General features: G+C 70.6%; 50 protein-coding genes and 1 pseudogene (1 of these 51 running past the window's edge). 34 read left to right on the top strand and 17 right to left on the bottom strand.

Annotated elements, in window-relative coordinates; all coding sequences use genetic code 11:
- From trpB to NLX83_RS00225, 7 genes are all read left to right on the top strand, one after another.
- Positions 1-483, top strand: partial view of a tryptophan synthase subunit beta gene (gene trpB, locus NLX83_RS00255; RefSeq protein ID WP_254232828.1) — the 3' end only. 741 nt of this gene lie to the left of the window's left edge; the window shows 483 of its 1,224 coding nt (coding positions 742-1,224); its start codon lies off the left edge, out of view; it ends in the stop codon at positions 481-483.
- Positions 483-1,274 (top strand): tryptophan synthase subunit alpha, encoded by a 792-nt coding sequence (gene trpA / locus NLX83_RS00250; RefSeq protein ID WP_254232827.1) that lies wholly within the window; start codon positions 483-485, stop codon positions 1,272-1,274. Before trpB ends, trpA begins: the two co-directional genes overlap by 1 nt.
- 122 nt (positions 1,275-1,396) lie before the next feature.
- Positions 1,397-1,579 carry a hypothetical protein gene (locus NLX83_RS00245; RefSeq protein WP_254232826.1) on the top strand — a complete coding sequence of 61 codons (183 nt, stop codon included), beginning with the start codon at positions 1,397-1,399 and terminating at the stop codon, positions 1,577-1,579.
- A gap of 3 nt (positions 1,580-1,582) precedes the next feature.
- Positions 1,583-1,981: a type II toxin-antitoxin system VapC family toxin gene (locus tag NLX83_RS00240; RefSeq protein ID WP_254232825.1), complete on the top strand. Its 399-nt coding sequence runs from the start codon at positions 1,583-1,585 to the stop codon at positions 1,979-1,981.
- Positions 1,982-2,005: 24 nt separating this feature from the next.
- Positions 2,006-2,977, top strand: coding sequence for a prolipoprotein diacylglyceryl transferase (gene lgt / locus NLX83_RS00235; protein ID WP_254232824.1), 972 nt, complete (start codon positions 2,006-2,008; stop codon positions 2,975-2,977).
- A gap of 11 nt (positions 2,978-2,988) precedes the next feature.
- On the top strand, positions 2,989-3,654 hold the full coding sequence (locus tag NLX83_RS00230; protein WP_254232823.1) for a response regulator transcription factor: 666 nt from the start codon (positions 2,989-2,991) through the stop codon (positions 3,652-3,654).
- A 3-nt stretch (positions 3,655-3,657) separates the two neighbouring features.
- Positions 3,658-5,031 carry a sensor histidine kinase gene (locus NLX83_RS00225; protein ID WP_254232822.1) on the top strand — a complete coding sequence of 458 codons (1,374 nt, stop codon included), beginning with the start codon at positions 3,658-3,660 and terminating at the stop codon, positions 5,029-5,031.
- Positions 5,032-5,068: 37 nt separating this feature from the next.
- On the opposite strand, the gene NLX83_RS00220 is transcribed toward NLX83_RS00225, so the two are convergent.
- Positions 5,069-6,001 carry a TAXI family TRAP transporter solute-binding subunit gene (locus NLX83_RS00220; RefSeq protein WP_254232821.1) on the bottom strand — a complete coding sequence of 311 codons (933 nt, stop codon included), beginning with the start codon at positions 5,999-6,001 and terminating at the stop codon, positions 5,069-5,071.
- A gap of 161 nt (positions 6,002-6,162) precedes the next feature.
- Between NLX83_RS00220 and dctA the strand changes: the two genes are divergently transcribed.
- A complete protein-coding gene (gene dctA / locus NLX83_RS00215) occupies positions 6,163-7,509 on the top strand; it encodes a C4-dicarboxylate transporter DctA (protein ID WP_254232820.1) in 1,347 nt (448 codons plus the stop codon).
- A 226-nt stretch (positions 7,510-7,735) separates the two neighbouring features.
- Here dctA and NLX83_RS00210 read toward each other — a convergent pair whose 3' ends face one another.
- From NLX83_RS00210 to NLX83_RS00200, 3 genes are read right to left on the bottom strand one after another with little or no spacing between them, the layout of a single operon-like run.
- On the bottom strand, positions 7,736-8,527 hold the full coding sequence (locus tag NLX83_RS00210; protein ID WP_254232819.1) for an ABC transporter ATP-binding protein: 792 nt from the start codon (positions 8,525-8,527) through the stop codon (positions 7,736-7,738).
- Complete coding sequence (locus NLX83_RS00205; protein ID WP_254232818.1) at positions 8,527-9,573, bottom strand: FecCD family ABC transporter permease; 1,047 nt, start codon at positions 9,571-9,573, stop codon at positions 8,527-8,529. Before NLX83_RS00205 ends, NLX83_RS00210 begins: the two co-directional genes overlap by 1 nt.
- A complete protein-coding gene (locus tag NLX83_RS00200) occupies positions 9,570-10,511 on the bottom strand; it encodes an ABC transporter substrate-binding protein (RefSeq protein WP_254232817.1) in 942 nt (313 codons plus the stop codon). The genes NLX83_RS00205 and NLX83_RS00200 overlap by 4 nt, the downstream gene beginning before the upstream one ends.
- Before the next feature lie 403 nt (positions 10,512-10,914).
- Here NLX83_RS00200 and gltB point away from each other — a divergent pair, with 403 nt between their 5' ends.
- The 7 genes from gltB to NLX83_RS00165 all read left to right on the top strand — a co-directional run bounded on the left by gltB (position 10,915) and on the right by NLX83_RS00165 (position 23,041).
- Positions 10,915-15,471 (top strand): glutamate synthase large subunit, encoded by a 4,557-nt coding sequence (gene gltB / locus NLX83_RS00195; RefSeq protein WP_254232816.1) that lies wholly within the window; start codon positions 10,915-10,917, stop codon positions 15,469-15,471.
- Positions 15,464-16,969 (top strand): glutamate synthase subunit beta, encoded by a 1,506-nt coding sequence (locus tag NLX83_RS00190; RefSeq protein WP_254232815.1) that lies wholly within the window; start codon positions 15,464-15,466, stop codon positions 16,967-16,969. The genes gltB and NLX83_RS00190 overlap by 8 nt, the downstream gene beginning before the upstream one ends.
- A gap of 216 nt (positions 16,970-17,185) precedes the next feature.
- Positions 17,186-18,163 (top strand): L-tyrosine/L-tryptophan isonitrile synthase family protein, encoded by a 978-nt coding sequence (locus NLX83_RS00185; protein ID WP_254232814.1) that lies wholly within the window; start codon positions 17,186-17,188, stop codon positions 18,161-18,163.
- A gap of 11 nt (positions 18,164-18,174) precedes the next feature.
- On the top strand, positions 18,175-19,005 hold the full coding sequence (locus NLX83_RS00180) for a TauD/TfdA dioxygenase family protein (RefSeq protein ID WP_254232813.1): 831 nt from the start codon (positions 18,175-18,177) through the stop codon (positions 19,003-19,005).
- Positions 19,002-20,795, top strand: coding sequence for an ArnT family glycosyltransferase (locus NLX83_RS00175; RefSeq protein ID WP_254232812.1), 1,794 nt, complete (start codon positions 19,002-19,004; stop codon positions 20,793-20,795). The genes NLX83_RS00180 and NLX83_RS00175 overlap by 4 nt, the downstream gene beginning before the upstream one ends.
- Positions 20,792-22,033: a glycosyltransferase 87 family protein gene (locus NLX83_RS00170; RefSeq protein WP_254232811.1), complete on the top strand. Its 1,242-nt coding sequence runs from the start codon at positions 20,792-20,794 to the stop codon at positions 22,031-22,033. The genes NLX83_RS00175 and NLX83_RS00170 overlap by 4 nt, the downstream gene beginning before the upstream one ends.
- 219 nt (positions 22,034-22,252) lie before the next feature.
- Positions 22,253-23,041: a lysophospholipid acyltransferase family protein gene (locus NLX83_RS00165; protein WP_254232810.1), complete on the top strand. Its 789-nt coding sequence runs from the start codon at positions 22,253-22,255 to the stop codon at positions 23,039-23,041.
- 68 nt (positions 23,042-23,109) lie between these two features.
- On the opposite strand, the gene NLX83_RS00160 is transcribed toward NLX83_RS00165, so the two are convergent.
- Positions 23,110-23,394, bottom strand: a complete 285-nt coding sequence (locus NLX83_RS00160; protein ID WP_254232809.1) for a MoaD/ThiS family protein — start codon at positions 23,392-23,394, stop codon at positions 23,110-23,112.
- A 9-nt stretch (positions 23,395-23,403) separates the two neighbouring features.
- Positions 23,404-24,489, bottom strand: a complete 1,086-nt coding sequence (locus NLX83_RS00155) for a WD40/YVTN/BNR-like repeat-containing protein (protein ID WP_308209248.1) — start codon at positions 24,487-24,489, stop codon at positions 23,404-23,406.
- An 87-nt stretch (positions 24,490-24,576) separates the two neighbouring features.
- On the opposite strand from NLX83_RS00155, the gene NLX83_RS00150 reads away from it, so the two are divergent.
- Positions 24,577-25,227, top strand: coding sequence for a DUF2461 domain-containing protein (locus tag NLX83_RS00150; RefSeq protein ID WP_254232807.1), 651 nt, complete (start codon positions 24,577-24,579; stop codon positions 25,225-25,227).
- A 216-nt stretch (positions 25,228-25,443) separates the two neighbouring features.
- On the opposite strand, the gene NLX83_RS00145 is transcribed toward NLX83_RS00150, so the two are convergent.
- Complete coding sequence (locus tag NLX83_RS00145; protein WP_374118607.1) at positions 25,444-25,971, bottom strand: VanZ family protein; 528 nt, start codon at positions 25,969-25,971, stop codon at positions 25,444-25,446.
- On the opposite strand from NLX83_RS00145, the gene pyk reads away from it, so the two are divergent.
- Positions 25,886-27,319 carry a pyruvate kinase gene (pyk, locus tag NLX83_RS00140; protein WP_254232805.1) on the top strand — a complete coding sequence of 478 codons (1,434 nt, stop codon included), beginning with the start codon at positions 25,886-25,888 and terminating at the stop codon, positions 27,317-27,319. The two genes, NLX83_RS00145 and pyk, sit on opposite strands and share 86 nt — an antisense overlap.
- 18 nt (positions 27,320-27,337) lie before the next feature.
- Positions 27,338-28,273 (top strand): acyl-CoA thioesterase II, encoded by a 936-nt coding sequence (gene tesB / locus NLX83_RS00135; protein WP_254232804.1) that lies wholly within the window; start codon positions 27,338-27,340, stop codon positions 28,271-28,273.
- A 200-nt stretch (positions 28,274-28,473) separates the two neighbouring features.
- Here the strand turns inward: tesB and NLX83_RS00130 are convergent, their stop codons facing one another.
- Entirely contained in the window at positions 28,474-29,868 is a 1,395-nt protein-coding gene (locus NLX83_RS00130; protein ID WP_254232803.1) for an alpha/beta hydrolase, read from the bottom strand.
- A gap of 138 nt (positions 29,869-30,006) precedes the next feature.
- On the opposite strand from NLX83_RS00130, the gene NLX83_RS00125 reads away from it, so the two are divergent.
- The 3 genes from NLX83_RS00125 (at position 30,007) to dacB (ending at position 35,040) form a co-directional block, all read left to right on the top strand.
- Positions 30,007-31,035 carry a GlxA family transcriptional regulator gene (locus tag NLX83_RS00125; protein ID WP_254232802.1) on the top strand — a complete coding sequence of 343 codons (1,029 nt, stop codon included), beginning with the start codon at positions 30,007-30,009 and terminating at the stop codon, positions 31,033-31,035.
- Between the two features lie 73 nt (positions 31,036-31,108).
- Positions 31,109-33,397 (top strand): chitinase C-terminal domain-containing protein, encoded by a 2,289-nt coding sequence (locus NLX83_RS00120; protein ID WP_254232801.1) that lies wholly within the window; start codon positions 31,109-31,111, stop codon positions 33,395-33,397.
- Between the two features lie 95 nt (positions 33,398-33,492).
- Positions 33,493-35,040 (top strand): D-alanyl-D-alanine carboxypeptidase/D-alanyl-D-alanine endopeptidase, encoded by a 1,548-nt coding sequence (gene dacB / locus NLX83_RS00115; RefSeq protein ID WP_254232800.1) that lies wholly within the window; start codon positions 33,493-33,495, stop codon positions 35,038-35,040.
- Positions 35,041-35,177: 137 nt separating this feature from the next.
- Here dacB and NLX83_RS00110 read toward each other — a convergent pair whose 3' ends face one another.
- Entirely contained in the window at positions 35,178-35,957 is a 780-nt protein-coding gene (locus NLX83_RS00110; RefSeq protein ID WP_308209247.1) for a SigB/SigF/SigG family RNA polymerase sigma factor, read from the bottom strand.
- Positions 35,954-36,394, bottom strand: coding sequence for an ATP-binding protein (locus NLX83_RS00105; protein ID WP_254232799.1), 441 nt, complete (start codon positions 36,392-36,394; stop codon positions 35,954-35,956). Before NLX83_RS00105 ends, NLX83_RS00110 begins: the two co-directional genes overlap by 4 nt.
- A gap of 175 nt (positions 36,395-36,569) precedes the next feature.
- On the opposite strand from NLX83_RS00105, the gene NLX83_RS00100 reads away from it, so the two are divergent.
- Together NLX83_RS00100 and NLX83_RS00095 are read left to right on the top strand one after the other, a co-directional pair.
- Positions 36,570-38,057, top strand: a complete 1,488-nt coding sequence (locus NLX83_RS00100; protein WP_254232798.1) for an ATP-binding protein — start codon at positions 36,570-36,572, stop codon at positions 38,055-38,057.
- On the top strand, positions 38,054-39,280 hold the full coding sequence (locus tag NLX83_RS00095; RefSeq protein WP_254232797.1) for a glycosyltransferase: 1,227 nt from the start codon (positions 38,054-38,056) through the stop codon (positions 39,278-39,280). Before NLX83_RS00100 ends, NLX83_RS00095 begins: the two co-directional genes overlap by 4 nt.
- A gap of 159 nt (positions 39,281-39,439) precedes the next feature.
- On the opposite strand, the gene NLX83_RS00090 is transcribed toward NLX83_RS00095, so the two are convergent.
- Positions 39,440-39,862 (bottom strand): STAS domain-containing protein, encoded by a 423-nt coding sequence (locus tag NLX83_RS00090; RefSeq protein WP_254232796.1) that lies wholly within the window; start codon positions 39,860-39,862, stop codon positions 39,440-39,442.
- A gap of 356 nt (positions 39,863-40,218) precedes the next feature.
- On the opposite strand from NLX83_RS00090, the gene NLX83_RS00085 reads away from it, so the two are divergent.
- A complete protein-coding gene (locus NLX83_RS00085) occupies positions 40,219-41,253 on the top strand; it encodes a glycosyltransferase family 9 protein (RefSeq protein ID WP_254232795.1) in 1,035 nt (344 codons plus the stop codon).
- A gap of 141 nt (positions 41,254-41,394) precedes the next feature.
- On the opposite strand, the gene NLX83_RS00080 is transcribed toward NLX83_RS00085, so the two are convergent.
- A complete protein-coding gene (locus NLX83_RS00080; RefSeq protein WP_374118606.1) occupies positions 41,395-42,510 on the bottom strand; it encodes a YihY/virulence factor BrkB family protein in 1,116 nt (371 codons plus the stop codon).
- A gap of 225 nt (positions 42,511-42,735) precedes the next feature.
- Between NLX83_RS00080 and NLX83_RS00075 the strand changes: the two genes are divergently transcribed.
- Both NLX83_RS00075 and NLX83_RS00070 read left to right on the top strand, forming a co-directional pair.
- Positions 42,736-44,478 carry a DEAD/DEAH box helicase gene (locus NLX83_RS00075; RefSeq protein WP_254232794.1) on the top strand — a complete coding sequence of 581 codons (1,743 nt, stop codon included), beginning with the start codon at positions 42,736-42,738 and terminating at the stop codon, positions 44,476-44,478.
- 88 nt (positions 44,479-44,566) lie between these two features.
- Positions 44,567-47,587, top strand: a complete 3,021-nt coding sequence (locus NLX83_RS00070) for an AfsR/SARP family transcriptional regulator (protein WP_254232793.1) — start codon at positions 44,567-44,569, stop codon at positions 47,585-47,587.
- Positions 47,588-47,620: 33 nt separating this feature from the next.
- On the opposite strand, the gene NLX83_RS00065 is transcribed toward NLX83_RS00070, so the two are convergent.
- Both NLX83_RS00065 and NLX83_RS00060 read right to left on the bottom strand, forming a co-directional pair.
- Complete coding sequence (locus tag NLX83_RS00065) at positions 47,621-48,130, bottom strand: hypothetical protein (protein ID WP_254232792.1); 510 nt, start codon at positions 48,128-48,130, stop codon at positions 47,621-47,623.
- A 33-nt stretch (positions 48,131-48,163) separates the two neighbouring features.
- Entirely contained in the window at positions 48,164-48,559 is a 396-nt protein-coding gene (locus NLX83_RS00060) for an MmpS family transport accessory protein (protein WP_254232791.1), read from the bottom strand.
- A gap of 199 nt (positions 48,560-48,758) precedes the next feature.
- Between NLX83_RS00060 and NLX83_RS00055 the strand changes: the two genes are divergently transcribed.
- The 5 genes from NLX83_RS00055 (at position 48,759) to NLX83_RS00035 (ending at position 54,634) form a co-directional block, all read left to right on the top strand.
- Positions 48,759-49,412 carry a hypothetical protein gene (locus NLX83_RS00055; RefSeq protein WP_254232790.1) on the top strand — a complete coding sequence of 218 codons (654 nt, stop codon included), beginning with the start codon at positions 48,759-48,761 and terminating at the stop codon, positions 49,410-49,412.
- A 265-nt stretch (positions 49,413-49,677) separates the two neighbouring features.
- Positions 49,678-50,805 carry a sugar ABC transporter substrate-binding protein gene (locus NLX83_RS00050; RefSeq protein ID WP_254232789.1) on the top strand — a complete coding sequence of 376 codons (1,128 nt, stop codon included), beginning with the start codon at positions 49,678-49,680 and terminating at the stop codon, positions 50,803-50,805.
- Between the two features lie 73 nt (positions 50,806-50,878).
- A complete protein-coding gene (locus tag NLX83_RS00045; protein ID WP_254232788.1) occupies positions 50,879-51,652 on the top strand; it encodes an ATP-binding cassette domain-containing protein in 774 nt (257 codons plus the stop codon).
- 297 nt (positions 51,653-51,949) lie between these two features.
- The gene (locus NLX83_RS00040) at positions 51,950-53,413 is read left to right on the top strand and encodes a sugar ABC transporter permease (RefSeq protein WP_254232787.1); all 1,464 of its coding nucleotides are present in this window, start codon (positions 51,950-51,952) and stop codon (positions 53,411-53,413) included.
- A gap of 3 nt (positions 53,414-53,416) precedes the next feature.
- Positions 53,417-54,634: an ROK family protein gene (locus NLX83_RS00035; protein WP_374118605.1), complete on the top strand. Its 1,218-nt coding sequence runs from the start codon at positions 53,417-53,419 to the stop codon at positions 54,632-54,634.
- A 134-nt stretch (positions 54,635-54,768) separates the two neighbouring features.
- Here NLX83_RS00035 and NLX83_RS00030 read toward each other — a convergent pair whose 3' ends face one another.
- A complete protein-coding gene (locus tag NLX83_RS00030) occupies positions 54,769-54,948 on the bottom strand; it encodes a DUF7455 domain-containing protein (RefSeq protein WP_030430966.1) in 180 nt (59 codons plus the stop codon).
- Between the two features lie 473 nt (positions 54,949-55,421).
- On the opposite strand from NLX83_RS00030, the gene NLX83_RS00025 reads away from it, so the two are divergent.
- Positions 55,422-55,619 carry a hypothetical protein gene (locus tag NLX83_RS00025; protein ID WP_254232786.1) on the top strand — a complete coding sequence of 66 codons (198 nt, stop codon included), beginning with the start codon at positions 55,422-55,424 and terminating at the stop codon, positions 55,617-55,619.
- A 10-nt stretch (positions 55,620-55,629) separates the two neighbouring features.
- On the opposite strand, the gene NLX83_RS00020 is transcribed toward NLX83_RS00025, so the two are convergent.
- Positions 55,630-56,175: a TetR/AcrR family transcriptional regulator gene (locus NLX83_RS00020; RefSeq protein WP_254232785.1), complete on the bottom strand. Its 546-nt coding sequence runs from the start codon at positions 56,173-56,175 to the stop codon at positions 55,630-55,632.
- 81 nt (positions 56,176-56,256) lie between these two features.
- Here NLX83_RS00020 and NLX83_RS00015 point away from each other — a divergent pair.
- Positions 56,257-56,654, top strand: a pseudogene (locus tag NLX83_RS00015) (nuclear transport factor 2 family protein).
- 182 nt (positions 56,655-56,836) lie between these two features.
- The gene (locus tag NLX83_RS00010; protein ID WP_254232784.1) at positions 56,837-57,472 is read left to right on the top strand and encodes a hypothetical protein; all 636 of its coding nucleotides are present in this window, start codon (positions 56,837-56,839) and stop codon (positions 57,470-57,472) included.
- Positions 57,473-57,527: 55 nt separating this feature from the next.
- Here NLX83_RS00010 and NLX83_RS00005 read toward each other — a convergent pair.
- On the bottom strand, positions 57,528-57,671 hold a 144-nt coding region (locus NLX83_RS00005; RefSeq protein ID WP_305884176.1), incomplete at its 5' end, for a sigma factor-like helix-turn-helix DNA-binding protein.

Genomic DNA, 57,671 nt, shown 5'->3' with positions numbered 1-57,671 from the left:
ATCGGCATCTTCCACGGCTTCCTCGACGACCCCTCGGTGCGGCTGGTCGGCCTGGAGCCCGCGGGCAAGGGCGTGGACACCGACGAGCACGGGGCGACCCTGACCGAGGGCGAGCCGGGCATCCTGCACGGCGCGTTCTCGTACCTGCTCCAGGACTCAGACGGGCAGATCACCGAGGCGTACTCGATCTCCGCGGGCCTGGACTACCCCGGCGTCGGCCCCGAGCACTCCTACCTCAAGGACATCGGCCGCGCCGAGTACCGCGCGGTGACCGACGCGGAGGCCATGGAGGCGCTGCGGCTGCTCTCGCGCACCGAGGGCATCATCCCGGCGATCGAGTCCTCGCACGCGCTGGCCGGTGCCTTGAAGCTCGGCCAGGAACTCGGGCCCGATGGCGTGATCCTGGTGTGCCTCTCCGGCCGTGGTGACAAGGACATGGACACCGCCGCCCGCTACTTCGACCTCGTGGGGGAGAACGCCTGATGTCGTCCTTGACGCAGATGTTCGCCGACTGCCGGGCCGCCGACCGCGCGGCGCTGATCGGCTACCTGCCCGCGGGCTTCCCGACCGTGGAGGGCTCCCAGCAGTACCTCGCCGCGATGCTCGACGCGGGCTGCGACCTGGTCGAGGTGGGCCTGCCGTTCTCCGACCCGGTGATGGACGGCCCGACCATCCAGGCCGCAGCGGACACCGCGCTGCGCAACGGTTTCCGCGTCCGCGACCTGTTCACCACGGTAGAGTCGATCTCCGCAGCCGGTGGGCGCGCGGTCGTGATGACCTACTGGAACCCGGTGCACCGCTACGGCGTCGACGCGTTCGCCCGCGACCTCGCCGCCGCCGGTGGGCTCGGGCTGATCACGCCCGACCTGATCCCGGACGAGGCCGAGGACTGGATGGCCGCCTCGACCGCGCACGGCCTCGACCGCGTCTTCCTGGTGGCGCCTTCGTCGACCGAAGAGCGGATCTCGATGACCGCGGCGGCCAGCAGCGGATTCCTCTACGCCGCCTCGATCATGGGCGTCACCGGTGCCCGCGACGCCGTGAGCAGCCAGGCGCCGCAGCTGGTCGAGCGCACCCGCGAGCACACGACCCTGCCGATCGGCGTCGGCCTCGGCGTCCGCTCCGGCCCGCAGGCGGCCGAGGTCGCCGCGTTCGCCGACGGCGTGATCGTCGGCTCCGCCTTCGTCAACGCCGTCTCCTCGGGCGAAGCCGCGGTCCGCGCCCTCGCCGCCGAGCTCTCCTCCGCCACCCACCGCACCCCCGTCACCGCCTGACGTTCCGCGGGGCTGGCGTTTCCTTGTTGCCCCTGGCGCAAAGTGCCCTTCGATCGGCTGAACGAGCCGTCCAATGCCGGAATTCGGCCGGAGACTGTCGGTGCCGTCGGGACAGTGGCCCCATGTGGACGACATGCGGAGTGCTCGACGGTCCGGCCTTGCTGGAAGCCCTGATGCGGGACAAGGACGTCCACCCCATCGCGTCGGCCGGAGACCTGGCCGACGGCGAGATCTTCGCGACCGGCGAGGAGCTGTACCGGTTCCTGGACTGGTACGTCATTGAGCGCGGGAAGGACGTCGCCTGAGCCGTGGAGCCGATCATCCTCGATACCGGTGTCGTGTCCTCGATCCTCACCGGGGAGTTGCCGGGGCCGGTGGCGGCGCGGCTGGCGGGCCACCGTCCGGCGATCACCTTCGTCACGGTCGGCGAGTTGACGAAGTGGCAAGAGCTCAGGTGCTGGGGACCCCGGCGCCGGGCCGCGCTGGAGCGGTGGCTCAACCGTGTGGCCGTGCTGCCCGCGACCCCGGAGGTGGCCAGGAAGTGGGGCGAGATCACCGCTTTCGCCGCTCTGCGAGGCTGTCCTCGGCCCGCGGCCGATACGTGGATCGCGGCCTGCTGCCTGGCCTACGAGACGCCGTTGGCGACCCTGAACAGGAAAGACTTCGCCGACTTCGCCGATCACGAGGGCCTGACGGTCATCGGCTGAGGGGCAGCGGCTACGGTGAGCGGCGTGACTGGAACGGTCTCCGCGATCCTGGCAACGATCCCCAGCCCCGACCGTGGGGTTTGGTACATCGGCCCGATCCCGCTACGCGCCTACGCGCTCTGCATCATCGCGGGCATCGTGGTGGCCATCGCCTGGGGCGAGCGCCGCTTCGTGGCCAGGGGCGGGGAGAAGGGCGCGGTCACCGACATCGCGGTCTTCGCCGTGCCGTTCGGGCTCGTCGGCGGGCGGCTCTACCACGTGGCGACGGACTGGCCGAAGTACTTCGGCCCCGGCGGCAACCCGGTGGACGCGCTGAAGATCTGGCAGGGCGGCCTCGGCATCTGGGGCGCCATCGCGCTCGGCGCGGTCGGCGCGCTGATCGCCTGCCGCAGGCGCGGAATCCCGTTGCCCGCCTTCGCCGACGCGGTCGCGCCGGGCATCGTGGTCGCGCAGGCCATCGGCCGCCTCGGCAACTGGTTCAACCAGGAGCTCTACGGCGGCCCGACGGACCTGCCGTGGGGCCTGGAGATCTACCGCAGGATCGACCCGGTCACCAACCTGGAGGACCCGCTCGGCGGCGTGGCCATGGACCACACGCCGATCGCGGTGGTGCACCCGACGTTCCTCTACGAGCTGCTCTGGAACCTCGGCGTGGCCGCGCTGATCGTCTGGGCCGACCGGCGGTTCCGCCTTGGCCACGGCCGGGTGTTCGCGCTCTACGTCGCGGGCTACACCTCGGGCCGGTTCTGGATCGAGATCATGCGCGAGGACCACGCCACGCTGATCGCGGGCATCCGGATCAACGTGTTCACCTCGGTGATCGTCTTCGTCGGCGCGGTGATCTACCTGGTGCTGGCCAAGAAGCGCGGTGAGCGCGAGGACCTGGCCGCGCTCCGGGCCGAACCGGAACCGGAGGGGACACCGGAGACCCCGGCCGAGGAGAAGCCCGCCGAGTCGGTGGCCGAAGAGCCCACCAAGACCGATAAGACGACCTAACATCGGTCCTCATGCGCATCCTCGTCGTCGAGGACGATGACCGAGTGGCACGCGGCCTGGTCACCGCGTTGCAGCACGCCGGCTACGACGTGCACCGGGTGGCGACCGCGGCGGCCGCGCTGCAGGCGGGCCACGCCGACGTGGTCCTGCTCGACCTCGGACTCCCCGACGCGGACGGGCTCGACCTGCTGCGCAGGCTGCGGCAGACCGAGGGCATGGCGATCATCGCGGTCACCGCGCGCGGCGAGGAGCGGGAGCGTGTCCTCGGACTGCGCAGCGGCGCGGACGACTACGTGGTCAAACCCTTCGGCACCGCGGAGCTGCTGGCCAGGGTGGAGGCCGTGCTGCGGCGCACCCGCTCCGCGCGGGCCAGCGCGGAGTCCGACGCCGAGACCATCGAGGTCGGCAGGCTCAAGCTCGACCTGTCCTCCCGACTGGCCACTGTGGACGGTGAGCAGATCCTGTTGACCCGCAAGGAGTTCGACGTGCTCGCGCTGCTGGTCGCCCGGCCGGGCAGCGTGGTCAGCCGGGACCACATCCTGGACCAGGTGTGGCACACCAGCTGGGAGGCGCGCTCGCGCAGCCTGGACACCCACATCGCGACGCTGCGCGGCAAACTCGGCGAGCACGTCCGGATCGAGACCGTTCGCGGCGTCGGCTACCGCCTGGCCAGGTGAGCCGTGCTGCGCAGGCTGCTCGGCGTGCTGGTGCCGCTGCTGGTCGTGCTGGCCGCGGCCATGGGCATCCCACTGGCGATGGCCGTCGCCGAGGGTGAGACGCAGCGGCTGTACCTCGACCGCCTCGCCGACGCCAGCCGCTTCGCCTCGATCGCCGACAACGCGCTCTCCTCCGGCCGCACCACCGCGTTGCGCGACGAGATGGTCCGCTACGACGCGCTGTACAGCAGTCCGGCCGCCCTGGTCGCGCCCGGCGGACGGATCATCCTGGCCTCGCGGGAGAACTTCGACCTCACCGCGCCCACGGTCACCGAGCAGCTGAAGCTGGCTTTCGCGGGCTACCGCCCCGAACCGCCGGAGGTCGTGTGGCCGTGGCGGGAGGCGCCGCTGGTGGTCGTCGAGCCGGTCGGCCGGGACAGCGAGGTCGTGGCGTCGGTGGTGACCGTGTCCTCGACAGAGCCGTTGCGCGCGCAGATCGCCCAGATCTGGTGGTTGCTGGTGCTGGTCGGCGTGGTCCCGTTGCTGGCGTTGGTCGCGGTGGCCTGGCCGATCTCGCGGTGGGTGCTGCGGCCGATCCACCAGCTCGATGAGGCGACCGCGCGGGTGGCCAGCGGCAAGCTCGACACCAGGGCGGACGTGGACGGCCCGCCGGAGCTGCGGCGCCTCGCGGTGTCCTTCAACAGCATGGTCGACGTGGTCGGCCGGGCGCTGCGCCGCCAGCGCGCCTTCGTCGCCGACGCCTCGCACCAGCTGCGCAACCCGTTGGCCAGCCTGCGCCTCGCGGTGGAGAACCTGCAACCGCACCTCGGGTCCGAATCGAACACCGCCGCTCGCGCCTCATATGAGATCGCCGTCGAGGAGGCCGCGGAGATGGGTCGCGTCCTCGACGCGCTGCTCGCCGCGACCCGCCTGGACAGCGCGGCCGCGGCGGAGCCGGTCGAGCTGGACGCCTTGGTGGCCACGCACGAACCCGCGTGGGCGGCGTCGGCGCTGCGCGCGGAGATCGAGCTGCACGTGGAGATCCCGCAGGGGTTGCGCGCATTGGAGCCGCCCGGGGGCCTCGGCAGCGTGCTGGACGAGTTGGTGGGCAACGCGGTTCGGCTCTCCGGGGGCAGCGAGATCGTGGTGCGAGCCGAGCGGGTCGGCGACATGGTGGAGCTGCACGTGATCGACGACGGCACCGGGCTGCCGGAGGACGAACGCGCGGCGGCGCTGGACCGGTTCTGGCGATCGCCGCGGCACCAGAACATCGCGGGCACCGGGCTCGGGCTGGCGATCTGCGCCGAACTCGTCACCGCCGCCGGAGGCGACCTGGAACTGCTCTCGCCGGGCCCGCACGGCCTCGACGCCGTCGTCCGCCTCCCCGCCGCCGACTGACCCGCCCGAATGACTCATTCAGCACTTAAGCGGTGGGTCAGCCTTTGACCGCGCGGAACCAGCGGGCGGCGCCGGAGTGCAGGGGGATGGGGCCCGTGGAGATGCCGGTGCGGATGTTGATGCGCCGGGCTTCGGGGCGGTCGGCGGCGATCGTGGGGGCCTCGACGAAGACGGTGCGGGTCACGATCTCCACCACGTCGTCGGGCACGTCGTCCCTGGCCAGCAACAGGTTCGGGGTGACGACGGTGGGGCACGGCGGGATCGCGCCGTAGGTGGTGGCCGGGATGGTGGCGGGCAGGTAGTAGCCGCTGGGCAGCCGCGCGAGGGCCTGGGCCTGAGCCACCAGGGGCACCAGGCGGATGTTGGTGTGCTGTTCCAGGTCGGTGATGGCCGGGGTGGGGATGCCGGTGAGCGTGAAGAACGCGTCCAGCGAACCCCTGGCCAGCGCGAGCGCGGACTCCTGCTGGTTGAACAGCACGGGCGTGAACGACGCCCCGGTGACGCGGCGGAGGTTGGCGACGATGAACTCGGTCCCGGACCCGCCCGCGCCGACCGACACCCGCTTGCCCGCGAGGTCGTCGAACCGGCGGATGGGCCCGCCCGCGGGCACCACCAGGTGCAGGAAGCTGTCGTAGAGCCTGCCGACCGCGCTGATGCCGTGTATCGAGGTGTTGGGGTGCTCGGAGATCGCGTCCAAAGAGGACAGTGCGAGCTGCGCCTCGCCCCGGTTGAGCAGGTGCAGGTTCTCCACCGAGGCGCTGCTCGGCCTGGCCCGGATGGTGACGCCGGGCAACGCCCTGGCGAGCAGGGTGGCGATGGCGCCGCCGATCTTCTGGAACACCGCGCCGTCCGGGCCGGTCGCCAGCACGAGCTCCCGCAGCTCGGAGCCGGGGCGCGCGGTGCACCCGGCGAGCAGGCCCGCGCCCGCGGCGGCGATCAGCGCGCGGCGGCTCAGCTGGCGGGAGACCATGTCCGGAGGTTAGTACCTCTTGAACGTGAAAGCGGTATCACGCGGACGTTGCGGCTACGTCAGACGAGTCTCAAGTTTCGGGCCAGGCCGTTGTCCTGGCGATTCGCGAACGGTCAACATTCCGCGCAACGTCCCCCACCAGCGCAGCCCGAGGAGGGTCGATGGCCGACGCAGGTCAAGCATCGACACGGAAACCGATCTATCGGCACCTGTACTTCTGGGTACTGGTCTCGATCGCCCTCGGCGTGATCGTCGGGCTGGTCTTCCCCAAGCAGGCCAGCGAGATGAAGTGGCTCGCGGACTTCTTCGTCAACCTGGTGAAGATGGTCATCGCGCCGACGATCTTCTGCACGATCGTGGTGGGCATCGCCGGGCTGGGCAACCTGGCCAAGGCGGGCGGGCTGGCGCTGCGGACGATCCTGTACTTCACCGCGATGACGTTGCTGGCGCTGGTCATCGGCCTGGTCGTGGTCAACGTGTTCAAGCCGGGCGCCGACCTGAACATGCCGATCAACGCCGGTGAGGCCGCGGACACCCTCGCCAAGGCCAAGGACACCGAGGGCTTCACCGGGTTCATCCTGCACCTGGTCCCGGAGTCCTTCGTGGGCGCGTTCACCTCCGGCCAGCTGATCCAGGTGCTCGTGGTCGCCGTGCTGGTGGCGGTCGCCGTGTCGTTCATGGGCGAGCGCGGCAAGAAGGTCATCGACGCGCTGGACACCGTCGCCAAGGTGATGTTCGGCGTGATCAAGGTGGTCATGTACGCGGCCCCGATCGGCGCGTTCGGCGGCATGGCCTTCACCATCGGCAAGTACGGCAGCAAGGTGCTGACCGGGCTGGCGTTCCTGATGATCGCCTTCTACGCGACCTGCGTGCTCTTCGTGGTCGTGGTGCTGGGCATCGCCTCCAGGCTCGCCGGGTTCAGCGTGCTGAAGTTCGTCCGGTTCATCAAGGACGAGCTGCTGATCGTGCTGGGCACCTCCTCCAGCGAGGCCGTGCTGCCCAGGATGCTGGTCAAGATGGAGGCCGCGGGCGCGCAGAAGTCCGTTGTGGGCTTGACGATCCCGACCGGCTACTCGTTCAACCTGGACGGCACCTGCATCTACCTGACCATGGGCGCGATCTTCATCGCCCAGGCCACCGGGGTGGAGCTGTCGATCTGGACCCAGATCGGCCTGCTGCTGTTCATGTTGCTCTCCAGCAAGGGTGCCGCGGGCGTCACCGGCGCCGGGCTGATCACCCTCGCCGCGTCGTTGCAGGCGTTCGGCGACACCATCCCGGTCGTGGGCATCGCGTTGATCGTCGGCATCGACCGGTTCATGTCCGAGGCCCGCGCGCTGACCAACCTGGTCGGCAACGGTGTCGCCACGCTCGTGGTGGCGCGCTGGCAGAACGCGCTGGATCGCGATCGCCTCAACGAGGTGCTGGCGAATCCGTCCATCGTGGACATGGACGAGCTGATGCGAGCGGACAAGGCCGAGGAGGAACCCGCCCCCGCCCGCTCAACGTGAATGCCGCATTCGGGGCGTTGGGTTCCCTGAACGACTCGTTCAGGGCCTAAACGTGGGGGGTTGGGGGTGGTTTGAGACCGTGCGGAGGGGGGTTGGGCGTACTTGAAGACCGGCCAACCCCGAGCGGGGCGAACCCTCCCTCGCCCGCTCAACGTGAATGCCGCATTCGGGGCGTTGGGTTCCCTGAACGGGTCGTTGGGGGCGTTAGATTCCCTGAACGACCCGTTCAGGGCACAACCGCGCTGGGATCGCGGACGGGGGTGACGACCGGGGTGCCGTCCGGGGCGGCGAGGATCGCGACCTTGGCGCCGTAGTGCGTCGCGACCCGCTCGGCGGTCAGCACCTCGGCGGGCGGCCCGACGGCCACCACGTCGCCGTTGTCGACGAGGATCAGCTCGTCGGCGTACTGGGCGGCCAGGGTCAGGTCGTGCAGCGTGCTGACCACGGTGGTGCCATCGGCCCGCCGCAGCCGGTCGACGAGCTCCAGCAGGGCCTGGGCGTGCCCGACGTCCAGGCCCGTCGTGGGCTCGTCGAGCAGCAGCAGGCCCGCCTGCTGGGCCAGAACCCTTGCCAGCACGGCACGTTGCCGCTCCCCGCCGGACAGTGTCCTCAGTGGACGGTCGGCGAGGTGGTCGAGGTCGAGGCGGGCCAGCACCTCGCGCACGATGACCAGGTCGGAGGCGCCCTCGCGGGCCAGCAGGCCGAGGTGCGGGGTGCGGCCCAGCAGCGCGTAGTCGGTGACGGTGAGCCCCTCGGGCACCACCGGGGTCTGCGGCGCGTAGCCGACCGCGCGGGCCCGCTCTCGCGCGCTCATCGCGGAGATGGGCGCGCCGTCGAGCAGGATTTCCCCGCTGTGGCCGGTGATTCCGGTGATCGCCTTGAGCAGCGTGGATTTGCCCGCGCCGTTCGGGCCGATGATCGCCAGCCAGGAACCCCGCGGCAGCCGCGCGGTCACCTCGCGCACGACCATCGTGTCCTTGTAGCCCGCGGAGACCGAACGCAGCTCCAGCTCGGCCATCACGCACGCTCCTTGCGCGTCGCCCGCAGCACGAAGGCGAAGAACGGCGCGCCGGTGAACGCGGTGATCACGCCGATGGGTAGCTCGGAAGGCGCCATCACGGTCCTCGCGGCGACGTCGGCCGCCGCGAGGAAGATCGCCCCGCCGATCAGCGAGAGCGGCACCAGCACGCGGTAGCTGCCCGCCACCATCAGCCGGATCACATGGGGCACAACGATTCCCACGAAGCCGATCAGGCCGCTGACCGAGACCGCCGCCGCCGTCGCCAGGGAAGCCGCGACGAGCACCAGCAGCCGCACGCGGGCCGGTCGCAGCCCCAGGGCCGAGGCTTCCTCGTCACCGACGCCGAGCACGTCGATCAGGCGGCCGCTCGCGCACAGCACGGCCGAGGAGACGGCCACGTACGGCAGGATCAGCAGGACCTCGTTCCACCCCGTGGTGCCCAGCCCGCCGAGCATCCAGTTGTAGATGACCCGCAGGTTCTCCACGTTGAGCTGCTGGACGAAGGTCTGCACCGCGGTCAGGAACGACGCGACCGCGACCCCGGCCAGCACCAGGGTCGCGGTGCCGCTGCCAGCGGAGCGGCCGAGCGCCCAGGTCAGCCCGACCCCGCCGATCGCGCCGAGGAACGCCGCGAGGGGCAGCGGCCCGATCGACCAGCCCTGCGCCATCTCCTGGGAGGCGGGGACCGCGAAGACCATGAGGGTGGCCGCCAGGCCCGCCCCGGCCGCCGCGCCGAGCAGGTAGGGGTCGGCGAGCGGGTTGCGGAACACGCCCTGGAAGGCGGCGCCGGAGACCGCGAGCGCCCCGCCGACCAGGCAGCCGAGCACCACCCTGGGTACCCGGATCTGCCAGAGGATCGCGGCCTCCTGCTCCGACAGCGGCGACACCCCGCCGGTCAGCTGCGCCCAGAACTCGGTGAGCACCCGGCCCCAGCCGAGGTCGATCGCGCCGAGCAGCACCGAAGCCACGACCACGACCACCAGCAGCGCGCAGCCGACCGCCACCTGCCGCCAGGTGAGCCTGGTCGGCCGCGGATCGCTCACTTGGCGGCGGCTGCCGAGACGGCCGAGGAGACGGTGCGGACGAGGTCCACCACGCGCGGACCCCAGCGGGAGGCGATGTCGTCGTCCAGCGCGATCACACCGTTGTTCTTGACCGCGGTGACCGTCTGCCAGCCCGGCCGCGCGGCCACGCTCTGGGCGTTCTGCGCGCAGCACTTGGTGTCGGCGAGGAAGATCAGGTCGGGGTTGGCCTTGACCAGGTACTCCGCGCTCAGCTGCGGGTAGCCGCTGCCGCTCTTGTCCCCGTCGTCGGCGATGTTGACCAGGCCGAAGCGCGCGTAGACGTGGCCGACGAAGGTCTTGGAGCTGACGCTGTACAGCGAGTTGTCCAGCTCGTGGTAGTAGCTCAGCGGCTTGGCGGACTTGCGGGTCTCGGCCACGATCTTGTCGATGTCGGTGCGCATCCGCTGCGCGAGCGCCTCGCCGGCCGCCGCGTGCCCTGTGGCCTTGCCCACGGCGCTGACCTGGGTGAACGCCTCGTCCAGCGTCTTGGCGGGCGGCACCAGCAGCACCTGGATCTTCAGCTGCCCGAGCCCGGCGACCAGGTTGTCGATGTCGTTGGAGGCCAGCACCAGGTCCGGCTTGTGGTTGGCGATCGCCTCCAGGTTCGGCTTGAAGCCGGAGAGCGTGGTCTTCGGCGCCTCGGCCGGGAAGGTGGACTGGTCGTCCACGGCGACGACCTGCTTGCCGGCGCCGACCGCGTAGAGCACCTCGGTGCTGCTCGGGTTGAGCGAGATGATCCGCTCCGGCCGCTTCTCCAGCTTCAGCCCGGTCGAGCCGCCGGGGACGCTCACCTCCACCGGGAAGTCGGCGGCGGGCGGGGTGCCGGGGGAGGGGGCGGGCTGGCGGGTGGCGCAGCCGGTCAGGGCCGCCGCGATGGCGACAGCGGCGGTCAGGCGACGGAACAGCACTCGTCTCACGTCCTCGGTGCGGGAGTGTCGGATGTCGAGCGCGCGCGGAAGGCGACCTGGCTCAGCCGGCTCGGAGACGAGCAGGCCATCACAGTTGCGGGACAGCGCCGGGATCGCACCGGACTTCGCTACCGAGCGGGCGTGGGGAAAACTACCAGTAGACTCGCGTTCCGCCTGGACAGAACCCAGGACGCGCGTACTGCTACGTCGGGCGCTATATCGTGTCGACCACACGAATCGTTACGCCCGGGTGTGGGATACCACCCAGAAGAGGGTGCCCTGCTATTTCCGGACTGTTACAGTCCCCGTAACAAACATGCTGCCTGTGGCATACCAGGCGCTTTTGAGCGGGCCACCGTCGTCCCGCAGCCCCCACTTTGGACTGCACGAGGACGACGAGGGAGGTCTGCGCGTGATCTTCTCCGCCATCCCTGGCCGGCAAGGTCTGTACGACCCCAGCACGGAACGCGACGCCTGTGGTGTCGCGATGGTGGCCGACATCTTGGGTCGCCGCTCCCATGGGATCGTCGCCGACGCGTTGACGGCTCTGGCGAACCTGGAACACCGTGGCGCCGCGGGCGCCGAGCCCACCAGCGGCGACGGCGCGGGCATCCTGCTCCAGCTCCCGGACGCGCTGCTGCGCGCCGAGCTGGCGGACCTGCCCGAGCCGGACTCGGACGGCAACGCCCGCTACGCGGCCGGGATGGGCTTCCTGCCCGCCGATCCCGCGCGCCGCGCCGAGGCGGTCGCGCTGATCGAGCGCATCGCTTCCGACGAGGGCCTGCGAGTGCTGGGCTGGCGCGAGGTTCCGGTCGACCCCGACGCCGCCGACGTGGGCCCCACCGCCCGCTCGGTGATGCCGCACTTCGCGCTGCTGGTCGTGACGGGAGCCTCCGACGAGCTCCCGTCGGGTGTGGCGCTGGACCGCCTCGCCTTCTGCCTGCGCAAGCGCGCCGAGGTGGAGAGCGAGCGCGCGGGCTGCGGCGTGTACTTCCCGTCGCTGTCCTCGCGGACGTTGGTGTACAAGGGAATGCTGACCACCGCGCAGCTCCCCGCGTTCTTCCCCGACCTGCGCGACGAGCGGCTGGAGAGCGCGATCGCGTTGGTGCACAGCCGTTTCTCCACCAACACGTTCCCGTCGTGGCCGCTGGCGCACCCGTTCCGCTACGTGGCGCACAACGGTGAGATCAACACGATCCGCGGCAACCGGAACCGGATGCGCTCGCGTGAGGCGCTGCTGTCCAGCGACCTGATCCCGGGCGACCTCAGCAGGTTGTTCCCGATCTGCACCCCGGACGGCTCGGACTCAGCCTCCTTCGACGAGGTGCTGGAGCTGCTGCACCTGGGCGGCCGCAGCCTGCCGCACGCGGTGATGATGATGATCCCCGAGGCGTGGGAGAACACGCCGGGCATGGATCCGGCGCGGCGCGCCTTCTACCGCTTCCACGCCAGCATGATGGAGCCGTGGGACGGCCCCGCGTGCGTCACCTTCACCGACGGCACGCTCGTCGGCGCGGTGCTGGACCGCAACGGCCTGCGCCCGGCGCGCTGGTGGCAGACCGCGGACGACCGCATCGTGCTGGCCAGCGAGACCGGCGTGCTCGACGTCCCGCCGTCCGAGGTGGTGGCCAAGGGCCGGTTGCAGCCGGGCCGGATGTTCCTGGTGGACACCAAGGCCGGGCGGATCATCGACGACGCCGAGTTCAAGTCGGACCTGGGCGGCGAGCTGCCCTACGACGAGTGGGTGCACGCGGGCCTGCTGCACCTGGCCGACCTGCCCGACCGCGAGCACGTGGTGCAGAGCCACGAGTCCGTCGTGCGCCGCCAGCTCACCTTCGGCTACACCGAGGAGGAGCTGCGCGTCCTGCTCTCGCCGATGGTCACCGCGGGCATCGAACCGTTGGGCTCCATGGGTTCGGACACCCCGGTCGCCGCGCTCTCGCAGCGCCCCCGGATGCTCTACGACTACTTCAAGCAGAACTTCGCGCAGGTCACCAACCCGCCGCTGGACGCGATCCGCGAGGAGATCGTCACCTCGGTCGCGCGCGTGATGGGCCCCGAGCAGAACCTGCTGGAGCCCGGTCCGGCGTCGTGTCGGCACATCGAGCTGCCCTATCCCGTCATCGACAACGACGAGCTGGCCAAGCTCATCCACGTCAACGACGACGGCGACCTCCCCGGCTTCGCCTGCACCGTCCTTTCCGGACTGTACGAAGTGGACGGTGGCGGGCTCGCGCTGTCCGAGGCGGTCCAGCGGGTGCGGCGCGAAGCGTCGGAGGCCATCGCCGCCGGAGCGCGCACGCTCGTGCTCTCCGACCGCGACTCCGACCACAAGCGCGCGCCGATCCCCTCGCTGCTGCTGGTCTCCGCGGTGCACCACCACCTGGTGCGCACCAAGGAGCGGCTGCGGGTGGCGCTGGTGGTGGAGAGCGGTGACGCGCGCGAGGTGCACCACATCGCGCTGCTGCTGGGCTTCGGCGCCGCCGCGGTCAACCCGTACCTGGCCTTCGAGACCATCGAGGACATGATCGCGCACGGGGCGATCACCGGGATCGCGCCGGAGAAGGCGATCAAGAACTACGTGCAGGCGCTGGTCAAGGGCGTGCTCAAGGTGATGTCCAAGATGGGCATCTCCACCGTGGGCGCCTACACCGCCGCGCAGGTCTTCGAGGCGCTCGGCCTGTCCCAGGACCTCGTCGACGAGTACTTCTGCGGCACCATCTCCAAGCTCGGCGGCGTCGGCCTCGACGTGCTCGCCGCGGAGGCCGCCGCGCGGCACCGGATGGCCTACCCGGACAACCCGGCCGACCGCGCGCACCGCAAGCTCGACATCGGTGGCGAGTACTACTACCGCCGCGAGGGCGAGCTGCACCTGTTCAACCCGGAGACGGTGTTCCTGCTCCAGCACGCCACCAAGACCCGCCGCCATGACGTCTACCGCCGCTACACCGAAGAGGTGGAGGCGTTGGCGCGCAAGGGCGGCACGCTGCGCGGGCTGTTCAAGCTGCGTACCGAGGCGCGGGAGCCGATCCCGATCGAGGAGGTCGAGTCGGTCTCCTCCATCGTGAAGCGGTTCAACACCGGCGCGATGTCCTACGGCTCGGTCTCGGCCGAGGCGCACGAAACCCTTGCCATCGCGATGAACCAGCTCGGAGGCCGGTCCAACAGCGGTGAGGGCGGAGAGGACCCGGAGCGGCTCTACGACCCGGAGCGGCGCTCCGCGGTCAAGCAGGTCGCGAGTGGACGGTTCGGCGTCACCAGCGAGTACCTGGTCAACGGCACCGACATCCAGATCAAGATGGCGCAGGGCGCGAAGCCCGGCGAGGGAGGGCAGCTTCCCGGCTACAAGGTCTACCCGTGGATCGCGCGGACCCGGCACTCCACGCCCGGCGTCGCGCTGATCTCCCCGCCGCCGCACCACGACATCTACTCGATCGAGGACCTGGCGCAGCTCATCCACGACCTGAAGAACGCCAACGAGCAGGCCCGCGTGCACGTGAAGCTGGTCAGCGAGGTCGGCGTCGGCACGGTCGCGGCGGGCGTGGCCAAGGCGCACGCGGACGTGGTGCTCATCTCCGGGCACGACGGCGGCACCGGAGCCTCGCCGCTGACCTCGCTCAAGCACACCGGGACCCCGTGGGAGATCGGCCTCGCCGAAACCCAGCAAACGTTGATGCTCAACGGTTTGCGGGACCGGATCACCGTCCAGGTCGACGGCGCCATGCGCACCGGCCGCGACGTCGTGGTGGCCGCGCTGCTCGGCGCCGAGGAGTTCGGCTTCGCCACCGCGCCGCTGATCGTGGCGGGCTGCGTGATGATGCGCGTCTGCCACCTCGACACCTGTCCGGTGGGCATCGCGACCCAGAACCCGGAGCTGCGCAAGCGCTACACCGGCAAGGCCGAGTTCGTGGTGAACTTCTTCGAGTTCATCGCCGAGGAGGTGCGCGAACACCTTGCCTCCCTTGGGTTCCGCACGCTGGACGAGGCCATCGGGCACGCCGAGCTGCTGGACACCGACAGCGCGATCGAGCACTGGAAGGCCTCCGGGCTGAACCTCGCCCCGGTCTTCGCGACGCCGGAAACCCCTTATGGCGCGGCGAAGCGGCGGCTGCGCGGCCAGGACCACGGCCTGGAGCTGGCGCTGGACCGCACGCTGATCCAGCTCGCCGAGGCGGCGCTGGAGGACGCGCACCCGGTGCGGCTCGAACTCCCCGTGCGCAACGTCAACCGCACCGTCGGCACGCTGCTCGGCTCCGAGGTCACCCGCCGCTTCGGTGGCGCGGGCCTGCCGGAGGAGACGATCCACGTGCGGCTCACCGGGTCCGCGGGCCAGTCGCTCGGCGCGTTCCTGCCGCCGGGCATCACCCTGGAGATGGTCGGCGACGCCAACGACTACGTCGGCAAGGGCCTCTCCGGCGGGCGGATCATCGTGCGCCCGCCGCTGGAGTCCACCTTCGCCGCCGAGCAGCAGGTGATCGCGGGCAACGTGATCGGCTACGGCGGCACCCGCGGTGAGATCTTCCTGCGCGGACGGGTCGGCGAGCGGTTCTGCGTGCGCAACTCCGGCCTGATCGCGGTGTCCGAGGGCGCGGGCGACCACGCCTTCGAGTACATGACCGGCGGGCGCGCGGTGGTGCTCGGGCCGACCGGGCGCAACGTCGCGGCGGGCATGTCCGGCGGCATCGCCTACGTGCTCGACCTCGACCCGCTGCGGGTCAACCAGGCCATGGTGGAGCTCCAGCGCCCGCGCCCGGAGGACCTGAAGTGGTTGCGCGACATCGTCGAGCGGCACCACAAGCTCACCGGTTCCGCGGTGGCGGCGTCGCTGCTCGGTGACTGGCCGCGCCGCTCCTCGGCGTTCACCAAGATCATGCCGAGGGACTACCAGCGGGTCCTCGAAGCGGAGCGGTCCGCCCGCGCCGAGGGCCGAGACGTCGACGCGGCGATCATGGAGGCGTCCCGTGGCTGACCCGAACGGTTTCCTGAAGTACCGCCGCGCCGACGGTGCCAAGCGCCCGGTCGACGACCGGCTCGGCGACTGGGCCGAGGTCTACGAGGCGATCGAGCAGCCCGAGCGCGACGACCAGGTCCGCCCCCAGGCGGCCAGGTGCATGGACTGCGGCATCCCGTTCTGCCACTCCGGTTCCGCGGGCTGCCCGCTGGGCAACCTGATCCCGGAGTGGAACGACCTGGTGCGCCGCGGCGACTGGGAGCAGGCCGCGGAACGCTTGCACGCCACCAACAACTTCCCGGAGTTCACCGGGCGGCTGTGCCCGGCGCCGTGCGAGGCGGCCTGCGTGCTGGCGATCTCGCACGACTCCGGCGGCGCGGTGGCGATCAAGCGCGTCGAGCAGGCGATCGCCGACGTGGCCTGGGAATCCGGCACGGTGGAGACGCTGCCCTCCGGGGTCTCCACCGGCAAGAAGGTGGCCGTGGTCGGCTCGGGCCCCGCGGGCCTCGCGGCGGCGCAGCAGCTGACCAGGGCGGGCCACGAGGTCACCGTCTTCGAGCGGGACGACCGGCTCGGCGGCCTGCTCCGCTACGGCATCCCCGAGTTCAAGATGGAGAAGAAGGTCCTCGACCGCAGACTGGCCCAGCTGCGCGCGGAAGGCACCCGCTTCATCACCAACTGCGAGGTCGGCGTCGACCTGCCGGTGGAGAAGCTGCACTCGGAGTTCGACGCGGTCGTGCTCGCGGTGGGCGCGCTGCGCGGCCGGGACACGCCGGAGACCCCGGGCAGGCAGCTGCGCGGCGTGCACCTGGCGATGGAACACCTGGTGCCCGCCAACAAGTTCTGCGAGGGCGACGGCCCGACGCCGATCGACGCGGCCGGCAAGAACGTCGTGATCATCGGTGGCGGGGACACCGGGGCGGACTGCCTCGGCACGGCGCACCGCCAGGGCGCGGTCCGGGTGTTCCAGCTCGACCAGTACCCGCAGCCCCCGTCCACGCGCGACGACGACCGCTCGCCGTGGCCGACCTGGCCGTGGGTGCTGCGCTCCTACGCCGCGCACGAGGAGGGCGGCGAGCGGCTGTACGCGGTCGCGGTCGAGTCCTTTGTGGACGATGGGACCGGCCGGGTTCGCGCGGTGCGGCTGCGCAAGGTCCGGGTGGAGCGCGACGCCTCCGGCCGCCGCCAGGTGGTGCCGCAGTCGGAGGAGATCGAGGAGATCCCCTGCGACCTGGCGCTGCTGGCGATCGGTTTCGAGGGGGTCGAGCACATGCGGCTGCTCGACGACCTCGGGCTGGCGCTGTCCCCGCGCGGCACCCTGTCCTGCGGCACCGACTGGCAGACCAGCACGCCCGGCGTGTTCGTCTGCGGGGACGCGCACCGCGGCGCTTCCCTTGTGGTGTGGGCGATCGCGGAGGGTCGCTCGGTGGCCAACGCGGTGGACACCTACCTCACCGGCGCCTCCGACCTGCCCGCTCCGGTCCACCCCACGGCGATTCCGCTCTCGGTGGTGTAACCGCTTTTTCCACGGCCCCGGACAACGCTGTCCGGGGGCCGTTCGGCGTACGCCGTCCGGCTGGTCCGGCGCGCTTCGACTTCTCGAATCACCCCACCTCGCGCCCGGCTTTCCCGAGGGGCATAGCACGAAGCTATGCGCAAGTGAGATTGTTCGACATTGAATCGCCCTTGGGATGCTCCGGCCGTGCAGGCGAGATATGAGGGGGATTCGGGGATGGTCAACTCCGTGCTGTCGGACCAGGTCGTCTCGACCGTGGAACCCGGCGGCGACAACCCGGCCGACGCCGTTGCCCGCCTGCTCATGGCCTACCAACGACGGCTGCCGGGGGAGCACCCCGAGCCCTGCGCCGCCTGTGCCGCGCCGCACCTGCGCAAGATCGAGGCCGCGATGGCGGCGGGGCGGGAAATCCAGCTTGTGCTGCCCGCCTTTCCGGCGAAGTCGCCGAACCGCGCGAAGACGATCAGCCATTTACCGGACATGGCCGAACGCGTGGCGCTGGAGTTCCTCCAGTCGGTCTGCGATCGGATCGAGCGCGTCTACTCGCCCGGCGCGCGCTTCGTGATCTGTTCCGACGGGCGCGTATTCGGTGACCTGATCGGCGTTCCGGACTCCGACGTCACGGCTTACCGCCGCGAACTGCTCGCGATGATCGACCGGATCGGCGCGGAGCGGCTGGACGTCTTCGACCTCGACGACGTGCACCTGGGCGACGATCACGACGCGATGCGTCAGCACCTGGTGACCCACTACGCGGAGCCGGTGGAGTCGGTGCGCGCCGAGGTCAAGGCGGGCGGGCACGCGCTGAGCATCTACCGGGGGATGACGCGGTTCCTGTTCGAGGACCAGCTCGGCCCCGACTACGCGGGCAGCAGGGCGGCGGCGCTGCGCGAAGCCCGGCGCCGCGCGTACGGGGTCATCCAGCGCAGCCGGGCGTGGGGCGCGCTGCTCGCCGAGCGGTTCACCGACGCCGTTCGCCTGTCCATTCACCCGCAGGCGTGCGGTTCCGCGAAGCTCGGCATCCTGCTGATGGAGACGGCGGACAGCTGGCTCACCCCCTGGCACGGCGTCACCGTCATGGTCGACGGGCGCCCGGAGCTGCACAAGCGGGCCGACGCCGAACGGCTCGGCGCCACCCTCGTCCGGCGGGGTGGCCGGCCCAGCCACTACGTCCTGTCTCGCCTCACGGGCTGAAGGAAACCGTCATGTCCCTTGCACAGCAACAGAAAATCGGTTCCTTCGGCGTGCTCGTCCAGGCGGGCGCGCCAGGAACGAACCCCACGACGCTCGCCCCGGAAGCCTTGCTCGCGCTCGCCCGGGAGCACCACATCCTCGTGTTGCGCGGGTTCCGCGACTTCACCAACGCCGAGGACCTGACCGCGTGGTGCGGCACCCTCGGCGAGGTCATGATGTGGCCCTTCGGCGCCGTGCTCGAACTGGTCGAGACCGACGCGCCGACCGACCACATCTTCGACCACAGCTACGTCCCGCTGCACTGGGACGGCATGTACAAGCCGATGATCCCGGAGTTCCAGGTCTTCCAGTGCGTCAGCGCGCCAGGCGCGGGCAACGGTGGCCGCACCACGTTCAGCGACTCCAGCGCTGTGCTCGCATCCGCCGACCCCGCGACGGTCGAGCGGTGGCGCGACATCACCGTGACCTACCGCATCCAGAACAAGGTCCACTACGGAGGGAAGGCGGTTTCTCCTTTGGTGGTACCGCATCCGACCACGGGCGTGCCGACGATGCGGTACAACGAGCCGCCGCTCGCCGACGATTCGGCGTTCCTCAACCGGCCGAGCCACAGCTTCGACGGCGTGGCCAGCGAGGATGTTCATGCGCTGCTTGAAGAACTCCAGAAGGCGCTCTACGACCCGCGCCACTACTACGCGCACAACTGGGTCGACGGCGATCTGGTGATCACCGACAACTACACGCTGTTGCACGGTCGTGAGGCTTTCACCCACCGCGCGCCCCGCCACCTGCGCCGCGTGCACGTGCTCGGCGACCCGCCCTTCAGGAACCCCGCGCTGTGAAAACTCGTTCCCTGGCCGTATTGGGCCTCACCGCTGCGACTTTCCTGTTGGCCTTCTGGGCTTTCGGCCGAGTCGAACCGCATTACTACTACACGGTCGGTGTTCGCTCGATGAGCGAGAGCTGGCACGCGTTCTTCTACGGTGCCTTCGATCCGGCCGGGACGATCTCGGTGGACAAGGTTCCGGGCGCGCTGTGGATGCAGGCGTTGTCGGTGCGCGTGTTCGGCTTCCACGCCTGGGCCGTCCTGCTGCCCCAAGCCCTTGCGGCAGCGGCAACGGTTCCGGTGCTGTACTCGGCTGTGCGGCTCTGGATCGGCACGCGTGCGGGGCTCATCGCCGCAGCCGTGTTCGCCTTGACGCCGATCACCGTGGTGCTGGCGCGGGTGAACATCCCCGACACGTTCCTGGTGCTGTGCATGGTTTGCGCGGCATTGGCCACGTCGAAGGCGATCAAGGGCGGGCGCTGGCCGCAGCTGCTGATCGCGGCGGTGTGGATCGGCGTCGGCTTCCAGATGAAGATGACGCAGGCGTTCCTGGTCCTGCCCGCACTGGGAATCGCTTACCTGGTCGCCGCTCCAGGAGGCTTGGTGTCCCGCCTCGCCCGGACTGCGGTCGCGGGGGTGCTCGCGCTCGCGGTCAGTTCCTTGTGGCTCATAGCGGTTGCGTTGACCCCGGCCGCGGATCGTCCGTACGTCGACGGCAGCACCAACAACTCCGTGTGGGAGATGGCGTTGCTGTACAATGGCTTCGGTCGTTTCTCGCACGGCACCGCCGCGACGGACCAGGTGAGCAGCTTCCTCGCGGACTTCGGCGGTGCGGCAGGCCCGTTCCGCCTGTTCAACTCCGAGATCGGCGTTCAGATCAGCTGGCTCCTCCCGTTGGCCCTGATCGCCGTCATTCTCGGTCTGGTTGTCCGCAAGTCCTTCCCGCGCAAGGACTTTGAGCGTGCGGGTGTGATCATGTGGGGAACGTGGCTGCTGACGCACGCGGTTCTTTTCTCCGCCGCGCCGGGCATTCACCCCTACTACACCGCGGCTTTGGCTCCGGCCGTCGCGGCGTTGGCCGCCTACGCGTTTCACCTCAACACGTGGGTGGGGATCGTCGGAACGGGTGCCTGGGCGGTGGTGTTGTGCACCCGAGAAGACTTGGTGTGGCTCGGGATCGTGATCGCGGTGGGTGTGGCTGTCGCGCTCGTGGCGCGGTTGCCCGCGGTGGCAGTCGCAGCGGTGTTGGCGGGCCCCGCGGTGTTCACCGTGATGGCTTCCGGGAAGGTCCTCGACGGTTTGACGTCATTGAACCCTGTTGCGGGGCAAGGAAGTGCTCTGTCTGACTCGGGAATGGCCGCCATGCACGGAATGCCCCCGGACATGCCTTTCCCGCCGGGGATGGGGGACATGAACATGGTCACTCCGAACGTCGGCGTGCTGCAGTATGTGAAGCAGAACCACACGCGCGAGCGCTACATGTTCGCCGTTCCAACCGCGAACACCGCCGCGCCCTACCTGCGTGCCGGGTACAGCGTGCTGCCCATGGGCGGCTTCACCGGTGCGGCCGCCGTTCCGTCCATTGTGGAGCTTCAGGAGCTGGTGCGGTCCGGGCAGGTCCGGCACGTGCTCATCGGTGGGTTCCACGGCGGCATGGGCGGAGGCACGTCGATCGAGCGGCAGGAGTGGGTGGCGAAGAACTGCGCTCCCGTGCCCGTCGCCGACTACCAGGGCGCGTCCGGTCCCTCAGGGCCGCCGGGACACCCGGAGCTGTTGTTCGATTGCCGCCCCGGAGGCGCAAGATGAGCCCTGTCCCGCCGAAGCCGTTGGCGTGGGTGTCCCGCAACGCGGTGTGGATCGCGGTGGTGACGGTCCCCGCGTTCATCGCCATTTCCGTGCTGCACTGGGCCGTCACCGGCTTTGTGATCATGTCCGACTTCCTCGACCTCACCGTCTACGAGGCCGGAGCGCGGGCGCTGGTGGAAGGCTCGCCGCTCTACGAAGCCAAGATCGCCGGTGGGATGTTCTCCTACACCTACCCGCCGTTCTCCACGTTGCTGTTCGCGCCGATGGTGCTCGGCCCGCTGTGGCTGTGGAAGCTGTTGGTGTTCCCCGTGAACACCGCGCTCCTGGCCTGCGCGGTCTGGCTGTCGTTGCGGATCATGGGCTATGCGCCGGACCGGGATCTGCGTCGCCTCACCCTGGGGCTGACCGCGTTGCTGTTCTGGGTGGAGCCGGTTTCGTGGACGATGCACCTCGGTCAGATCAACCTGGTGCTGCTAGTGATCCTGTTGTTCGGGCTGCACAAGCGCACGGATGTGTGGCTCGGTCTGGCGGTCGGGCTCGCCGCCGGTATCAAGATCACGCCCGCCATCTTCGTCATCTACTTCCTGGTCACGCGGCGCTACAAGGCGGCTCTTGTCGCGGTCGGCACATTCCTGGCCACGGTAGCGATCAGCCTCGCGGTGACGCCGGGCAACGCGCTGCGGTACTGGAGCGGCACCTTCCTCCAAGCCGAGCGCGTCGGCGAAGTCGCGAGCCCGATGAACCAGTCGCTCAACGGCCTGCTCGCTCGACTGTTCACAATGGACGAGCCGCCCACGGTGCTGTGGCTGGGCTTCGCGCTGCTCGCCGTGCTGGCCGGGTTCTCCCTGGCGGTGCTCGCACAGCGGCGTGGGGAGATGCTGCTGGCCTTCACCCTCGTCGGAATGACCGGGGCCGTGGTGTCGCCGATCTCGTGGAGCCATCACTGGGTGTGGTTCGTGCCGCTCGCGATCGTCGCCGCGCACTGGTGGCGGAGCAGCCGAGTGCACATCGCAGTGCTGAGTCTCCTCGCCGTGGTGACGTTCTCGTGGCCCATGCATTTCTTCACGGGGCACCGCATGGACATCCCCGCGCTCGGTGTGATCGGCGCCCCGGAGTGGGGCGGCCTCGGCAACGTCTACACCAACGTGTACGTGTTCCTCTTCGGCGCAACCCTGCTCTGGGTCTGGCGTCGTCTCGGCACTCGCGGCGGTGCGCCGTTGCAGGTAGTCGAGCCGTAGCCGGTTTCCCTTGGCAGCAAACGACTACGGGACCCCCTCGCGTCGACCCGGACGCACTGGTGCAAGATCCACACCTGCATTGCCGTCGACCTCGATTGTGGATGCAGACCAGTGAAGACCTCACCCGGATACCCAGCCCACTGCCCCTCCGACTGCTTGCCGGACGCGAGCGAGACACCGGCCGTTCCCTTGGCGCGGCGGGTTGTCCGCCTCGGATCGGTGTTCTCCGTGCTCCTGCTCGCGGTGCCGTTGGCCGTCCTCCTGCCCCTGTTCAGCCCGCGCCGCCGCGTCCGGGAGCTCCGGCGGCTGTCGGGGTTGCTGCTGCGCGCGCTCGGCGTCCGCGTCGTGCACACCGGACCCCGAGGTGGCGCCGCGCTGTTGGTGGCGAACCACCTCTCCTGGCTGGACGGGGCCGCTTTGCTTGTGCAGCAACCGATTCACCTGGTTGCCGATGCGCGGACGGCCACCGGTTTCCTCGGCAGGCTGCTCAGCGGCGGCGGGACGATCTTCCTGGATCGCTCGCGGCCCCGCGCGCTGCCGGACACCATCGCCGAGATCACCTCTGCCCTGCGCACGGGCTTGCCCGTCGGCGCCTTCCCCGAGGGCGTCCGCCGGTGCAGCTCTCCCGGCGGTGCCTTCACCCCCGCGGTCTTCGAAGCCGCACTGCGCGCCGGTGTCCCCGTCCGCCCCACGCTGATCGAGCACCGCCTGCGCGGCGGTCGCGCCACCTCCTCCGCCGCTTTCCTCAGCGGGCAGACCTTGCTGGACAACGTGCGCGCCATCGCCGCGATCCGCGGACTCGAAGTGCACGTGCGCGCGCTCCCGGTCCTCGACCCGTCCCGCTACCGCTCGCGCGCCGCACTGTGCCGCTCCGCCAAGGCCGCCATCGACCGCTCAGCCACGCCGAGCCCCGCGGCCTGCCCCGCCGCCGACCCGAGGCCCTTCATCCCCGAGAAGCGCCTCATCACCCCGCGCGACCTCACCCCCTCTTCCGTTTCGTACTCATAGCCGGGTTTGGGAGCGCTCCATCTCCGGCTATGAGTACGAAACGGGATTGGCCTGGACCAATGTGAGGGTCAGCCGCCCGCTACGGACGGGATGATCTGGATCTCGGCGCCCTCGGCGAGCACGGTGTCGGCCCCGGCCAGGCGGCGGCACTCCTCGCCGTCGACGAAGAAGTTCACGTACCGCCGCAGCCGGCGCTGCTCGTCCCGCAAACGCCGCTCCAGCAACGGGTAGCGGCCCGCGATCACGTCCAGGACGTCGCCGAGGGTCGCGGGCGCGGTCATCTCCAGCTCGAACTTGGGCGTGCCGTCGGCCGCTGAGCGCAGCACCCCCGGCAGCAACACGGTGACGTGCATCGCGACCCCCTAGACCGACGCGGCGCGGACGCACAGCACGTCGGGCAGGTGCTGGGCGATCAGCGACCACGAGTCGCCCTCGTCGGCGCTGCCGTAGACCTCGCCCGTGCGGGAGCCGAAGTACACGCCCGCGGGGTCGGCGTCGTCCACGCACATCGCGTCGCGCAGCACCGCCGTCCAGAACCCGTCCTCCGGCAGGCCCGCGGTGAGCGCGGTCCACGACCCGCCGCCGTCCTCGCTGCGGTACACGCGGCACTTGCCGTCCGGCGGGAACCGCAGCGCGTCGGCGGTCAGCGGGAACGTGTAGATCACCTCGGGCCTGTGCGGGTGCACCACCATCGGGAAGCCGAAGTCGCTCGGCAGGCCCTCCGCGATGGACTGCCACGTCCGCGCGCCGTCGTCGCTGCGGTAGACGCCGTGGTGGTTCTGCGCGAAGAACCTCTCGGGCCGGTCCGGGTGCTGGGCGATCTTGTGAACGCACTGGCCGAACTCGGGGTCGGGGTCGGGCATGAAGTAGGCGCTGATGCCGCTGTTGCTGGCCGCCCAGCTCCGCCCGCCGTCCGTGGTCTTGTAGACGCCGCCGGTGGACATCGCCACCGTGACCTCGTCGGGGTTCTCCGGGTGCGGCAGCACGGAGTGGATCGCCTGGCCGCCGAAGCCCGGGGTCCAGTCGGCGCGGTGCGGGTGGTCCCACAGCGCCCGGACCAGCTCGTAGGTGCGGCCGCCGTCGGCGGAGCGGAACAGCGCGGAGGGCTCGACCCCGGCGTAGACGACCTCCGGCTGCGACCGCGGTCCCGGCGCGATCTGCCACACCTGGCCGAGCGAGGTGCCGGTGTCCTCGGGGAAGGCGACCGGGGCGTGATCGGGCTCCTGCCAGCTCCCACCGAGGTCGTCGCTGGTCATCACGCTGGGGCCGAAGTGCTCGCTGTGCAGACCGGCGAGCAGCCGGGGACTGCCGCGGCGGGTGTCGATCGCCACTGAGTAGACGGCCGTCATCGGGTGGTGCGGGCCGCTGAGGGTCCAGCTCGCCCTGCCGTCCGCGCTCCTGGCCAGCCACAGACCCTTGCGGGTGCCGATCGCCAGCAGAACCATCACAAACCTCCGAATATCGAAATGCGTGATCCAGGTCACTGCGGGACGCTACGCCGGACCCCTGACAGTCACCCGGTAGCGTCGATGACCATGGGTTTCGGCGGGTTCGGCGAACACGCGATCGACTTCTTCGACGACCTGGAGGCGGACAACTCCAAGGCCTTCTGGACGGACAACAAGCAGACCTACGACGAGGACGTGCGCGCCCCGATGGAGGCGCTGCTGGCCGAGCTGGAGCCGGAGTTCGGGCCCGGCAAGGTCTTCCGGCCGTACCGCGACGTCCGCTTCAGCAAGGACAAGACGCCCTACAAGACCCACTGCGGCGGCGTGGTCGAGCAGGGGCGCGGCGGCGGGGCCTTCTACGTGCAGATCAGCCCGGCGGGCCTGCTCGTTGGCGGCGGCTCGTTCGCGATGGCCTCCGACCAGCTCGCGCGCTACCGCACCGCGGTCGGCGATGACCGCAGGGGCGAGGTCTTCCGGCAGCTGCTGCGCAAGCTGGAGCGGAAGGGCTGGGAGGTCAGGGGCGACCGCCTCAAGACCCGCCCGAGGGGTTTCGACGCCGACCACCCGCGCATCGAGCTGCTCAAACACCGCTCGATCTACGTGGTGCGCGAGTGGGAGCCGGACGACGTGCTGCACGAGCCCGGTTGCCTCGACCGCGTGCGCAAGGCGTGGCGCGAGCTGGTCGGCGTCAACGAGTGGGCCGCCGACCACATCGGCGTCAGCGAGACCCGCTTCTAGCGACCCGCCACACCCACGCCGTGGTTGGTGCGTCTTCAAGTACCACCGACCCCCGTCTCAGCCGTCGCAAACCGCCCCCAACCTCCGTCGCCCTCCGGGGTTGGGTGTCGTTTGCGGTCGTGGGGGCCGGGGTCGGGGGTACTTGAAGACCGGTCAACCCGCTTGGGGTGAGATTTCCGGAGGGGCCGAAAAGACCACCCGGTCGGGTGGAAGTGCTCAGGCTTCCTCGTCGGCCGGGCGCCTGAGGTACCGGCGCCGCCGCTGACGGCCCCGCGCCGAGCTGGCCCACGCGTGCAGCAGCGTCCCCACCGCCAGCCCGGCCCAGTCGGTGAGGACGTCCACCACCTCGAAGGTCCGGTCGATCGGCAGCGTCGCCTGGAGGATCTCCGAGGCCACGGCGTACAGGACCAGGCCGATGGCCAGCGGGATCAGCCGCAGCCGGGCGATCAGGCCGGTCACCGCGAGCAGGCCGAAGAGCCCGAAGTGCACGACCTTGTCCACGCCCGGCGGCGCCAGCGGGACGCCGGATCCCGGCATGAACAGGATGACTACGCTGAGCAACACCGCGGTGACGAAGGGCAGAACACGAAGGCTCACGACAAAGATCCTGGCCCGGTGTGCGGTATCGGTACAGCGATCGGGTCTAGGCTCCTCGGACGTGAGCCGACGTGCGAAGATCGTTTGTACCCTCGGTCCGGCGACCGCGACCCCGGAAAAGCTCCGTGACCTGGTCGAAGCCGGCATGGACGTGGCCCGGCTGAACTTCAGCCACGGTAGCCACGCCGACCACAAGCAGGTCTACGACATGGTCCGCCAGGCCGCGGACTCCTCGGGCCGCGCGGTGGGCATCCTGGCCGACCTGCAGGGCCCCAAGATCCGCCTCGGCCGGTTCGCCAACGGACCGGTGATGTGGGAGACCGGTGACCGCGTGCGGATCACCGTCGAGGACGTGCCCGGCACCCACGACCGGGTCTCCACCACCTACAAGGGCCTGGCCAACGACGCCAAGCCGGGCGACCGGATGCTGGTCGACGACGGCAACGTCGGGCTGACCGTGGTGACCGTCGAGGGTTCCGACGTGGTCTGCGACGTGACCGAGGGCGGCAAGGTCAGCGACAACAAGGGCCTGTCGCTGCCGGGGATGGACGTCTCCGTCCCGGCCCTGTCCGAGAAGGACATCGAGGACCTCGAGTTCGCGCTGAGCCTGCGGGTGGACATCATCGCGCTGTCCTTCGTCCGCTCGCCCGCCGACATCGACCTGGTGCACCAGGTGATGGACCGGGTGGGCAACGGCAGGCTGCCGGTGGTCGCCAAGCTGGAGAAGCCCGAGGCCGTCGACAACCTCGAAGCCATCGTGCTGGCCTTCGACGGGATCATGGTCGCCCGCGGTGACCTGGGCGTGGAGCTGCCGCTGGAGTACGTGCCGGTGGTGCAGAAGCGGGCCATCCAGATCGCCCGCGAGAACGCCAAGCCGGTGATCGTGGCGACCCAGATGCTGGAGTCGATGATCGGCAACTCCCGGCCGACCCGCGCCGAGGCCTCCGACGTGGCCAACGCCGTGCTCGACGGCACCGACGCGGTGATGCTCTCCGGTGAGACCAGCGTGGGCCGCTACCCGATCGACGTGGTCAAGACGATGAGCCGGATCGTCGAGGTGGCCGAAACCGAGATCACCCCGGACGCCGTGCCGCCGCTGTCGCACGTGCCCAGGACCAAGCGCGGCGTGATCTCCTACGCCGCCCGCGACATCGGCGAGCGGCTCAACGCCAAGGCCCTGGTCGCCTTCACCCAGTCCGGTGACACGGTGCGCAGGCTGGCCCGGCTGCACACCTCGCTGCCGCTGCTGGCGTTCACCCCGGAGGCGGAGGTGCGCAGCCAGCTCGCGATGAGCTGGGGCGTGGAGACCTTCCTGGTGCCCGAGGTCGGCTCGACCGACCAGATGATCCAGCAGGTCGACCACTCGATGCTGGCGATGACCGGCCGCTACCAGCCGGGCGACCTTGTGGTGATCGTCGCAGGCTCGCCGCCGGGGACCGTGGGCTCGACTAACCTCATCCGGGTACACCGTCTGGGTGAAGAAGACCACGCCTGACCCCCTGAGGAGCTCCCCGTGACCGAAGTCGCCAGAGCCGCGGCGGCGGACCCCGCGGGGACCTCCTCCACCGTCCCGGTCCCGCTGGCCGCCGACGGCGTCCCGCACGGCCAGCCCGTGCTCGACCGCCTGGTCGCGCTGCTGGACCTGGAGCGGATCGAGGAGAACATCTTCCGCGGGGTCAGCCCCGAGGCTTCGCCGGTGCGCGTCTTCGGCGGCCAGGTGGCCGGTCAGGCCCTGGTCGCCGCGGGCCGCACCGTGCCCGCGGAGCGCGGGGTGCACTCGCTGCACTCCTACTTCATCCGCGCGGGGGACCCGAGCGTCCCGATCGTCTACGAGGTGGACCGCATCCGGGACGGCCGCTCGTTCACCACCCGCCGCGTGGTGGCCGTGCAGCACGGCAAGGCGATCTTCGCGTTGTCGGCGTCGTTCCAGCTCGCCGAGGAGGGGCTGGACCACGGCGACGAGATGCCGGAGGTGCCGGACCCCGACTCGCTGCCGACCTACGGCGAGTTCGTCCAGCCGTACAAGGACAAGCTCGGTCCGTGGGCCAAGCTGCCGAGGCCGATCGAGATCCGGCACGTGACCACCCCGCCGTGGCTGACCGGGGAGCCCGGTCCCGCCCGCAGCCAGGTGTGGATGAAGGCGGACGGCCGGGTACCGGACGAGAACCTGCTGCACGTGTGCCTGCTGGCGTACATGTCGGACATGACCCTGCTGGACTCGGTCCTGGCGCGGCACGGCGTGTACTGGGGCGATGTCATCGGCGCGAGCCTGGACCACGCGATGTGGTTCCACCGCCCGTTCCGGGCCGACGAGTGGGTCCTCTACGACTCGGAGTCGCCCAGCGCCTCCGGCGGGCGCGGCCTGGCCAACGGCCGCTTCTTCGCCAGGGACGGCAGCCTCATCGCGACCGTGGTCCAGGAGGGCCTGCTCCGCCCGGTCCGCCGCTGACCGGCGCCTCACCTCCCAGCCGGGTTCGGACGTCTTCAAGTACTACGAACCCCGCAAACGATCACCGAAAACCGCCCCCAACCTCGGCAGGGGTTGGGGGCGGTTTGAGACCTCTGGGGAGGGGGTGGGGCGTACTTGAAGACCGGCACACTACGGCGGTCAGTGGTGCCGGTCTGCGCCCGATGATTCAGTGTCGGTGATCAGCACTGCGCGGCGGGCGCGGCCAGGGACAGCAGGTAGTTCCTGATCGCCAGGTGGGCGCAGCGGTTGTTGGCGCTCCAGGACGCGTGCCCGAAACCCTTCCACGTCACCAGGTGGCTGCCCGGGATCTGCCGGCGCACGTTCTCCGCCCACTCGCGCGGCGTCGCCACGTCGTGCTCCCCGGAGACCAGCAGGGTCGACGGGGGAGCGGTGCGCCAGGGGTGCGGGCTCCACCGCACGGGCTGCGTCCAACCGAGGCAGCCGGAGGCGATGTCCCAGAACTCCGAGTACCCGCCGAGTTCCGGGTTCAGGGCACGCGATTCGCGCACCGCCGTGGGCACGTCGAACCGCGCGGGCACGTCCTGGCAGATGATCGACCGGTACGAGGGGTAGATCGGCGAGCTGAACATGCCCTCGCTGACCTGGGAGCCGTCGCCGGTCGATGCGGCGAGCAAGCCCTGCGCCAGCTTGGGCAGGAGGCCCGCGAGGTTCATCGAGCCCGTCACGCTCGCCTGCACCTCGCGTGCGGTCACGTTCCTGTTGCCCGCCTTCAGCTCGCCGCTTTCGGCACGCGCGATCACCTCACGCAGCACCTGCCGCGCGTCTTTTCCGTGCAGCGCACAGGAAACCTCGCGGGCGCACCAGTCAACGAAGTACGCCCAGCCGTCCTGGGTCGCTTCGGCGTTGTCCCTCAACATCTGCGCGGTCGACAGCGAGCGGTCGACGACCCCGTCGAGCACCAGCGCGCGCAGCCGGTGCGGGAAGAGCTCGGCGTACGCCTGGCCGAGCATGGTGCCGTAGGAGATGCCGAGGTAGCTGATCTGCTTCTCGCCCAACGCTTCCCGCAACGCGTCCATGTCGCGCGCGATGGTCGCGGTGTCGAGGTGGGCCATCGCCGGGCCGGTCTTGGCGACGCAGGACTCCGCGAACGCCGCGTTGGACTTGGCCAAGTGCGCCACACCCCGCGCTGTCGTGGGAAAGCGGTCGGCAAGGGGATCATGCGCGGGCAGAGCGCACTGGACCGGCGTGGTTCTCCCGGTGCCCCGGAAATCGAGTCCGATCACGTCGAATCGATCCAGGATCTCGGCGGGGAAGGATGTCGAAGCCCATTTCGCCACTGTCTCCGCGGTACCCGCGCCAGGGCCGCCGGGGTTGAACATCAGCACGCCGAGCCGCCGTCCGGGGTCGCGCGCGGGGGCGCGGGAGACCGCCAGTTCGATCTTCCCGCTGGAGTTCGCCCAGTCCAGCGGCACAGTCAGCGCCGAGCACTGGGACGTGCTGTCCTCGGCACAGCGCTTCCAGTCCAGGGCAGGTGCGGCGGTCGCGGTCGCGGTCGCGGGCACCGCGGTGAGTGCCACGCCGAATGCGAGCACGGCCGCTCCGGTCCTTCTCACGATGCGATTCCTTCCGATCGGGTCGGCCCAGCATTGCGCGGGTGATCAGGACGAAACGGGCTTCCCGGGGTCATCTCAGGGAAATATCGGGGATGTCCCTCTGCGTTGGCGCGGGCGGAAGCGGACAGGCTGGTCACCGTGCTTGGAAAGATCGTCGTATTGGTCGAGGACGGGGTGCCGCTGCTCGACGCGGCCGGTGTCACGGAGGTGTTCACAGTCGCGGCGCGCTACGGCGGGCCGTACCAGGTCCGGCTCGCCTCACCGGGCGGGCGGGACGTGTGCACCACGGCCGGTGTCCGGTTGCGCGTCGACCTCGCCATCGAGGAGGTGGACGGGGAGATCGACACCCTCGTCGTGACCGGCTCCGTTGTCCGTGGCTCCGGGCGGGAGCCGTTCGTGCGCACCGAACAGGCCGCGCAGGTCCGCCGTGTCGCCCGCCGCGCGCGCCGCGTGGTGTCGGTGTGCACGGGCGCGTTGCTGCTGGCCGCGTCCGGGCTGCTCGACGGCAGGCGCGCCACCACGCACTGGAGCTGGTGCGAGCGCCTCGCCGCGTCGCACCCCAAGGTCGTCGTCCAGCCGGACTCGATCTTCGAGTGGGACGGGCCGGTCGCCACGTCGGCGGGGGTGACGGCGGGCATCGACCTGGCGCTGGCGTTGGTGGAGCGCGACATGGGGCCCGAGACCGCGCGCCGCGTCGCGAGGTCCCTGGTGGTGTTCCTGCAGCGTCCCGGTGGGCAGTCGCAGTTCAGCGCCGGCGCTCAGCTCCCGGTCACCTGTGACACCCCGCTGCGCAAGGTCCTCGACGCCGTCGCGCTCACGCCGGGGCAGGACCACTCGGTGCCCGCCATGGCCGCGCGGGCGATGCTCAGCGTCCGGCACTTCACCAGGCTGTTCAGTCGCGAGATGGGGATCAGTCCCGCGCAGTTCGTCGAGCAGACGCGCGTCGAGGCGGCGCGAGGGCTGTTGGAGAACGGCGAAGACGGGGTGGAGAACATCGCGCGGCTCTGCGGTTTCGGCACCGCGGAGACGATGCGCCGGGCCTTCATCCGGGTGCTCGGTGTGCCCCCGGTGGCCTACCGCGGCCGGTTCCGGACCACGGGGATCGGCGCTGATCCGTTGGCAGGCAACCATTCCGCCGCCCGGTCACAAGTGGTCCAGACCTATTGACGGAGTCGGCCGGGGCCGCTTACGGTCCTCGCCAGCACCACCTCCGCCGCCACGACACCAATGGAGGTGATTCGTGGCTCGGAGAACTGCGGTTGGCGCAGCCGTGGTCGCGCTGTTGTCCGGATTGCTTGTGGCAGTGGGGAATTCTCCCGCTTCCGCGCTGAACGAGGACTGCCGTCCCGATGGCCTGTACCGCACCGGTGGCGTGGACACGCCGTACTGCCTGAACTACGACACCGAGGGGCGCGAGAAGATGGGCGCCGATCGGCGCGTCATCGGCTACTTCACGGGATGGCGGCACGGCAAGAACAACCAGCCCGCCTATCTGGTCAACAACATCCCGTGGAACAACCTCACGCACATCAACTACGCCTTCGCACACGTCAACGAGCAGAACCGGATTTCTGTCGGCGCGCAGAACGCCAACAACCCGGCGACCGGCATGGAATGGCCCGGCGTCGCGGGCGCGGAGCTGGACCCGACGCTGCCGTACAAGGGCCACTTCAACCTGCTGACGAAGTACAAGAAGCAGAACCCCGCCGTGAAGACGCTGATCTCCGTCGGTGGCTGGGCGGAGACGGGCGGCTACATCAACGAAGCCGGTGACCGCGTCGACAGCGGCGGCTTCTACTCGATGACCACGAACGCCGACAACAGCGTGAACACCGCTGGTATCAACGCTTTCGCCGACTCCACCGTGCAGTTCCTGCGCACCTACGGCTTCAACGGCGTCGACATCGACTACGAGTACCCGACCTCCAACAAGGACGCGGGCAATCCCCTGGACTTCCAGTTGGCCAACGCACGCCGTGCCGGGCTCAACCGCAGCTACCAGGTGCTGATGAAGACGTTGCGGGAGAAGCTGGACGCCGCCGCGGTGACTGACGGCAAGTACTACATGCTGACCGTGGCCGCGCCCGCGTCGGGTTGGCTGTTGCGCGGCATGGAGGTTTCGCAGGCCACGCAGTACCTCGACTACGTCAACATCATGTCCTACGACCTGCACGGAGCCTGGAACAAGTTCGTCGGCCCCAACGCCTCGCTCTACGACGACGGCAAGGACGCCGAGCTCGCCGCGGGCGGTGTCTACGGAGCGCCCCAGTACGGCGGGATCGGTTACCTCAACACCGACTGGGCCTACCACTACTTCCGTGGCGGAGTCCAAAGTGGACGGATCAACATCGGCGTTCCGTTCTACAGCCGTGGTCATCGCAACGTGGTCGGTGGCACCAACGGTTTGTGGGGGACCGCGGTCGGCACCAACTGCCCGCAAGGTCTGACCGCCTGCGGTGACGGAGCGCGGGGTATCGACAACATCTGGCACGACAAGGAGAACGGTCGAGAACTCGGGGCGGGCTCCAACCCGTTGTGGCACACGAAAAACCTGGAGCGCGGCATCGCGGGAAGCTACATCGGGCAGTACGGCCTCGACCCGGCGACCGACCCCGAGGACCGGCTGACCGGAACCTACACCTCGCACTACGACAGCACCCTCACCGCGCCCTGGCTGTGGAACAACGACAAGAAGGTTTTCCTGTCCACAGAGGACGAACGCTCGATCGGAGCCAAGGCGGACTACGTCGCGAACAAGGGCATCGGCGGCATCATGATCTGGGAGCTGGCCGGTGACTACGCGTGGAACGCGGCGAAGGGCGAGAACTACATCGGCACCACGCTGACCAACACGATCAAGCAGAAGTTCGCCGCGGCCGGGCCGTACGGCAACAAGAAGTCGCCGCGGGCGTCCCCGGCGGAGCGGCTCGACGTCAAGGTCGACTTCGTCGAGTTCCCCTTGGGCGACAACAACTATCCGATCAGCCCGAAGATGCGGATCACCAACTCCTCGGCGCAGACCATCCCGGGCGGGGCGGAGCTGCAGTTCGACTACCCGACCACCGCGCCGCCGAGCATGGCGCAGCAGTCCGGCTGGACGCTGTCGATCATCCGCAGCGACCACACCGGGCCGAACAACATCGGCGGGCTCAAGGGCGACTTCCACCGCGTGTCGATGAAGCTGCCGAGCTGGCAGAACCTCGCCCCCGGCGCCACCGCGGACGTGGCGCTGAGCTACCAGCTGCCGATCTCCGGGCCGTCGAACTACACGATCACGTTCGGCGGCAAGACATACGGGATTTCGCAGGACTACGCGCGAGGTGGCAGTACGACTCCGCCACCGACGACTACTTCTTCCAAGCCGCCCTTGTGCGCTGACGCGCCGTGGGACCGCGCGAAGGAGTACGGCGGCGGTAACACCGTCTCGCACGTCGTCGGGCAGCGGTGGCGCGCGAAGTGGTGGACGAAGGGCGAGGAGCCGGGCAGCACCGGCCAATGGGGCGTTTGGGAGTCCCTCGGCGCTTGCTGATTCGTTATCAAGCACCGGCGGTGTTCACTGCATTCGGATGCAGTGAACACCGCCTTCGCCTAGTACCGTCGCCTCCTCACATCACAGGAGGCGTAATGCGTTGGCGATTCACTTCCGGCGTGGTCGCGGTGCTTCTGGTCGGCCTGGTCAGCGGTTCGGCCCAGGGTGAACCGACCGGGCAGGACGCGCTCCGCCAGGACCTCGACCGCATCCTCGCGGCGCCCGCGCTCAACGGGGCGCACTTCGGCCTGGTGGTGCGCAAGGCGGCGGGCGGCGAGGTGCTCTACAGCCGGGGCGCCACCGGCAGGCTCAACCCCGCCTCCAACGGCAAGCTGCTGTCCTCCGCCGCCGCGCTGGAGACCCTCGGCGCGGGCCACCGCTTCACCACGGAGGTGCTGACCAGCGCGCGGACCGCGGGCGGTGTGCTCCTCGGCGACCTCCACCTGCGCGGCACCGGCGACCCCACCCTGCGCGAGGCCGACCTCAACTCGCTCGCCGACCAGCTCGCCCGCGCCGGGATCAAGGTGGTCACCGGCCGCGTGGTCGCCGACGACAGCTGGTTCGACAGCGTGCGGCTCGGCACCGGGTGGGCGTGGGACGACGAGCCCTACTACTACAGCGCGCAGATCTCCGCGCTGACCCTCGCGCCCAACGCCGACTTCGACGCGGGAACCGTTCTCGTGCAAGCACAACCGGGCGCGGTCGGCAAGCCCGCGCAGATCCGGCTCAGCCCCGCGACGAGCGTGGTCACCGTCGACAACCGCACCGTCTCCGCCGCGCCGGGCACCCCGAACTCCCTCTCGGTCGAGCGCGAGCACGGCGGCTCCAAGATCGTCGTCACCGGCACGGTCGCGGCACCCGCCGAGGACTACTCCACGGTCGACGACCCCACCGCCTACACCACTGACGTGTTCACGAAAGCCTTGGCGGCCAAGGGAATCAACGTCATCCGCAAGGACGTCGGCCGCGGTGCCACCCCCGCGGGTGCGAAGGCCGTCGCCACGCACAGCTCCATGACGCTGGCCGAGCTGATCGTGCCGTTCATGAAGCTGTCCAACAACATGCACGCCGAGGCCCTGGTGAAGGCCATGGGGCGCAAGGAGAAGAACCAGGGCACGTGGGCCGCGGGCCTCGAGGTGATGTCCCAGAAGCTCGCAGGCATGGGCATGCCCGCCAACGCCTACCGCATGGTCGACGGCTCCGGGCTGTCCAGGTTCGACCTCATCACCGCCGAGCAGCTGGGCAACCTGCTGGTGTCCGCGCAGAGCAAGCCGTGGTTCGCCGCGTGGTACGAGTCCCTGCCCATCGCGGGCAAGCCCGACCGCATGGTCGGCGGAACGCTGCGCAACCGCATGAAGGGCACGCCCGCCGAGGGCAACGTGCACGCGAAGACCGGCTCGCTGACCTCGGTGACCGGCCTTTCCGGCTACGTGACCGCGGCCAACGGCGAGAAGCTGGTGTTCGCGTCGCTGATGAACAACTACCTCACCGCGAAGCCGTCCGGCATCGAGGACGCGATCGTCGTGCGCCTGGCCAACTACCGCGGCGCCGCCGACCGATCCCTCCCGATCCCCGCGCCGCGCTCCGCGGGCACCCCGAACCCGCACACCGACCTCGAGTGCACCTGGACCCGCACCTGCTGACCCCACCGCTTAAGCCCTGAATGAGTCATTGGGGTACTTGAACGCCCTGAATGACTCATTCAGGGCGTCTAACTCCCTCAATGACTCATTCAGGGCACTCAAACGCACCAAACGCGACATTGGCGGAGGCGGGGCGGCTACTCCTCGTCGAGGGCGTCGCGGAGCTTGGCCAGGGTTCGCGACAGCAGCCGGGACACGTGCATCTGCGAGATGCCGACGCGGTCGGCGATCTGGGTCTGCGTCATGTTGCCGAAGAACCGCAGCACCACGATCGTCCGCTCGCGCTCGGGCAGGCGTTCGAGCAGCGGCTGCAAGGACTCGCGCCGCTCCACGTCGGCCATGCCCTCATCCTCCTCGCCGAGCGCGTCGCCGAGGGATACCCCGTCGTTCTCGCCGAGCAGCATGTCGTCCAGTGACGCGCTGCGGTAGGCGTTGGTCGCCTCAAGGCCCTCGAAGACCTCCTCGCGGGAGACGCCGAGGTGCGTGGCGATCTCGCTCGGCGTCGGCGCCCGGCCCATCCGCTGCGACAGTTCACCGACCGCCGCGCTGATCGACAGGTGCATCTCCTTGAGCCGCCGCGGCACCCGGACCGCCCAGCTGGTGTCCCGGAAGTGCCTGCGCACCTCGCCCATGATCGTCGGCACCGCGAAGGACAGGAAGTCCACGCCGCGCTCCGGGTCGAACCGGTCGACCGCGTTGATCAGCCCGAGCGTGGCGACCTGGGCCAGGTCCTCCTGGTTCTCGCCGCGGTTGGCGAACCGGCGGGCGATGTGCTTGGCGACCGGCAGGTGCCCGGTGACCAGCTTGTCCCGGAGCTCCGAGCGCGCGGGGTCGTCGGGGTCCAGCGCGGCGAGCTCGGCGAACACCGGCGCGTACTGCTCGTACCCGCCCTTGGTCTGCTCCGCCTGTGAACTCACGCGCCTACCACCGTCCCACTCGCCTTGGACAGCTCGATCCGCACGAGGTGTTTGCCGCTGTCCGCGGGTGTGGTCGACGCGGTCACCTCGTCGGCGAGCGTGCTCAGCACCCGCCAGCCGAAGGTGTCCTGCTTGGGTTCGTGCGGCTCGTCGGCCAGGACGCTGACGTCGACGACGACGCGTCCGGCGCTGGGGCTGAACCGGCAGCTCAGCGCGGCACCGCGGGTGGCGACGCCGATCAGGGTGGAGCAGGCCTCGTCCACGGCCAGCTTCAGGTCGGCGATGGAGTCGAGATCGAAGTCCTCCCGCATCGCCAGGTCCGCGGCCACCGCGCGGACGACGGACAGGTGAGCCGCGTTGGCGCTGACCCGCACCTCGATGGGCGCGGGTGCGAAGGTCGGTTCGGCCATCGCGGGCTCGGAAGGAGACACGGTCACTCTGCACCTCGTGGTCGGTCGTGGGTGGCGGGGCACGGCTAGGGCTCCTAGATCCTGCCCGACTGCCGGGACGCCCACCGTCCCCGGCTTACTACCCAATAAGGGCGACCTCGACACCTGGTTTTGTCACCCCCTTTCACGGGAAGCCAGCCACCGCAGATCGCCGTACACGAGCATGGAGTGGACCGATGGACGTGGAGCCACCGACCGCCCCGGTCAGCGAATCGGCGTGGTGACAGCCACGGAGTTCGCGCGGCAGGCCCTCGAACAGCCCGATCCGGCTGGAATGCGACTCGCCAAAGGGCTTCGCCCCGGGCGGGTGACGCCGGGGCGGGACTGGCACGACGTGCTCCCGCTGGACGACCGGATCGCCCTGGTCATCGGCCAGGTCCCGCGGCAGCCGACCGAGGAGGTGGCCGCCGCCGTCGTCGAGCGGTTACGGGGCGCGCTGACGACGCAGCTCCTCCAAGGACGGGGTCCCGCCGAGACCATGCTCGCGTTGCACCGCTACGCCGGGTACGCCCCCGAAGCCGCGGGAACCACGCTGTGCCTCGCCGTTTTCGAGCCCGCGACGAGGAGCCTGCGCTGCGCCGCGGCCGGGCACCCCGGAGTGCTGGTGATCACCGACTCCGGTGGGGTCCGCCAGCTCATCGGCAGCCGGGGTGGCCCGTTGGCGACGGGATACCTGGACCTGGGCCGGGAGACGGTGGAGACCGTGGGACTGCGGGAAACCGTCTTGCAGTACTCCATGGAGCTGGCGCGGTGCCACCCCGGACTGGAGCGGGTCACCGCGTCGATCGTCGCCGACCGCGGACCCGACCCGCGCGCGCTGTGCGACCGGCTCACCGGGACGTCCTGGTCCCTGCCCGACGCCGGGGACGTGGTGGCCTTCGCCTTCACCCCCTCCGGACGGCCGGGCGGACCGTTCGCCCTCAGCGTCCCGGCCGAACCGGGGCAGCTCTCCGTGCTGCGCAGGGAGCTGGCCGCCTGGCTCGCCGCCTCCGGAGTGTCCAAAGAGGACACGTTCGCCTTCGTGCTCGCGGTCGGCGAGGCCGCGGCCAACTCCGTCGAGCACGGCTACCACGGTGGCCGCGACGGCGGGCTGGTCACCGTCACGGCGGAGGCGGGCGGCGGCGGAGCGATCCGGGTCACCGTCTCCGACAACGGCCGCTGGCGGTACCCGCCGATCGCCGACCACAGCCGGGGCCGCGGCCTGCTGATCATGCGCGAGTCGATGGACGAGGTCCTGGTGCACCGGGGCGAACACGGCACCGTGATCACCCTGTGCAAGCGGCCGAGCCGGGCCCCGGGCGACGGGCGCAGCGATCCCGGCGGGTACGAGCTGCGGGTCACCAAGACGGGTGAGGTGGTGCGCGTCGAGGTCTCCGGGGAGTTCCCGGCGGCCAGCGCGCCCGCGGTCCGCCGTGGCCTGCTCACCGCGGCGAGGGGCGGCGTGTTCCCGCTCCAGCTCGACCTCTCCGGCGCCGGTCGTGACGTCGAGGGCTTGGTGCTGGCCCTGTTCTCGGTCGCCGACGCCGCGGCGGCCGCGGGCAGGCCGCTGGTGCTCGCCGCCCCGGAACCCAGCCCCGTGCGCGATGCCCTCGCGACAGCCGGTCTGCACCGGATCGCCCTCGTGACCGATGCACTGGAGTCCACCACATGATCTCCCCCGACACGCACAAGCCGACCACCCCCACCGACGAGGCCGAGCTGCCGCCGCTGCGCGTCGCGCTGGTCTCCCTCGACGACGGACCGCCCGGCCACGACGGGCCGGACGCGCCGCCCGCGCTGCACTCGGCCGGATCGCACGTCGCGGCCCTCGCCACGAGCATGGCCAAGGCCGGGCACACCGTCACCGTCTATGTCCGCGCCGACGATCCGAAGCAGGAGCCGGTGACCAAGGTCGCGGCCCGCCTGACCGTCGTGCGCCTGCCCGCGGGACCCCCGCGCGAGCTCGCCCCCGACGACGTCGTCGAACACCTCGGCGAGTTCGGCAGCCACCTCGCCGCGCAGTGGACCCGGCGCAGGCCCGACGTGGTGCACGCGCACTACTGGTCGGCCGGGATCGCCGCCGCGCTGGCCGCGCGCGAGGCGAAAGTGCCTGTGGTGCAAACATTCCAGGCGCTCAGCGCGCCTACGGACACCGGAGTCCCCGCCCAGCGCTCGAAGCTGGAACGGCTGGTCGGCCGCGAGGCCGTGCGCGTCGCCGCGACCAGCTCCGTCGAGGCGGACGAGCTGATCCGGCGCGGCATCCCGCGCTCGATGATCTCCATCGTGCCGTGCGGAGTCGATCCGGAGCACTTCACCCCGGACGGCCCCGTCGCAGAGCGCGGCGCGGCGCACCGTTTGGTGTGCGTCGGAGACCTGGTGCCGCACAAGGGTTTCGACACCGTGATCCACGCGCTGCGGGCGTTGCCGGAGACCGAACTGGTGCTCGTCGGCGGTATGAGGACAGGTCCGGAGGCGCGGCGGCTGTTCGCCTTGGCCCGCGCCGAGGGCGTCGCGGACCGGTTCCACCTGACGGGCCCGCTGCCCGACGGCGAGCTGCCCGCCCTGCTGCGCTCGGCCGACGCGCTGGTGTGCTGCCCGGCCGAGGAACCCTTCGGCCTCACCGTGTCGGCGGCCATGGCGTGCGAGACCGCCGTGGTGGCGAGCGAGGTCGGGGTGCTGGCGGACCTGGTGATCGACGGCGTCACGGGGCGGCTCGTGCCCCCGGAGGACCCCGAGGCACTGGCGAAGGTGCTCGCGCACGTGCTCGCCGACCCGGTGACCGCGCAGTCCTATGGCGCGGCGGGCCGCGACCGGGTGCGCGCCAGGTACTCCTGGGACCGCGTCGCCGAGGACACCGTGCGGCTCTACCGCCAGGCGGTCGCCGAATTCGTGTGAGTGTTTACGGCGGCACTCGCGGGGAACACTCGGGGAGTGGACAGGCCGACCGTCCGTAGACGGTCGGCCCGATCATGGGCACCGCCGCGGGGGGCTGAGCGGACGGTGCGTATTTTCGTGTTTCCAAGCCTGTTCGCGTTCAAACCCGATGATGCGGGATCAGGCCGCCAATGCGGCACTCACGCTGGGAAAAGTACTGAAGACGTCACCTAGACCGGTGACCTTCAGCGGCCGTTCGACGGAACGCGTCGAGCTGACGAGGCAGAAGCCGACGCCGTTGTCCTCGGCCAGGTGCAGGCAGTCCACCAGCACCGCGAGGCCGCTGGAACCGAGGAAGCTCACCTGGCTCAGGTCCAGCACGATCCGGTCGTTCTTCGCGGTCAGCTGCTCGTCGAGCGCGCTGCGCAGCAACGGGGTGGTGAACATGTCGATCTCACCGCTGACGCCGAGCACCACCACGCCCGTCGCCGGTCTGCGCACGGACAGCTCGATCAGCTGGTCCGCCTGCGGCACGCCGGGCTCCGGAAGGCCGGGGAGCAGTGTCTCCGCGCCGTTCACGGAATGGATGCGGTTCTCGGTCACGTTGCCTCCTCCGTCAGGGCCGATGGGACGGAAAGGGATACGGCGATGGGGGTCTCTCACGTCGCACGCGTCCGCCATCGGCCTTGGGGATGGGCGCACGGCCCCTCCGACCGCGGCTGTCTGTCAACCGCTGTTCCTCCCACCGTAGAGACCTCCGTCGCGGCACACAACCAGCGTGCCTCCGTACGGGGTATCGCATCGGTTTGACCGGGGGCGGAACGGGCATTGAAGGGAGCGTGTGCCTCCCGCACGCACCCATCTCGCCCAAGAGGTGAACCGTGTCCGCCACCTTCCACATGCCGGCGCCGCGCCCCGCGGCCGCGGCGGCCCAAGCGATCACAAAGGTTCAGTCCCACGTGGACTGGACGGACTTCGGCAGGATTCTGGTTGTACGGCCGGGCAATCTTGGTGACGCGTTGATGCTCACCCCCGCTCTGCGCGCGTTGCGGGCCGCGGCGCCGCACAGCAGGCTCGACCTGCTGACCTCGCCGAGCGGGGCCGCCGCGCGGGAGCTCGTCGCCACGCTCGACGGCGTGGTGGTGGGGACGCCGTCCTGGTACGACCGCTCCGCCACCGCCGCCGTGGACGTCCGCCGGTGCGCCTGGCAGGAGCAGGCCTTGATCGGTTCGTTGGCGAATCGCGGCTATGACGCCATGATCGTGTTCACCTCCGCCACGCAGTCGCCCTGGGCCGCGGCGCACGCGGGGCTGCTCGCGGGCATCGGCGTCCGGGCCGTGCACTCCGCCGAGAGCGGGGGAGTCGTTGCCTCCCACTGCGTCCGGCCCCCGGAGGGACCGGTGCACCAGGTCGACCGCGCCCTGCACCTGTTGCACGGACTGGGAGTTCCCGCGAAGGGCGCCGTGGTCCACGTCGACATCCCGGAGCGCTCGCGGGCCGCCGCGGACGTCGCGCTCGCGGGCCGGACCGCGCCGTTCGCATTGCTGACCCCCGGGTGCACGCGCGACGAGCTTCGTTACTCCGCAACGGGTTTCGCCACCACCGCGGCGATGCTCGCGGACAGCGGTCTTCCCGTGCTCGTCACGGGTTCACCCCGGGAACGCGACCTGATCGCCGAGGTGGTCTCGCGCGCCCGGCACCCCGGGGTACGCACACTGGAGCCGGTGAGCGTCGCGGTCCTCGCCGCCGTGATCGCCCGCGCGGAAGTGCTGGTGGGCAACGATTCCGGGCCCATGCACCTGGCCGAGGCGGTGGGAACTCCGGTGGCGATCGCCTATGGCGGAGCGGACCGCGCCGACGACACCCGCCCGCGGCTCGTCCGCGCCCGCCTGGTCCGCGGAACCGTCTCGTGCCTCGACATCGCCCCCGCCGACCTGGCCTCCGCCGCACGAGCCCTGCTCCACACCACCCCTTCACTCCCCCTGACCAACTAGAATCCCCCTACGCCCACACCGCCTCCGCGCCCCACTCCACTCACGCGCGGTGGTCAGTTCCCCGTTTCGTACTCATAGCCTGCGAAGAGAGCGCTCTCATTCCCGTTAAGAGTACGAAACGGGAAAAAGTGGCAGGGGGTGTCAGGTTTTGCGGTGCACGGGTTCGGTGGCGTGCGTGTCGGCGGGGGAGGAGACCGGGGGGAGGTCGCGGGTCAGGCGGCGTGCTTCGAGGGCGCCGGACTCGTCCTCGGCGCGTTGGGTGTGCTCGGCGTCGGCTCGCAGCTTCTGGGCGGCCCGGTCCATTTCCAGCCGCCGCCACTTGCGCCGCTCCCGGCCGGTCATCTTCGCCGGCCACAGCTGCTGGATGGCGTTGTTCAGGTGCGCGCCGAGCACGATCGCCAGGCCGATGAAGAACGCGAAGAGCAGGAACGCGATCGGGGTGGCCAGCGCGCCGTAGGTGAAGCCGGTGCCGCTGATCGAGCTGATGTAGAGCCGCAACCCGGTCGCGGACACCAGGAAGAACACCATCGCCAGGATCGCCCCGGGCAGCCCGCGGTGCCACGGCAGCTTCCTGGGCAGCGCGAGCTTGTACAGCGTGGTCAGCGCGAGCACCAGGATCGCGGCCGTCCCCGGGTAGTAGAACCGGCCGACCAGGTCCTCGACCGTGGGCTGCCAGGTGATCGGGAACAGCGTCGGCAGCCACTCCGGGCCGAGCGCCAGCAGCGGCAGGCCGATGATCAACAGCACCAGGGTGACCAGGTAGAGCAGCAGCGCGAGGATGCGCTGCCAGACGATGTTGCGCACCCCGTACTGCTCGTGCGCCACGGTGATCGCGTCGATGAACGACGCCGTCGCCGAGGACCCCGCCCACAGCGAGATCAGGAAGCCCATCGACACGAGCGCGCCCTGGCCCTTGGTCAGCATCTCCTGCACGGTCGGGCCGATGATCCCGTCGACCACCTCCGGCGTGAAGATCTTCCCGGTGAAGGCGAGGATCCGCTCGTGCACCGCGCGGACCACCTCGGTGCCGAACCACTCCGCGACGTAGCCGATGCTGCCGAGCAGGCCGAGCAGCAGCGGCGGCAGCGAGAGCGTCTGCCAGAACGCGGCCTCGGCGGCCTCGGAGAAGATGTTGTCCTGCCACGCCTTGCTCATCATCAGCGACAACAGCCGCCGCAGACCGCGCCGCTGCCCCGGGCGCTCGGCGGCGTCGGCGGGCTGGTTTTCGACGGGCGCGTTCATGTCAGGCCCCAGCATGCTGCATCCGCCTCACACCGGCATCACAGGGCTGGGTAGTGCCGAAGATCTGCCTGCGGGATCGAGCATCATCGGAGTGTCGCGGATCGCTTTCTCGCGATCCAGACCTCGTTCCGGTCCGCCGCACCCCGGTCGCCGATGTAGGCTTCCTGGCGCCCTCATCGCTTGCGCGAGCAGAGGGCATTCGCATGTTCGCAGGCGCGGGGCGAAAGGAACGGACAGCAGGTGACCGTAACCGACTCGACCGTCGCGGAACGCCTTACCACCGCAGAGTTCCGGCCGCTGCGTGCATGGCAGCGGCGCGCGCTCACCAAGTACCTGACGGCGCGTCCGCAGGACTACCTCGCGGTGGCGACGCCGGGCGCGGGCAAGACGACCTTCGGGCTGCGGGTCGCGGCGGAGCTGCTGGCCGACCGCACTGTCGAGGCGATCACCATCGTGACCCCGACCGAGCACCTCAAGCACCAGTGGGCCGCGGCGGCGGCGGAGGTCGGCATCGCGATCGACTCCAACTTCCGCAACGGCGCGGGCACCACCTCGCGGGACTACCACGGCGTCGCGGTCACCTACGCGCAGATCGCCGCCCACCCCACGCTGCACCGCGTGCGCACGGAGAACCGGAAGACGCTGGTCATCCTGGACGAGGTGCACCACGCGGGCGACGCGAAGTCCTGGGGCGACGCCGTCCGCGAGGCGTGCACCCCGGCGGTGCGCAGGCTCGCGCTGACCGGAACCCCGTTCCGCAGCGACGACACCCCGATCCCGTTCATCACCTACGAGCCGGACGCCGCCGGGTTCGAGCGCAGCCGCGCCGACCACTCCTACGGCTACTCCGACGCGCTGCGCGACGGCGTGGTCCGGCCGGTGATCTTCATGGCGTACTCCGGTGAGGCGACCTGGCGCAACAACGCGGGTGAGGAGTTCAGCGCCCGCCTCGGCGAGCCGCTGGACGCCGAGCAGACCGCGCGGGCGTGGCGCACCGCGCTGGACCCGAACGGCGAGTGGATGCCCGCCGTGCTCAAGGCCGCGCACATCCGGCTGACCCAGCTGCGCAACGGCGGTGTGCCGGACGCCGGCGGCCTGGTGATCGCCACCGACCACGAGAACGCCAAGGCCTACGCCCGGCTGCTGGAGATGATCACCGGCAAGCCGCCGACCGTGGTGCTCTCCGACGATCCGAAGGCGTCGGGGCGGATCAAGGAGTTCGCCGACTGCGGCGATGAGTGGATGGTCGCGGTCCGGATGGTCTCCGAGGGCGTCGACGTGCCCCGCCTCGCCGTGGGCGTCTACGCCACCAGCGCCTCGACCCCGCTGTTCTTCGCCCAGGCCATCGGCCGCTTCGTGCGCGCCCGCCGCGCGGGCGAGACGGCCAACGTCTTCCTGCCCAGCGTGCCCGTGCTGCTGGAGCTGGCCAGCCAGCTGGAGGCCGAGCGCGACCACGTGCTCGGCAAGCCGCACCGGGAGAAGGAGGGCTGGGAGGACGAGCTGCTCGCCCAGGCCAACCAGCAGCAGGACGAGCTCGGCGAGGAGGAGAAGGCGTTCACCTCGCTGGGCGCCTCCGCCGAGCTGGACCAGGTGATCTACGACGGCTCCTCCTTCGGCACCGCCGCCATGGCGGGCACCGACGAGGAGCAGGAGTACCTGGGCCTGCCCGGGTTGCTCGCCCCCGACCAGGTGCGCGACCTGCTCCGGCAGCGGCAGCAACAGCAGCTGGCCAACGCCGCGCAGAAGCGCAAGACCAAGGCCGCTCAGGAGCCCGCGCCCGCCCCCCGCTCGCTGTCGGTCCAGGAGCGGATCACCGCGCTGCGCAAGGAGCTCAACACCCTGGTCGCGCTGCACCACCACCGGACCCGCAAACCGCACGGCATGATCCACTCCGAGCTGCGCAAGCAGTGCGGTGGCCCGCCGACCCCGATGGCCTCGATGGAGCACCTGGAGGAGCGCATCGCCACCCTCCGTTCCTGGTAGCGCGACAAGCTCGACTGGTAACTAGATCACTACTTTGCCTCCCTAGTTGGTTGGAGGTTAACCTCGCCGCCGTGAGCGAGGAGCGAGGGTGATCAGGTTCGGCGTGCTTGGCCCGCTCCAGGTGACCTCGGCCGGTGGCGCACCGGTGCCCCTGCGCAGCGCGCACCAGCGCACGCTGCTCGCCGTCCTGCTGTTCAACGCGGGCCGCCGGGTCCGGACCGACCAGCTGGTGGACGCGGTGTGGGAGGGCGCTCCGCCCGCCTCGTACGTCTCCAACCTGCACACCTACTTCTCGCGGCTGCGGGAACGCCTCGCCGGGGTGCGGCTGGAGCACAGCGACGGCCGGTACGGGCTGTTCCTCGGCACCGCCGAGCTGGACCTGATCGAGTTCACCGAGGCGCTGCGGGCCGCGCGGGCGGGCGCGGCCGAGGACCCCGCCACCGCCCAGCACTACCGCGAGGCGCTCGGGCTGTGGCGGGAACGCCCGCTCGCCGATCTCCGGGTGCCCGCGCTGGAGCCGCAGATCGCCGCGTTGGAGGAGGAACGGCTCGCCGCGCTGGAGGGACTGGCCGACGCCGAGCTGGCGAGCGGGGCGCAGGGCGGCCTGGTGGCGCGGACGCGGGCGCTGGTCGTCGAACACCCGCTCCGCGAGCGGTTCCGCGCCCAGCACATCACCGCGCTGTGGCGGGCGGGCAGGCGGGACGACGCGCTCGCCGCCTACCACGAGGCCAGGACGGTCCTGATCGACGAGCTCGGCGTCGAGCCCGGGTCCGAGCTGCGTGAGCTGCACGAAGCCGTGCTGCGCGGTGAAGCCCCGGCGTCCGCCCCGGTGGTGGTCCGCGCCGCCACGCCGATCTGCCAGCTGCCGCCCGAGATCGCCGACTTCACCGGGCGCGCGGAGGCGGTGGCGGACCTGGTCGCGCTGCTCAGCGAGGCCCGGCCGACGGTTCCGCTCGCGGTGGTCACCGGCAACCCCGGGACCGGCAAGACCGCGCTCGCGGTGCACGTGGCCCACCGGCTGCGCACCGCGTTTCCGGACGGGCAACTGTTCGCGCACCTCGCGGGCGCTTCCGGCAGACCGCGAGATCCGGGCGACGTGCTCGCCGAACTCCTCAGGACCCTGGGTGTCGCCGGGCCCGCGCTCCCCGAGGACGTCCACGCCCGCTCAGCCGCGTTCCGCGCCAAGGTCGCCGACCGGCGGCTGCTGGTGGTGCTCGACGACGCCGAGAAGCCCGCGCAGATCGGTCCGCTGCTCCCGGGGACACCCGGCTGCGCGGTGATCGTGACCAGCCGCTCGCGGCTCAGCGGCCTGCCGGGCGCGTTCTCGGTCCCGGTCGGCGCGCTCACCGACGCTGAGGCCATCGCCCTCCTGGAAGGCGTGGTCGGCCCGGAGCGGGTGCGCGCGGAGCCCGCGGCGGCGGACCGGATCACCGCCTCCTGCGACAACCTGCCGCTCGCCCTGCGCATCGCGGGCACCAGGCTGGCGTCCCGCCCCTACCTGCGGCTCGGCGTGCTGGCCGACCGGCTGGACGACGAGAGCAGGCGGCTGGACGAGCTCGCGGTCAGCGACCTCGCGGTGCGGGCCAGCGTCGAGCTGAGCTATCGGGCGCTGAGTCCGTTGGCGCGCAAGGCTTTTCGCTTGCTTGGCAGCTTCGGCGACGGTGGCAGGGCGGAGTGGTCGCTCGCCGCGTTGCTGGACACCGAGGACGCGGCGGGCGCGACCGAGGAGCTGGTCGAGGCGAACCTGCTCCAGCCGCTCGGCCAGGACGCCACGGGGGAGCCCCGCTACCGGCTGCACGACCTGCTCGCCGTCTACGCCGGGGAGCGCGCGCGGGACGAGGAGGACGACGACGCGGTGCTCGCCGCGTTTCGCCGCGTACTGGTCACCGCCCTCGGCCTCGTCGACGAAGCCGTCCGCGGCACTCCGCGGTACTCCCTGACACCGCGACTGGCGACGCCCGTGCCGCCGCCGTCGTTGCCGAGGGCCGATATCGATCGGCTGCTCGCCGACCCGGTGGCCTGGCTGGTCGCGGAGCGGGCGAACCTGGTCGCGTTGGTGCGGACCGCCTGCCACGACGCCCGCGCGGACCTGCTCGACCTGGCCGTCCAGCTCGCGATCCGCCTGCACCCGTTCCAGTGGGGCGAGAAGCACTGGGACGACCTGGCGCGGGTCCAGGGCGCGGTGCGCGACGCGGCCCTGGCGGCGGGTGACACGCGGACGACCACGATCGCGGAGCACCTGCTCGCGATGCTGGACGCGGGGCGTGGGTACTACGCCAAGGCCAGCGCCGTGTTCCAACGCTGCGGTGAGGTGTTCGAGGAACTCGGGGACCAGCACGCGGCGGCGTGTGCGCGAGCCACCAACGCCTACCTGCTGATGGAGCAGGGAGCGGAGGAGGACGCGGTCAAGCACGTCACGTGGGCGCGGGAGGTCTTCCACGCCTCGGGTGACCGCAACGACGAGATCGAGGCGCTGCGGACGCTGGCCGCCGGGCTGCTGCGGCTCGGCCGGATCGAGGACTCGCGCGAGGTCACGCAGGACGCGTTGGCGCTGGCCCGGCAGACCGGCGAGGTGCGGGTGATCGCGCCCGTGCTGCACGCCCTCGGCCAGATCCAGATCACCGTCGGCGATCTGCCGAGCGCGGACGCCGCGTACCGCGAATCCCTTGCGGGGTACCAGGAACTCGGTGACCGGGGGCCGGTGGCGATCATGCTGCGAGAGCTGGCGCTGGTGTGCGCGCGGCTGGGGCGGCGCGCCGAGGCCGTCGACCTGCTCGGCGCCAGCGCGCGCATGGCGGAGGAGCTCAGCGAGCACCGGCTGAGCGCGATCACCGAGCGGGACCTGGCCGCGGCCATGATCGGCGACGGTCGGCTCGACGAGGCGGTCGCCGCGCTGCGCCGCTGTTCGGAGACCTTCGCGGAGATGGGGCTCGTGCGGCAGCGGGTGGCCACTCTGCGGCTACTCGCGGTGGGCCATGAGGCGCGCGGTGAGCAGGCCGCGGCGGACGCGGTGCGAGCCGAGGCCGACCGGGAAGGCGGGCCCGCCGACCGGATGGCCGAGTCGATGATGGCTGCGGCGCTCGCACTGGCCGGTGCACCGGCGGGGTGAGCCGGTCCGCCCACCCCGCCGTCGCCGGGTTGGTTACCGCATCGCCTTGTGCGCCTTGGCAAAGCGGTTGTTCCCGGGCAGCCAGCACAGCACCGCCGCCGCCAGCCATGCCGCCATCGAGACCGCACTGAGCCCGCTGAGCAGGCTGGGCGAACCCGGGTCGCCCAGGGTCATGACCTGGGCCAGCGCGCCGAAGACGGCGAAGAGGGTGATCAGGACGCGCGCCCAGGTGGCGGCGTTCCTGGCGAGCAGGCCGAACAGGATCAGCCCGATCGCGAAGAACAGGCCGAACCCGGCCCGCGCGGACAGCGTCTCGTACGCGCTGGCGACCTGCGTCTCGTAGAGGCTGCCCATCAGGCTCTTGGCCAGGCCGTCAGCCTCCTGCCCGAGCTCCTTGGCGAAGATCTCGCGGGCGAGTTCCTTGCCGCTGCCGTAGGTGTGGATCGCGGAGATGATCGCGGCGATCGCGCCGACGGCCACTGCGGCGAGCATGGCGGTCAGCGTGCCGGGCCGCTTCCCCGTGGTGACGATGGTGGTGCTCATGGGAAAAGTGCTCCTTGCGGTCTTAAGAGGGGGTCAGGGCGTGGTCGCTGTGCACTGGATCACCGGGAGCGAGCCCTTCTCCGCGGACTTCTTGCTGACTTCCTTGCCACCGACCGTCGCCCGGCAGGCGACCGCCTCGCCGGGCGTGCCGCTCACGGTGACGAACAGGTAGTCGCGGGAGGTGATGGGGAAGGACTTGCTCCAGGGGAGCTGGACCTTCTCCTCGTGCTTGCCCTGCGCCTTGTCCCGGTAGGAGACCTTGGCGCTGCCGGAGCCGGTCACCTCGAACACGGCCTCGTCCGCCTTCGCCGCGGCGGGGGTCGCCGGGGCGGAGGGGGCGGGCGGCTCGGCGGCCGTGGTGGAACCGGAGCAGCCGGTCAGGGTCAGGGCTGCCGTCACCAGCCCGGTGGCGGCGAACAATGCGCGCATCTCGCTTCTTTCGGCGGTCGGTGGGGTGTGAGGCTCGGCAGCATTCCGCCCGCCACCACACGCCGCGCACACAAACTCCGGCGACATCCGGTGATCACCTCGCCATCACGAGGACCTTTCGGGTGAAAGGGTGCGTCCAAATGGAAAGCTTCTGATCTGCCCTTGAGCGCAACGTCGGGTAGGGCCACGGTCGAGTGCCATGAACCTCACTCGTCTGGGTGCGGCGCTCGGCGTGACCATCGCCGCCGCGCTCACCGCGGCCGCGCCGCCCGCGTTCGCCGCCCCCGCCTCGGCCGACCTGGACTTCTCCGCCGCCCCGCCGTACACCGGCTGGGAACTGCGGCACGAGAACCCGGCCGAGCCGGTCGTCAAGGACGGCATGATCAACCTTGACGAGCGCACGCAGCTGACCATCGCCGCGGGCTCGCCGTGGCTGTCGGTCAGCAACGCGCGCGGCTGGGCCGTGCACACGAAGCTCCGGGTCGACCCCGCGACGCCGAACGCGCCCGCCTGCGCCAAGGAGCTGGTCGGCCACGGCGGCCAGGTGGGCCTGGTGGCCTCCGACGGCGCCGCGCCGACCATCCTCGGCCTCAACAAGGACCTGATCTGCCTCAAGACGGTGGACCGGGTGATCAACCTGCCGATGAACACCACCGACCGCGTGCACTCCTACCGGGTCGAGGGCAAGGGCACCCAGCTCCGGCTGCTCGTCGACGGCCGCGAGGTGGCCGCCGTCAAGGACTGGTCCTGCCAGGTGCAGGGGCAGAAGTGCGAGCCCGCCCCGATGGTCATGCTCGGCACCGGTGACCTGACGAAGGCCCAGGTCGATCACCTCGGCTTCACCGCCGGGTAGTTCTTCGGTCGACACCGAAGCGCAACGCCGCAGGTGAGCGCTCTCACCGGCGCTCACCTGCGGGTCTGTAAAAGATCAAAATCCTTCGCTTTCCCCTGTCGCGCGTGATGTCCCGGTGACCTCGCCGTGGCGAAAGCGTGTTGTCTACACCACTCTGAATCGATTCACAATCCTTCCGAACGCACACGAACGGGGGATACGTTGTCGCGCACAACATTTCCCACTGCCGTGTGTCGACGCGGTGCGTAACGGAAGGGATGGGCCGATGCGCAGCAACACGCTTGCCCTGCTCGCCGCGGGGTCGGGCCTGGCCCTCGTCCTGGCGGCCTGCGGCAACAACAGCGCCAACCCGGGTACGGGCAACCAGCAGACCGGCGCCGCCCCTGGCGGGACCGGCATCAAGGTCGGCGTGATCCTGCCGGACACCAAGTCCTCGGCCCGCTGGGAGAGCTTCGACCGGCCGCTGCTGGACAAGGCGCTGCGCGCCGCGGGCATCGAGCCGATCATCCAGAACGCCGAGGGCGACACCGGCAAGTTCAGCACCATCGCCGACTCGATGATCAGCCAGGGCGTGAAGGTCCTGATGATCACCAACCTGAGCGACGAGAGCGGCGCGGCGATCGAGCGCAAGGCCAAGACCGCGGCCATCCCGGTGATCGACTACGACCGGCTGAGCCTGGGCGGCAGCGCCGACTACTACGTCTCCTTCAACAACACCAAGGTCGGCCAGCTCCAGGGCCAGGGCCTGGCGGACTGCCTCAAGGGCAAGGCGAACCCGCAGATCATCCAGATCAACGGCGGGCCAGAGGACAACAACGCCACGCTGTTCAAGAACGGCGCGCTGAGCGTGCTCAAGCCGAAGTACGACTCCGGTGAGTTCAAGCTCGCGGGCGACCAGGCGATCGCCAAGTGGGACAACCAGCTCGGCAACACCACCTTCCAGCAGCTGCTCACCGCCAACGGCGGCAAGGTCGACGGCGTGCTCGCGGCCAACGACGGCCTGGCGGGCGCGGTGATCACCGCGCTGAAGAAGGCGGGGCTGGCCGGTCAGGTCCCGGTCACCGGCCAGGACGCCACTGAGGACGGCCTCGCCGCGATCCTGCGCGGCGAGCAGTGCATGACCGTGCTCAAGCCGATCGACCAGGAGGCCAACGCGGCCGCGCAACTGGCGATCGCACTGGCCAAGAACGACAAGGAGGCCGCCAACCGGCTGGCCACGGCCACCGAGCGCGACCCCAAGGGCAACCGCGACGTGAAGTCCGTCCTGCTCACGCCCGAGCTGATCACCAAGGACAACGTCAAGAAGGCCACCGACTCCGGCTTCGTCAAGATCGCCGACGTCTGCAAGGGCGACGTCGCCGAGAAGTGCAAGCAGGCCGGGATCACCAAGTAAGCAGCCGTGGTGGGGCGGCGCCGACCGCCCGCCCCACCACCGGCATCGCCTTCTTCGACCCTTTGGAGGACCCGTGAGTCAGCCCATCCTGGAGCTGCGCGGGGTGAACAAGAGCTTCGGCCCGGTGCACGTGCTGCACGACGTGGACTTCACCGTCCGCCCCGGCGAGGTCACCGCGCTCGTCGGCGACAACGGCGCGGGCAAGTCCACGCTGGTCAAGTGCATCGCGGGCATCCACCCGACCGACTCCGGCGAACTGCTCTTCGACGGCGAGCCGGTCACCGTCGGCAGCCCCCGCGACGCCGCCGCGCTCGGCATCGAGGTCGTCTACCAGGACCTCGCGCTGTGCGACAACCTCGACATCGTCGACAACATGTTCCTCGGCCGGGAGCGCCTGCGCGGCCTCACCCTGGACGACGCGGGGATGGAGGAGGCCGCACGCAAGGTGCTGGCCGACCTGTCCGTGCGCACGGTGAAGTCGGTGCGCACCTCGGTCGCCTCGCTCTCCGGCGGCCAGCGGCAGACCGTGGCCATCGCCAAGGCGGTGCTCTGGGACAGCCGCGTGGTGCTGCTCGACGAGCCCACCGCCGCGCTCGGCGTCGCCCAGACCCGGCAGGTGCTGGACCTCGTCCGCCGCCTCGCCGACAACGGCCTCGGCGTGGTGCTGATCAGCCACAACATGAACGACGTGTTCGAGGTCGCCGACACCGTCGCCGCGCTCTACCTGGGCCGCATGGCCGCCGAGGTCCCCACCGCCGACACCTCGCGCGCCCAGGTCGTCGAGCTGATCACCGCGGGCCGCTCCGGCGACCTCGGCATCCCCGCCCCCGAAACCGCCACCGTCTAGCCCACCCACCCGTCGCTCCACCCCCGCCGCCTCACCCCCCCGCCGCCCCACCTCGGCGACCCGAAGCCCATCCGCCCCGAACCCGCCACCGCCCGGCCACCGCCGCACTCCGCTGGCAGGGGTCCCCCGGTCTTCAAGTACCCCCGACCCCACCCCCAGCGATCGCAAACCGCCGCACACCCACCGTGGCGCCGGGGGTTGGGCGCGGTTGAAGACCTCCGGGGCGGAGGTGCGCCGTACTTGAAGACCGCCCGACCGTCGCCGTCGCCGCCGACCTCGCCTAGCAAGGACTTCGTGATGACCGAGACCCCCGCCGGGACCCGGGCCGCTGCGCCTGGTTCGACCGCTCAGGGATCCGCAGCCCAGGGATCGACAGCGGTCGCCGACTTCGGCATCGACACCGCCCAGCGCGGTGTCCGCCAGGCGATCGGCGACTACTTCGCCAGGCTCTCCGGCGGCCAGCTCGGCGCGCTGCCCGCGCTGGGCGGCCTGGTCGTGCTGTTCACCGTGTTCACCGTGCTCTCGCCGCAGTTCCTGACGCTGGGCAACATCGCGAACCTGCTCACCCAGGGCGCGGGCATCACGGTGATCGGCATGGGCCTGGTCTACGTGCTGCTGCTCGGCGAGATCGACCTGTCCGCGGGCACCGCCTCCGGGGTCACCGCCGCGGTGTGGGCGCTGCACCTCAAGGTGGACGGCAACCTGCTCGGCGGCATGGGCTCGTGGGTCTTCTACCTCACCCTGGTCGCGATGGCGCTCAGCGCGGGCATGGCGGTGCTGACCAAGCTCCACGTCGCCGCGATCCCGCCGGTGCTCGCCCTGGTGCTGATGCTGATCGGCCTGCCCGCCAACCCGTGGCTGGAGATGCTGCTGGCGCTGTGCATCGGCACCGCGATCGGCTGCCTCACCGGGTTCCTCGTCGCCAAGGTCGGCATCCCGTCCTTCGTCGTGACGCTCGCGCTCTTCCTCGCGTGGCAAGGCGTTGTGCTGCTCTACATCGGTGAGGGCGGCACGCTCGCGGTGAACGACGAGGTGCTGTTCAACGTCGCCAACGGCAACCTGTCGCCCCTGGGCAGCTGGCTGCTGTTCGTCTTGGCGGGGGCCGGGTACGCGGCCGTGGTCCTCGGCAGGCACTTCGGCAGGCTCAAGCGCGGCCTGGTCGTCCAGCCCACCGCGCTGGTCGGCACCAAGGTCGGCGTCATCGTCGTGCTCGGCGCCGTGGCCACCTACGCGCTCAACCTCAACCGCAGCCCGAACGAGGCCGTGGTGATCCAGGGCGTCCCGTACGTGGTGCCGATCGTGCTCGGACTGCTGGTGCTGGGCACCTTCGTGCTCGACCGCACGCGCTACGGCAGGCACGTGTACGCGGTGGGCGGCAACGCGGAGGCGGCCAGGCGCGCGGGCATCGACGTCACCAAGGTCCGGATGAGCGTGTTCGTCATCTGTTCGACCGTGGCGGCAATCGGCGCGATCATCCTGTCCTCTAAGGTCGGATCCGTGGACCCCCAGGCGGGTGGCGGCAACACGCTGCTGTTCGCGGTCGGCGCGGCGGTCATCGGTGGCACCTCGTTGTTCGGCGGCAAGGGCCGAGTGCGGGACGCGATCGTCGGTGGAGCCGTGATCGCGACCATCGAGAACGGCCTGCGCCTGCTCGGTGAGCCCGCCGCGGTGGTCTCGATCGTCACCGGTCTGGTGCTGCTGCTCGCCGCGAGCGTGGACGCGTTGTCACGCCGCCGCTCGGCAGCGGCGGGCGTGCGCTGACGCGTGGCACGGGTCCCACCCGGGGGGAGTGACACGAAGGAGGGCGGGGCCGTCACACCGACAGCGGGAACGAGGCCGGACGAGGTCCGCAGGCACAACCGCGCGGCCCTGCTGCGCAGGCTGCACCTGGACGGCCCGGCCACGCGCGCCGAGCTGGCCGCCGAGCTGGGCCTCAACCGCAGCACCATCAAGGCGCTGGTCGACGAGCTGAGCGCGGTGGGCGTGGTCTCCGAGGAGGTCCCCACCCACCGCCACGGCGCGGGCCGCCCCTCGCTGCTGGTGCTGCCGCAGGCCGAGGCGGTGCCGGTGCTCGCGGTGGACGTCGGGGTGGAGCAGGTCTCGGTCGCCCTCGCCGGGGTCGGCGGGCGGTTGCTCGGCGTGCGCAGCTGGACGTTGCGCCGCGGCCAGGGCACCCCGCGGGACGTGGTCGACGAGGTCTGCCGCGCCCGGGTGGACCTGGTCGACGAGCTGGGCTGCGAACCGACGCGGGCCGGGGTGTCGGTGCCCGGGGTGGTGCGCCGCTCCGACGGGCTGGTGCACGAGGCCCCGAACCTGCACTGGACCGGCGTTCCCTTCGGCTCGCTGCTCGGCGACGCGCTGACCCTGCCGGTGGACATCGGCAACGACGCCGACCTCGGCGCGCTGGCCGAGCACACCAGGGGAGTGGCCCGCACCGCCCAGGACGTCGTGTTCCTCTCCGCCGACGTGGGCGTCGGCGGCGGGGTGATCCTCGGCGGGGTCTCGCTGCGCGGCAGCGGCGGCTACGTCGGCGAACTGGGCCACATGGTGGTCAACCCGGCCGGGCGGCAGTGCTACTGCGGCTGCCGCGGCTGCCTGGAGACCGAGATCGGCGAGGACGCGCTGTGCCGGGCGCTGAACCTGCCCGCGGGCACGCCCCGGCCGATGATCGTCGCGGAGCTGCGTTCGCTGGCCGCCGACGCCGAGCTGTCGCTGCACCGGCTGGCCGGGTTCGCGGAGTGGCTGACCCTCGGGCTGACCAACGTGCTGAACCTGCTGGCGCCCGAGCTGGTCGTGCTCGGCGGGCTGCTCGCGGTGCTGCCGCCCGCCGTGGTCTCCTCGGTCACCACCGAGGTGCGGCGCAGGAGCCTGGTCGGCCGGGCCGCCGGTTCGGTGCGGCTGGCCACCTCGGCGCTGGCCGGGGACGCCGCCCTCGTCGGGGCCGCGGAACTCGCCTTCGAGCGCGTGTTCGCCGTCAGCTGAACGCGGTCACCCCGGGCGTGTCGTGTTCGCTCCGAGCTGAACCACCCCGGAAAAGCCGACGGGCGGAGATCCGGAAACCGGATCCCCGCCCGTTGTCGTGGGCTGTCAGGTTGGTCAATCCTCGATCAGCCGAGTCAGCCTTGGACGATCTGCGCGGCGAGCTCACGCAGCTTCGTCTCGTGCTCGCGGGCGTGGTGCCCGCAGAACAGCAGTTCACCGCCGGAGGCGAGAACAGCGCGGACTTGGGCAGCGGCCCCGCAGCGGTCGCAGCGGTCGGCAGCGGTCAGCTCGGGGCGGGTGAGTGTTCCAGGCATTTCGGGTCTCCCCTCGTCCCGGTACCGGAGGGATTCCGGTACCCGTTGATCCAGCTGCGACCACCGGGACCCTTGCGGGATCGCGGTGCTCGCCAGCTCCACTCTTACAGACGTTCGGCACGCCGCCGGTGTTCCCGTACCGCCAGCGACACCCGTCACGCCTGATTTACCCAGATGTCGCAGAGCCCAACACGGCCCGTGGCCGAACCGCGTCTTTTCATTGATCCACTTGACGCCGAAGCCCACCGCGGACTCCGGCGACGCTCACGGTAAGCGTTGGTACGTGGCCGAATCGTGACCGACACGACGCACCACCTCCTGTCGCTCCCGCGCTCGTCATCTCATCTTTGCCACGCCGCGGCCCCGCTGTCCACAGTGGTTTCCCGGGTTGTAGTCCGAGGAGGACCAGGGGTAAACCCCGATTTCACCCACCGGCGTTCCTGGCACGGTCGAGGTGAGGAAGGGAGCCGCCTGTGGCTTGCCGGGACTGTCGCACGTGCACCGACGCGGCGCTGGTGCGTCTGGTCAAGTGGTGTTTCGCGGTGTTCTGCTACGTCATCACGATCGGGGTGCTCTACGTGCTCAAGCGCGCACTGCGCAGGCACTGCCCACAATGTGGGCACATTCTGGGGAACCACCGACGTCGCTCGGACGGGTCGTTCAAGGACTAGGCCCGTCGGACTACAGCAGTCCGGCGGCAACCTGCTTGGCGCGTTTGGCCGCGTCCGGGTCGCGCTGGACTCCCGCGACCACGATCGCCCCGTCCACCAGCAGCAGCAACTGATCGCCGAGCACCCGCCCGCGCTTGGGGGCGGCGTGTTCGGCGAGTTCGCGCAGATACGCCAGCACTGCGTCCTTGTGCTCCCGTACGACTTCGGCCACCGCCGAAGAGTTCATCTCGCCGTGCGCGTTGATGAACGCGCAGCCGTGGAAGTCCTCCCCGGCGAACCATTCCGCCAGCCAGTCGAAGACCGCGAGCACCCGCCCGCGTGGCGTCCTGCGCCCTTCGTCGACGTGCGCGGCGAGTTCGGCCCGCCACCGCTCGTCGCGAGCGCGCAGGTAGGCCGCGACCAAGTCCTCTTTGGACCGGAAGCACTGGTACAGCCGCTTCAGCGAGACCCCGGCCGCCCCGCGCACCTCGTCGATGCCGACCGCCTGGATGCCCCGCTCGTAGAACAACCGCTCGGCCGCCGCCAGCAGCCGAGCCCCCGCTTCCTCGGTGTCCACCGCGCCCCTTCCGTGGAGAACGAACGTTCTCTACAGTACTTGGAGAACGCACGTTCTCCGTTGTTCGGCAAGGAGGAAGTCATGGCGCTGGTGCCCCCGTTCACCCGCGAGACCGCGCTCGCGAAGGTGCAGGCCGCCGAGGACGCCTGGAACACCAGGGACCCCGATCGGGTCGCGCTGGCCTACACACCCGATTCCCGCTGGCGCAACCGCTCCGAGTTCCTCACCGGCCGCGAGGAGATCCGCGCCTTCCTCCGTCGCAAGTGGACGAAGGAGCGGGAGTACCGGCTGCGCAAGGAGTTGTGGGCGTTCTCCGACGACCGCATCGCCGTGACGGGCAGTGGTGGCGCAGCCACGGCAACGAGATGTGGGAGTTCGACGCCGACGGCCTCATGCGCACCCGCGAGGCGAGCATCAACGACGTCCCCATCGCCGCATCCGACCGCGAACTCCCCACCCCTCCGACGTTTTCGCCCTGAACGACCCGTTGAGGGCGTTGAGCGCCCCGAACGGGTCGTTGGGGGCGTTGGTGGCCCTGAACGGGTCGTTCAGGGAGTCCCAAGTGCCTGAATGACCCGTTCAGCGCGAAGTGGTGGCGGTGGGGTCACCTGGGGATAACGCCGGCGCGCGGATCGGTGCGGGGTGGCGCACCATCGGTGGGTTGACCCGAGCGAGGGAGGCCGCCGTGCGCAAGCCCTTGGTGATCGGCATCGCCGCCCTCGCGCTCGTCCTGCTCAGCTCTTCGGTGCGCGGGGGCGAGCCACCGCACCTCGCGGTCGGCCCGGGCGCTCCGGCGGTGTTCCACGGCGAAGGGACCGCCGAGGTGGGCATCGCCAAGGAGCCCGGCGTCGGCGTCGTCCAGTTCGACTGTCCACAGTGCACGGGCAACGTCGTGCTGCGCTCGGACGGCCAGGAAGGCTTGCTGGTCAACGAGATCGGCCCGTACCGGGGAAAGCGGTGGTTCGACCTGCACGCCGGTGGCAGGACCACGACGCTGGCGGTGACCGCGACGGGGCGGTGGACGCTGACCGTGGGCGGCACCGATCTCGCCGGGGTGCGCGCGGATCACGCGGCGGGGGCTGGCGACGACGTGGTGTTCCTGACGCGACCGGTGCGCTCGGCGGCGGTGACGCACTCCGGCGGCGGCAACTTCGTGGTGCACGCCGTGGAGTTGGCCACCGGCCGGGTGAACCTGTCGGTCAATCGGATCGGCGCGTTCGCGGGCACGGTGGAGCTGCGCGGGCCGGTTCTGCTCCAGGTTCGCTCAAGCGGGCCGTGGAGCGTGCGCGCGTCCTGAACACAAACGAAGGCCCGCCCCACGAAGCGGGGCGGGCCTTCGTCGAAGACGACCTCTAGTCGAGGTAGTCGCGCAGCACCTGCGACCGGGACGGGTGGCGCAGCTTGGACATGGTCTTGGACTCGATCTGGCGGATGCGTTCGCGCGTCACGCCGTAGACCTGGCCGATCTCGTCGAGGGTGCGGGGCTGGCCGTCGGT

This window comes from Allokutzneria sp. A3M-2-11 16, assembly GCF_024213555.1.
GTDB lineage: Bacteria > Actinomycetota > Actinomycetes > Mycobacteriales > Pseudonocardiaceae > Allokutzneria.
This window is presented reverse-complemented; position numbering and strand designations above follow the sequence as displayed.

Bases quoted from the DNA above. Each gene is read 5' to 3' on its own strand.
- trpA (WP_254232827.1), top strand. From the start codon at position 483: ATGTCGTCCTTGACGCAGATGTTCGCCGACTGCCGGGCCGCCGACCGC.
- NLX83_RS00245 (WP_254232826.1), top strand. From the start codon at position 1,397: ATGTGGACGACATGCGGAGTGCTCGACGGTCCGGCCTTGCTGGAAGCC.
- NLX83_RS00230 (WP_254232823.1), top strand. From the start codon at position 2,989: ATGCGCATCCTCGTCGTCGAGGACGATGACCGAGTGGCACGCGGCCTG.
- NLX83_RS00220 (WP_254232821.1), bottom strand. From the start codon at position 6,001: ATGGTCTCCCGCCAGCTGAGCCGCCGCGCGCTGATCGCCGCCGCGGGC.
- dctA (WP_254232820.1), top strand. From the start codon at position 6,163: ATGGCCGACGCAGGTCAAGCATCGACACGGAAACCGATCTATCGGCAC.
- NLX83_RS00210 (WP_254232819.1), bottom strand. From the start codon at position 8,527: ATGGCCGAGCTGGAGCTGCGTTCGGTCTCCGCGGGCTACAAGGACACG.
- NLX83_RS00185 (WP_254232814.1), top strand. From the start codon at position 17,186: ATGGTCAACTCCGTGCTGTCGGACCAGGTCGTCTCGACCGTGGAACCC.
- NLX83_RS00180 (WP_254232813.1), top strand. From the start codon at position 18,175: ATGTCCCTTGCACAGCAACAGAAAATCGGTTCCTTCGGCGTGCTCGTC.
- NLX83_RS00170 (WP_254232811.1), top strand. From the start codon at position 20,792: ATGAGCCCTGTCCCGCCGAAGCCGTTGGCGTGGGTGTCCCGCAACGCG.
- NLX83_RS00160 (WP_254232809.1), bottom strand. From the start codon at position 23,394: ATGCACGTCACCGTGTTGCTGCCGGGGGTGCTGCGCTCAGCGGCCGAC.
- NLX83_RS00150 (WP_254232807.1), top strand. From the start codon at position 24,577: ATGGGTTTCGGCGGGTTCGGCGAACACGCGATCGACTTCTTCGACGAC.
- NLX83_RS00145 (WP_374118607.1), bottom strand. From the start codon at position 25,971: ATGCCGGCTTCGACCAGGTCACGGAGCTTTTCCGGGGTCGCGGTCGCC.
- dacB (WP_254232800.1), top strand. From the start codon at position 33,493: ATGCGTTGGCGATTCACTTCCGGCGTGGTCGCGGTGCTTCTGGTCGGC.
- NLX83_RS00100 (WP_254232798.1), top strand. From the start codon at position 36,570: ATGGAGTGGACCGATGGACGTGGAGCCACCGACCGCCCCGGTCAGCGA.
- NLX83_RS00095 (WP_254232797.1), top strand. From the start codon at position 38,054: ATGATCTCCCCCGACACGCACAAGCCGACCACCCCCACCGACGAGGCC.
- NLX83_RS00080 (WP_374118606.1), bottom strand. From the start codon at position 42,510: ATGCTGGGGCCTGACATGAACGCGCCCGTCGAAAACCAGCCCGCCGAC.
- NLX83_RS00065 (WP_254232792.1), bottom strand. From the start codon at position 48,130: ATGAGCACCACCATCGTCACCACGGGGAAGCGGCCCGGCACGCTGACC.
- NLX83_RS00060 (WP_254232791.1), bottom strand. From the start codon at position 48,559: ATGCGCGCATTGTTCGCCGCCACCGGGCTGGTGACGGCAGCCCTGACC.
- NLX83_RS00055 (WP_254232790.1), top strand. From the start codon at position 48,759: ATGAACCTCACTCGTCTGGGTGCGGCGCTCGGCGTGACCATCGCCGCC.
- NLX83_RS00050 (WP_254232789.1), top strand. From the start codon at position 49,678: ATGCGCAGCAACACGCTTGCCCTGCTCGCCGCGGGGTCGGGCCTGGCC.
- NLX83_RS00040 (WP_254232787.1), top strand. From the start codon at position 51,950: ATGACCGAGACCCCCGCCGGGACCCGGGCCGCTGCGCCTGGTTCGACC.
- NLX83_RS00030 (WP_030430966.1), bottom strand. From the start codon at position 54,948: ATGCCTGGAACACTCACCCGCCCCGAGCTGACCGCTGCCGACCGCTGC.